General features: G+C 58.9%; 55 protein-coding genes. 21 read left to right on the top strand and 34 right to left on the bottom strand.

The window, feature by feature from the left end:
- Positions 1–327: 327 nt before the first annotated feature.
- From J3A64_RS22975 to J3A64_RS22920, 12 genes are all read right to left on the bottom strand, one after another.
- Positions 328–1293: a quinone oxidoreductase gene (locus J3A64_RS22975; protein ID WP_210066374.1), complete on the bottom strand. Its 966-nt coding sequence runs from the start codon at positions 1291–1293 to the stop codon at positions 328–330.
- Between the two features lie 100 nt (positions 1294–1393).
- Positions 1394–2428, bottom strand: coding sequence for a 4-hydroxy-2-oxovalerate aldolase (gene dmpG, locus J3A64_RS22970; RefSeq protein ID WP_210066372.1), 1035 nt, complete (start codon positions 2426–2428; stop codon positions 1394–1396).
- The gene (locus tag J3A64_RS22965; protein WP_210066370.1) at positions 2425–3381 is read right to left on the bottom strand and encodes an acetaldehyde dehydrogenase (acetylating); all 957 of its coding nucleotides are present in this window, start codon (positions 3379–3381) and stop codon (positions 2425–2427) included. Before J3A64_RS22965 ends, dmpG begins: the two co-directional genes overlap by 4 nt.
- A gap of 39 nt (positions 3382–3420) precedes the next feature.
- Positions 3421–4230 carry a 2-keto-4-pentenoate hydratase gene (locus J3A64_RS22960; RefSeq protein WP_210066368.1) on the bottom strand — a complete coding sequence of 270 codons (810 nt, stop codon included), beginning with the start codon at positions 4228–4230 and terminating at the stop codon, positions 3421–3423.
- Positions 4231–4311: 81 nt separating this feature from the next.
- Positions 4312–5928 carry an ATP-dependent acyl-CoA ligase gene (locus J3A64_RS22955; RefSeq protein ID WP_210066365.1) on the bottom strand — a complete coding sequence of 539 codons (1617 nt, stop codon included), beginning with the start codon at positions 5926–5928 and terminating at the stop codon, positions 4312–4314.
- Positions 5929–6237: 309 nt separating this feature from the next.
- On the bottom strand, positions 6238–7380 hold the full coding sequence (locus J3A64_RS22950; protein WP_210066363.1) for a thiolase family protein: 1143 nt from the start codon (positions 7378–7380) through the stop codon (positions 6238–6240).
- Positions 7381–7456: 76 nt separating this feature from the next.
- Positions 7457–8806 carry an MFS transporter gene (locus J3A64_RS22945; RefSeq protein ID WP_210066361.1) on the bottom strand — a complete coding sequence of 450 codons (1350 nt, stop codon included), beginning with the start codon at positions 8804–8806 and terminating at the stop codon, positions 7457–7459.
- 70 nt (positions 8807–8876) lie between these two features.
- Positions 8877–9932, bottom strand: a complete 1056-nt coding sequence (locus J3A64_RS22940; protein ID WP_307807233.1) for an amidohydrolase family protein — start codon at positions 9930–9932, stop codon at positions 8877–8879.
- A gap of 39 nt (positions 9933–9971) precedes the next feature.
- The gene (locus J3A64_RS22935; protein ID WP_210066358.1) at positions 9972–10517 is read right to left on the bottom strand and encodes a 3-hydroxyanthranilate 3,4-dioxygenase; all 546 of its coding nucleotides are present in this window, start codon (positions 10515–10517) and stop codon (positions 9972–9974) included.
- The gene (locus J3A64_RS22930; protein WP_210066356.1) at positions 10514–10975 is read right to left on the bottom strand and encodes a RidA family protein; all 462 of its coding nucleotides are present in this window, start codon (positions 10973–10975) and stop codon (positions 10514–10516) included. Before J3A64_RS22930 ends, J3A64_RS22935 begins: the two co-directional genes overlap by 4 nt.
- Complete coding sequence (locus tag J3A64_RS22925) at positions 10972–11760, bottom strand: 2-keto-4-pentenoate hydratase (RefSeq protein ID WP_210066354.1); 789 nt, start codon at positions 11758–11760, stop codon at positions 10972–10974. Before J3A64_RS22925 ends, J3A64_RS22930 begins: the two co-directional genes overlap by 4 nt.
- Positions 11757–13235, bottom strand: coding sequence for a 2-hydroxymuconic semialdehyde dehydrogenase (locus J3A64_RS22920; RefSeq protein WP_210066352.1), 1479 nt, complete (start codon positions 13233–13235; stop codon positions 11757–11759). The genes J3A64_RS22925 and J3A64_RS22920 overlap by 4 nt, the downstream gene beginning before the upstream one ends.
- A gap of 121 nt (positions 13236–13356) precedes the next feature.
- Between J3A64_RS22920 and J3A64_RS22915 the strand changes: the two genes are divergently transcribed.
- The 5 genes from J3A64_RS22915 to J3A64_RS22895 all read left to right on the top strand — a co-directional run bounded on the left by J3A64_RS22915 (position 13357) and on the right by J3A64_RS22895 (position 18361).
- Positions 13357–14298 carry a LysR substrate-binding domain-containing protein gene (locus J3A64_RS22915; protein WP_210066351.1) on the top strand — a complete coding sequence of 314 codons (942 nt, stop codon included), beginning with the start codon at positions 13357–13359 and terminating at the stop codon, positions 14296–14298.
- 129 nt (positions 14299–14427) lie between these two features.
- Complete coding sequence (locus tag J3A64_RS22910; protein WP_210066349.1) at positions 14428–16074, top strand: thiamine pyrophosphate-binding protein; 1647 nt, start codon at positions 14428–14430, stop codon at positions 16072–16074.
- A gap of 55 nt (positions 16075–16129) precedes the next feature.
- A complete protein-coding gene (locus tag J3A64_RS22905; RefSeq protein ID WP_210066347.1) occupies positions 16130–16969 on the top strand; it encodes a cyclase family protein in 840 nt (279 codons plus the stop codon).
- 153 nt (positions 16970–17122) lie between these two features.
- Entirely contained in the window at positions 17123–17326 is a 204-nt protein-coding gene (locus J3A64_RS22900; RefSeq protein WP_210066345.1) for a hypothetical protein, read from the top strand.
- Between the two features lie 255 nt (positions 17327–17581).
- Positions 17582–18361: an isocitrate lyase/phosphoenolpyruvate mutase family protein gene (locus J3A64_RS22895; protein WP_210066343.1), complete on the top strand. Its 780-nt coding sequence runs from the start codon at positions 17582–17584 to the stop codon at positions 18359–18361.
- A gap of 365 nt (positions 18362–18726) precedes the next feature.
- Here J3A64_RS22895 and J3A64_RS22890 read toward each other — a convergent pair whose 3' ends face one another.
- A complete protein-coding gene (locus tag J3A64_RS22890) occupies positions 18727–19104 on the bottom strand; it encodes a MerR family transcriptional regulator (protein ID WP_210066341.1) in 378 nt (125 codons plus the stop codon).
- A gap of 308 nt (positions 19105–19412) precedes the next feature.
- Here J3A64_RS22890 and J3A64_RS22885 point away from each other — a divergent pair, with 308 nt between their 5' ends.
- Entirely contained in the window at positions 19413–20354 is a 942-nt protein-coding gene (locus J3A64_RS22885) for an aromatic alcohol reductase (protein WP_210066339.1), read from the top strand.
- A 409-nt stretch (positions 20355–20763) separates the two neighbouring features.
- On the opposite strand, the gene J3A64_RS22880 is transcribed toward J3A64_RS22885, so the two are convergent.
- Entirely contained in the window at positions 20764–20979 is a 216-nt protein-coding gene (locus J3A64_RS22880) for a hypothetical protein (RefSeq protein WP_210066337.1), read from the bottom strand.
- An 804-nt stretch (positions 20980–21783) separates the two neighbouring features.
- Between J3A64_RS22880 and J3A64_RS22875 the strand changes: the two genes are divergently transcribed.
- Complete coding sequence (locus J3A64_RS22875; protein ID WP_210066335.1) at positions 21784–22812, top strand: DUF4192 domain-containing protein; 1029 nt, start codon at positions 21784–21786, stop codon at positions 22810–22812.
- A 175-nt stretch (positions 22813–22987) separates the two neighbouring features.
- Here J3A64_RS22875 and J3A64_RS22870 read toward each other — a convergent pair whose 3' ends face one another.
- On the bottom strand, positions 22988–24328 hold the full coding sequence (locus J3A64_RS22870; RefSeq protein ID WP_210066333.1) for a hypothetical protein: 1341 nt from the start codon (positions 24326–24328) through the stop codon (positions 22988–22990).
- A gap of 813 nt (positions 24329–25141) precedes the next feature.
- Between J3A64_RS22870 and J3A64_RS22865 the strand changes: the two genes are divergently transcribed.
- The 3 genes from J3A64_RS22865 (at position 25142) to J3A64_RS22855 (ending at position 27450) form a co-directional block, all read left to right on the top strand.
- The gene (locus tag J3A64_RS22865) at positions 25142–25456 is read left to right on the top strand and encodes a hypothetical protein (protein WP_210066331.1); all 315 of its coding nucleotides are present in this window, start codon (positions 25142–25144) and stop codon (positions 25454–25456) included.
- 493 nt (positions 25457–25949) lie between these two features.
- Positions 25950–26639, top strand: coding sequence for a helix-turn-helix domain-containing protein (locus tag J3A64_RS22860; RefSeq protein ID WP_210066330.1), 690 nt, complete (start codon positions 25950–25952; stop codon positions 26637–26639).
- A complete protein-coding gene (locus J3A64_RS22855; protein WP_210066328.1) occupies positions 26632–27450 on the top strand; it encodes a hypothetical protein in 819 nt (272 codons plus the stop codon). Before J3A64_RS22860 ends, J3A64_RS22855 begins: the two co-directional genes overlap by 8 nt.
- Here J3A64_RS22855 and J3A64_RS22850 read toward each other — a convergent pair.
- The 3 genes from J3A64_RS22850 to J3A64_RS22840 form a co-directional block, all read right to left on the bottom strand.
- Entirely contained in the window at positions 27437–27589 is a 153-nt protein-coding gene (locus J3A64_RS22850; RefSeq protein ID WP_210066325.1) for a hypothetical protein, read from the bottom strand. The genes J3A64_RS22855 and J3A64_RS22850 overlap by 14 nt on opposite strands.
- A gap of 933 nt (positions 27590–28522) precedes the next feature.
- Positions 28523–29497, bottom strand: coding sequence for a hypothetical protein (locus J3A64_RS22845; RefSeq protein WP_210066324.1), 975 nt, complete (start codon positions 29495–29497; stop codon positions 28523–28525).
- Positions 29498–29676: 179 nt separating this feature from the next.
- Positions 29677–29925, bottom strand: coding sequence for a TetR/AcrR family transcriptional regulator C-terminal ligand-binding domain-containing protein (locus J3A64_RS22840; protein ID WP_374100567.1), 249 nt, complete (start codon positions 29923–29925; stop codon positions 29677–29679).
- A 364-nt stretch (positions 29926–30289) separates the two neighbouring features.
- Here J3A64_RS22840 and J3A64_RS22835 point away from each other — a divergent pair, with 364 nt between their 5' ends.
- Entirely contained in the window at positions 30290–31336 is a 1047-nt protein-coding gene (locus tag J3A64_RS22835; protein WP_210066320.1) for a DUF4365 domain-containing protein, read from the top strand.
- A gap of 305 nt (positions 31337–31641) precedes the next feature.
- The gene (locus J3A64_RS22830) at positions 31642–34344 is read left to right on the top strand and encodes an AAA family ATPase (protein WP_210066318.1); all 2703 of its coding nucleotides are present in this window, start codon (positions 31642–31644) and stop codon (positions 34342–34344) included.
- A gap of 237 nt (positions 34345–34581) precedes the next feature.
- On the opposite strand, the gene J3A64_RS22825 is transcribed toward J3A64_RS22830, so the two are convergent.
- On the bottom strand, positions 34582–34749 hold the full coding sequence (locus J3A64_RS22825; RefSeq protein WP_210066316.1) for a hypothetical protein: 168 nt from the start codon (positions 34747–34749) through the stop codon (positions 34582–34584).
- A 31-nt stretch (positions 34750–34780) separates the two neighbouring features.
- Here J3A64_RS22825 and J3A64_RS22820 point away from each other — a divergent pair, with 31 nt between their 5' ends.
- Genes J3A64_RS22820 through J3A64_RS22810 form a run of 3 tightly spaced genes read left to right on the top strand, consistent with a single transcriptional unit; the run spans position 34781 to position 36166 of the window.
- Complete coding sequence (locus tag J3A64_RS22820; RefSeq protein ID WP_210066315.1) at positions 34781–35203, top strand: hypothetical protein; 423 nt, start codon at positions 34781–34783, stop codon at positions 35201–35203.
- A complete protein-coding gene (locus J3A64_RS22815; RefSeq protein WP_210066313.1) occupies positions 35200–35550 on the top strand; it encodes a transcriptional regulator in 351 nt (116 codons plus the stop codon). Before J3A64_RS22820 ends, J3A64_RS22815 begins: the two co-directional genes overlap by 4 nt.
- Positions 35551–35557: 7 nt before the next feature.
- The gene (locus tag J3A64_RS22810; protein WP_210066311.1) at positions 35558–36166 is read left to right on the top strand and encodes an N-acetyltransferase; all 609 of its coding nucleotides are present in this window, start codon (positions 35558–35560) and stop codon (positions 36164–36166) included.
- A gap of 131 nt (positions 36167–36297) precedes the next feature.
- Here J3A64_RS22810 and J3A64_RS22805 read toward each other — a convergent pair whose 3' ends face one another.
- The 5 genes from J3A64_RS22805 to J3A64_RS22785 form a co-directional block, all read right to left on the bottom strand.
- Positions 36298–37899 (bottom strand): amidohydrolase family protein, encoded by a 1602-nt coding sequence (locus J3A64_RS22805; RefSeq protein WP_210066309.1) that lies wholly within the window; start codon positions 37897–37899, stop codon positions 36298–36300.
- Positions 37900–37969: 70 nt separating this feature from the next.
- Positions 37970–38698 (bottom strand): amino acid ABC transporter ATP-binding protein, encoded by a 729-nt coding sequence (locus J3A64_RS22800; RefSeq protein ID WP_210066308.1) that lies wholly within the window; start codon positions 38696–38698, stop codon positions 37970–37972.
- A complete protein-coding gene (locus J3A64_RS22795) occupies positions 38695–39402 on the bottom strand; it encodes an amino acid ABC transporter permease (RefSeq protein ID WP_210066306.1) in 708 nt (235 codons plus the stop codon). Before J3A64_RS22795 ends, J3A64_RS22800 begins: the two co-directional genes overlap by 4 nt.
- Positions 39403–39404: 2 nt before the next feature.
- Positions 39405–40067 carry an amino acid ABC transporter permease gene (locus tag J3A64_RS22790; protein WP_210066304.1) on the bottom strand — a complete coding sequence of 221 codons (663 nt, stop codon included), beginning with the start codon at positions 40065–40067 and terminating at the stop codon, positions 39405–39407.
- A gap of 43 nt (positions 40068–40110) precedes the next feature.
- The gene (locus J3A64_RS22785) at positions 40111–40923 is read right to left on the bottom strand and encodes a transporter substrate-binding domain-containing protein (RefSeq protein ID WP_210066302.1); all 813 of its coding nucleotides are present in this window, start codon (positions 40921–40923) and stop codon (positions 40111–40113) included.
- 920 nt (positions 40924–41843) lie between these two features.
- On the opposite strand from J3A64_RS22785, the gene J3A64_RS22780 reads away from it, so the two are divergent.
- Together J3A64_RS22780 and J3A64_RS22775 are read left to right on the top strand one after the other, a co-directional pair.
- Complete coding sequence (locus tag J3A64_RS22780) at positions 41844–41984, top strand: hypothetical protein (protein WP_210066300.1); 141 nt, start codon at positions 41844–41846, stop codon at positions 41982–41984.
- Between the two features lie 12 nt (positions 41985–41996).
- Positions 41997–42146, top strand: coding sequence for a hypothetical protein (locus J3A64_RS22775; RefSeq protein WP_210066298.1), 150 nt, complete (start codon positions 41997–41999; stop codon positions 42144–42146).
- 185 nt (positions 42147–42331) lie between these two features.
- On the opposite strand, the gene J3A64_RS22770 is transcribed toward J3A64_RS22775, so the two are convergent.
- From J3A64_RS22770 to J3A64_RS22740, 7 genes are all read right to left on the bottom strand, one after another.
- Positions 42332–42916, bottom strand: a complete 585-nt coding sequence (locus J3A64_RS22770; protein ID WP_210066296.1) for a DUF1349 domain-containing protein — start codon at positions 42914–42916, stop codon at positions 42332–42334.
- A 609-nt stretch (positions 42917–43525) separates the two neighbouring features.
- Positions 43526–44503 (bottom strand): sugar kinase, encoded by a 978-nt coding sequence (locus J3A64_RS22765; RefSeq protein WP_210066294.1) that lies wholly within the window; start codon positions 44501–44503, stop codon positions 43526–43528.
- Positions 44500–45183 (bottom strand): bifunctional 4-hydroxy-2-oxoglutarate aldolase/2-dehydro-3-deoxy-phosphogluconate aldolase, encoded by a 684-nt coding sequence (locus tag J3A64_RS22760; protein ID WP_017197860.1) that lies wholly within the window; start codon positions 45181–45183, stop codon positions 44500–44502. The genes J3A64_RS22765 and J3A64_RS22760 overlap by 4 nt, the downstream gene beginning before the upstream one ends.
- Entirely contained in the window at positions 45180–46637 is a 1458-nt protein-coding gene (locus J3A64_RS22755) for a sugar porter family MFS transporter (RefSeq protein WP_017197861.1), read from the bottom strand. The genes J3A64_RS22760 and J3A64_RS22755 overlap by 4 nt, the downstream gene beginning before the upstream one ends.
- A 37-nt stretch (positions 46638–46674) precedes the next feature.
- A complete protein-coding gene (locus tag J3A64_RS22750) occupies positions 46675–47811 on the bottom strand; it encodes a mandelate racemase/muconate lactonizing enzyme family protein (protein WP_017197862.1) in 1137 nt (378 codons plus the stop codon).
- A gap of 28 nt (positions 47812–47839) precedes the next feature.
- Positions 47840–48232 carry a sensory rhodopsin transducer gene (locus tag J3A64_RS22745; RefSeq protein WP_020372794.1) on the bottom strand — a complete coding sequence of 131 codons (393 nt, stop codon included), beginning with the start codon at positions 48230–48232 and terminating at the stop codon, positions 47840–47842.
- A gap of 53 nt (positions 48233–48285) precedes the next feature.
- Positions 48286–49062 carry an SDR family NAD(P)-dependent oxidoreductase gene (locus J3A64_RS22740; RefSeq protein WP_017197864.1) on the bottom strand — a complete coding sequence of 259 codons (777 nt, stop codon included), beginning with the start codon at positions 49060–49062 and terminating at the stop codon, positions 48286–48288.
- Between the two features lie 68 nt (positions 49063–49130).
- Between J3A64_RS22740 and J3A64_RS22735 the strand changes: the two genes are divergently transcribed.
- A complete protein-coding gene (locus J3A64_RS22735; RefSeq protein WP_210066291.1) occupies positions 49131–49859 on the top strand; it encodes a GntR family transcriptional regulator in 729 nt (242 codons plus the stop codon).
- A gap of 41 nt (positions 49860–49900) precedes the next feature.
- On the opposite strand, the gene J3A64_RS22730 is transcribed toward J3A64_RS22735, so the two are convergent.
- A complete protein-coding gene (locus tag J3A64_RS22730) occupies positions 49901–50203 on the bottom strand; it encodes an amidohydrolase family protein (RefSeq protein ID WP_210066289.1) in 303 nt (100 codons plus the stop codon).
- A gap of 522 nt (positions 50204–50725) precedes the next feature.
- Here J3A64_RS22730 and J3A64_RS24160 point away from each other — a divergent pair.
- The 3 genes from J3A64_RS24160 to J3A64_RS22715 all read left to right on the top strand — a co-directional run bounded on the left by J3A64_RS24160 (position 50726) and on the right by J3A64_RS22715 (position 53873).
- Entirely contained in the window at positions 50726–51385 is a 660-nt protein-coding gene (locus J3A64_RS24160) for an HAD family phosphatase (RefSeq protein ID WP_083848011.1), read from the top strand.
- An 861-nt stretch (positions 51386–52246) separates the two neighbouring features.
- Entirely contained in the window at positions 52247–52894 is a 648-nt protein-coding gene (locus J3A64_RS22720; RefSeq protein ID WP_202801617.1) for a uridine kinase, read from the top strand.
- 73 nt (positions 52895–52967) lie between these two features.
- A complete protein-coding gene (locus J3A64_RS22715; RefSeq protein ID WP_210066287.1) occupies positions 52968–53873 on the top strand; it encodes a carbohydrate kinase family protein in 906 nt (301 codons plus the stop codon).
- 534 nt (positions 53874–54407) lie between these two features.
- Here J3A64_RS22715 and J3A64_RS22710 read toward each other — a convergent pair.
- A complete protein-coding gene (locus J3A64_RS22710) occupies positions 54408–55241 on the bottom strand; it encodes an ABC transporter permease (RefSeq protein ID WP_017197870.1) in 834 nt (277 codons plus the stop codon).
- A 2-nt stretch (positions 55242–55243) separates the two neighbouring features.
- A complete protein-coding gene (locus J3A64_RS22705; protein WP_017197871.1) occupies positions 55244–56188 on the bottom strand; it encodes an ABC transporter ATP-binding protein in 945 nt (314 codons plus the stop codon).
- Positions 56189–56717 lie beyond the last annotated feature (529 nt).

The following is a 56717-nucleotide window of genomic DNA, read 5'->3' as shown; positions in this document are numbered from 1 at the left end:
AGTCCACGGTCCCCGCGGACAAGGGCCCTCCGCCACCAAGCTAATACGCGGGCTCGCAGGCACCATAGGAAAACCAGGGACGCATCCGGAACACGCTCCCAGTATCGGCCCGGCAGCATACGCCCGAAAGGGTCAAGCACTGCAGAAAGTTGAGGAACGCACCATTTTCCCCTTCCATGGAGGGACGCGGCAGCGGGCCTGGGGAGCTAATACGTTCCATACTGACATACGGCTATTAATGGGGCCTTGCGGCAAGGTATCCAGGGTCGGGGATCGTCAAGAGGCTTTGGGCGCACTCGAACTTTCGGGGTGGTGAGGGACCGATAGCTAAGGAATGAGAATGCCTTTCCCTTGGAGTCGGCCCTCTTCAAGTTCCTGATGCGCGCGGGACGCGTCTGATAGGGGGTATTGAGTGCTCACCAGGACCTTGAGCGCATTGCTCCCAGCAGCAGTGAAGACCTCCGAGGAGCGCCAGCGCCGCTCGACGGCGTTTTGTAGATGCGATGCCATGGAAGTCACCGTGAGAGTGATTGACTTAGCAGCTATCGTTCCTTGCAGGTCGACGGGAGGGACAGGACCCGAGCGTTGGCCGAACGACACCAAGGTGCCGCGAACGGTGAGCGAGGCAATTGACTCAGTAAAGGTCTCCTTACCGATGCAGTCGTATACAACATCGACCCCGCGTCCATCGGTAAGGTTGCGGACGTCCGTGTTGAAATCGGCGCGACGGAGGGTTTGATCTGCTCCGGCTTGAAGAGCAAGGGCTTCCCTTTGGTCCGTCGGCGCAGTAGTTATGACCCGGGTGCCTTTGGCCTTGAGCAGTTGTATCAGGAGCAAGCCCAATTCGTCTCCGTCTGTGTTGACCAGCGCCGTGTGATGGCCAGCGGCGGCAAACGAGGAATTTGTCAGATAGTGGGCAGTCAGCCCTTGGAAAGTCAGTGCGGCGGCGGTGACATCGTCGACGTCATCCGGTACTGGCAAAGCTCTTTCCGCGTCGACAAGGGCGTATTCCGCGTAGCAGCCGGTGCTTTCTGCCGTAGCTATGCGGTCGCCCTCCTTGAATTCCTCAGCCCCTTCGGCTGCTTCCACAACAGTGCCTGAGGCTTCCGTGCCGGGTATGTAGGGATAAGTGGCCTCGCGCGCGCCTCTGCGTTCAATGATGTCTCTGAAGTTGATTCCAGCAGCGGCCACCCGCACCAGCAACTGCCCCCGCTGAGGGACAGGGCGTGGGACCTTTAGGTAGCTTAAGACTTCGGGCCCGCCGACGCGGGTGGCAACGATTGCGTGGGGCATAGCGTCCTTGGTGTGAGTTCAGCCCAAGCCGGGCGAGCTTTCTAGACATTTTCCGATGAGCACGGGTATGGGATGCCGCACAAAAGATGACAAGGGTTACTTAGTTGTTTTCGGCCGCCTGCAGGTTCAACGCCACGTCGACGATCATGTCTTCCTGTCCCCCTACATAGCCGGCTTTGCCCACTTCCTGGAGGATCTGCCAGGCCGGCACTCCGTAGCGTTCTGCTGCCCGCTCTGCATGGATAAGGAATGAGGAATAGACCCCGGCGTAGCCTTGCATGATTGAAGCACGGTCCATGACTGGCATGCGGGTAATGATAGGTTTCACAATGTCTTCCGCAGCGGCCATCAGACCCTGGGTATCTACGCCCGTCGAGATATTGAGCCGGTCGAATGCTGCAGCAAGTACTTCCGTGGGCGAATTGCCTGCCCCTGCTCCCAGGGCAACAAGGGTGCCGTCGATCTGCCGCGCACCAGCGCGTACAGCGAAGACCGAATTGGCGACGCCGAAGCTCAGGTTTTGGTGGCCATGGAACCCTACCTGCGCATCGGCACCGAGTTCGGTCACCACGGCCGCGACCCGATCGGAGACATCCTCAAGAATTAGGGCGCCGGCTGAGTCGACGACGTAAACGCACTGACATCCGGAATCCGCCATGATGCGGGCCTGCTTGGCGAGTTCCTCGGGACTGGCGCGATGGGAGAGCATGAGGAACCCTACGGTTTCCATGCCTAAATCCCGTGCGTGGGAGAAATGTTGCGTGGAGATGTCCGCTTCGGTGCAGTGGGTCGCGATCCGCGCAACTGTTGCGCCGACGTCGTATGCCTGGTTGAGGTCGTGAATGGTGCCCAGGCCCGGAAGCATGAGCACGGCGATCCTGGCGCGTTTGGCTTCATCGACGGCGGCCTTGATGAGTTGAAGTTCCGGCGTCAGGGAAAACCCGTAGTTGAAGGACGAGCCACCCAGGCCGTCTCCATGGGTCACCTCGATCACTTCGACACGGGCATCGTCGAGTGCCCGGACTACGCTTCGTACGTGCGCTTCGGTGAATCGGTGACTCATTGCGTGTGAACCATCGCGCAGGGTGGTATCTGTCAGGCGGATGCTTGAACCGCTGTTTTCCGTAGGGGTCATGATTGGCTCCTGGTGTTCTCGGTGGAGGCGGTGACGAGCTCAGACTCGTCCATCTTCTCGGCAAGCAAGTCTGCAGTGCGGGTTGCTGCCGCAGTGATGATGTCCAGGTTGCCGGCATATTCGGGAAGGTAGTCCGCGGCACCTTTCACCTGGACCCACACGCCTACCCTGCCGGCACCGTTCCAGTCGTCGCGGGCGCTATCGAACTGTGGTTCGATACGCAGTTGGTATCCCGGAACGTATTCGCGTGTTTTTTCGACTGCCTCGTTGATCGCAGCCCGGATCCGCTCCTGGGTCGGGCCCGCTTCGGCCGCTGCTGCCGGTATGGCGCAGTAGATGGTGTTCCTCATGATCATGGGCGGTTCCACCGGGTTGATGATGATAATTGCCTTGCCCTGCTTGGCACCACCGACGACTTGGAGCGCCTCTGCGGTAGTTTCCGTGAACTCATCGACGTTGGCCCGTGTGCCGGGGCCAGCAGACTTCGACGCTATGGATGCCACGATTTCCGCATAATCCACTGGGACTACCGACGAGATTGCGGCGACGATCGGCGTCGTCGCTTGGCCGGCGCAGGTAATCATGTTGACGTTCATGGTGTCGGTGATGGATTCCAAATTAACTACCGGGGCGACGTAGGGTCCCACCGCGGCAGGGGTGAGGTCGATGGCCCGGATTCCCGCCTCCCGGTACTTCGGGGCATTCGCGGCGTGGGCTTTAGCGGAAGTACATTCGAACACGAAGTCTGGTTTGTCCTCCTGCGCCAGCAGCCACTCGACGCCTTCTGAAGAGACTGTCACGCCGAGGCGGGCTGCGCGGGCAAGGCCGTCAGAGTTGGGGTCGATGCCGATCATGTATTTGACTTCGACGTTTTTCGAGCGTCGCATGATCTTGAACATCAAGTCGGTCCCGATGTTGCCTGAACCGACAATTGCGGCGGTCTTCTTGGCCATGTGGGTTTCCTTTGATTGGTAGCCGTCGTTATGCGTGGGCTAGGTGAAGTGGATTGTCAGGGATCCAAGGTCGCCGAAGTCTGCGGTCGCGCTGCTGTCAGCAACCACCGGAAAGGCCTTGGTGAATGACCCCGGGAGGACAAGGTTTCCGGCTTCCAAGGCAACGCCTTGTTCTCCCAAAATGTTGGCCAACCAAACCAGCGCCAGGATCGGATCACCCATGACAGCCTGGCCAGTACCGGTTTCGACCGGATGGTCGTCAATGCGCAGGGTGCATTCGACCTGTTTGAGTTCGTCGACGCGGATATCCAGCGGCGTCCGGCCAACTGCGATGGCGCCGCAGGAAGCATTATCCGCCACGGTGTCCACCAATCGGATATCCCATTCAGCGATGCGTGAATCGATGATTTCGATCGCAGGGTAGACGGCTTCCACGGCATCAACTGCTTGCTGGTAGGTGACACCGGGGCCCTGGAGTGCCTCTTTGAGCAGGAAGGCAAACTCTGGTTCAACTTTTGGAGAGATGAAACTGTCGCTGGGGATTTGTGCTCCGTCGTGATGGACCATGTCTTCGAAGAAGAAGCCGAAGTCGGGCGAGTCGACGCCAAGTTGTGCTTGCATGGCTTGGGAGGTCAAGCCGACTTTCCTCCCGGCGAGAATCCGACCGGCTGCCTGGTGTTGCTTCAATTGGTCGGCCTGAACCTCGTACGCATCCTGGGTGGTCATGGAGGCCAGCCGGTCACGCAGGGGTGGCACAGGGGCTCGGGTAACTGTGGCGGTGAGCAGCTCCTGGGCGAAGCCCTGCAGGACCTCTTCCCGCCGCTGCCCGGTCTTGATGGTTGTATGCATTGTTGTTCCTATCAGCCGGTGAAGACTTGCCGGTTTGTCGTTGTTGGCAGCTGGAGGTTCCATGGACGGTCCTCGACTGGCTTATCTATGGCCCGTGGGGCTCAATGCCGGCGTGGATTTGTTGTGCTGCTGCGATTCCCTGTCCCATTGGGCTGCTGCAGTGCCCTCTTCTCTCAGCACGGTTTTCCGCACTTTGCCGTTTTCGGTTTTCGGGAGGTCCTGAACGATGCGTATGAAGCGCGGGATCGCGTACTTCGCAAGCCGAGGCTCGCAAAAGGCTTCGATGTCGCTGAACTCCAGGGGTTCCTTGGTGACGATTGCAGCCATGACTTCGTCTTCACCGAGTTCGGAGTCCACGGCGAAGACTGCGGCTTCGCTGATCAGAGGGTGTTCGAGAAGGACGTGTTCTACTTCGGCTGAGGATATGTTCTCGCCCCTGCGGCGGATGACGTCCTTGATCCTGTCCACGAACCGCACCCAGCCGTCTGCTTCCACCACAACGCGGTCCCCGGTGTGAAACCAGAGGTCCTTCCAGGCCGCGACGGTGGCTTCGGGCATCCGATAGTAGCCAGTGGCGAAGGCATGGGGTTGGTCGCTGCGCAAGAGAAGCTCACCTGGTTGTCCGGCGGGAACTTCCAGCCCGTACTCGTCGACGACGCGGGCACTGAAACCGGGCTGCACTTTTCCCATAAAGCCGGGCCTTTGCTCGCTCCGGCTGGAGGCCACGATTGAGTTGGTTTCGGTTGAACCGTAGCCGTCCATCAGGGTAATCCCGAACCGATCGCGGAAAGAAGCCAACAACCCGGCAGGTGTTGCCGGAGCGAGCGCGGCGACCACTCCGTGCGCCCGGTCCAGTGGAGTGGGTGGTTTGCTGGCGAGGATGCTCACCATTGCGCCGAGCAGATACGTGAATGTCGCGCCTGCACTGTGAACATCCGACCAGAACCGCGAGGCCGAGAAGCGAGGTCCCAGGACGTATTCAGCGCCGCTGACCAGTGCTTGGCTGAAAGCATTAAGGGCATTCGTGTGGAAAAGCGGCAAGCAGGTGTAGAGCACGTCCTTGTCTGTAAGCTCAAGCTGCTGGGATACGTTGACGCCCCACCAGTAGAACTGGCCCTGCGGGCATTGAACACCCTTGGACACTCCGGTGGTACCGGATGTGTACAGGATTGCGGCAGTGTCGGCCGGAAGCACGGGTACAGGCTCGGCTCGCGAATCCGGCTGGGGAAGACCAGTTACGGGGTACCGGCTGCCGAGACTGGGATCCGGCTCATCCAGAAGCCAGATCTGTCGCAATGATGAAAGCTCCGGAATGCGGTCCACATGCTCAAGCAGTGCACTCTCCGTGACGAGAAGCGACGACTCGGAGTTGGCAAGAATGTGGTGAAGCTGCTCGCCGCGGGCGGCTGTATTGATGGGAACAGCTATGGCGCCCACCCATGCGCACCCCAGGATGAGGTCCAGGAGTTCCACCCGGTTAGAGGACATCAACGCCACACGGTCACCGGGACGGATGCCGTGATTCACCAGAACTCCTCCGGCCAGCGCAATGGCTTCCAGCATTTGCTGACCGTCACGGCGCAGGGATCCGCAGCGCAGCAGCGGTGCGTTGGGGCGCTCTATTGCCCGGTTTATCAGCAGGCCGGGGACTGTCATCGAGGCAGGCCCCGAACCTGCGCGGTAGGTATCGTCGAACATGGTACTCCTAGACTTCAGTTCTCTGAAAAGGTACGTAGCCCGCAAGGGCGGTTTCTTGGCTGGCAGTGTTAGTGAGACTGATTCGGTCGCCTGCTTCCACTGTTCCCCCTTGAATCCGGGCAATGAAGTGGAGGTCCTCGAGGCACGCTACGGTGGCTGTTTGCTGCCCGCTCGAAAGCAGGGTGACAGATTCCACCAGCCCGGAGTCGACCTCGTCATCAATGAATGATGACTCGAAGCATGTGGAGCAGATGAGGCGGAACGGGAAGTATGCCGCCCGGCAATTGACGCATCTTTGAAAAACAGCACTCATTCAGAAGCCTCCAAGACTGCTAGGTTTGCGCACGCACCGTAGCGGTACAGCACCATGCCGTAGCCGCTTACTGCGGCCAGTTTCGCTTGCACCTGCCGGTCGCCCCCTTGTCCCCGCAGTTGCCTTACGGCCTCCACGAGGCCATGCATGCCGCCAGCAGATCCTGCCTGCCCAGCGGAGAGCTGCCCTCCAGAGGTATTGATGGCCAGTTCCCGGGGCTGAATCCGGGACCTGATGAATTCCGGGATGTCCGCGTTCTCTCCGACCGCTCCCATGTCCACGAGCTGGGCGACCACCATTGCCGGATAGTCGTCGTAGACACTTATGAGGTCCACATCCTCCGGGGACACGCCCGCTCTTTCCCATGCCAAGGGTGCGCAAGACCGCAAGCCGGTGACCAGGCCATCGCCCGCCTGGTTGTCCGAATTGTAGGAAGCGGTGGTCGAAAGAATCTTCGCCCTACGCTGTCCGGTTGCCCTCTCGTCCGCAACCACCACAACGGCGTCGGCACCTGTAACAGGGGGAACACAGTCGAAGCGGCCCAGGGGTTCGGCAACCAAAGGAGCGGCAAGGTACTCCTCAAGTGTCAAAGGTGCGCGGTACACCGCCCCTGGGTTCAGGCCCGCCCATTCCCGCTGGGCCACTGCAATGCGTCCGTAGTCCTCCCGGGCCAGTCCAAACTTCTCCATCTGGCGGGTAGTCAGCATGGCAAAAAGCGCGTTGGGACCTGACATCGGCAACGGGGTCAAATGGTCAGCCGTGGCCCGGTTGTACTTCGCAACGAGGTTGGCGAAGGCACCATGGTCCATGAGATCGCCCGCAGCGAGTACAACGACCGAGGCGTCGCCTGCTTCGATGGCGTGGACTGCGTGCTGCAGCATGTTCCCGGCGCTGGCACCACCGTTGGTATCTTGCATGAGCCACGTCAGCTTCAGACCCATCCTCCATGCGAGGTCGATAGCGTGGTCTGGGTCCAAGGTGAAGCTTGATACCGCGAAACCGTCGACGTCGTTGGGGGAAAGCCCGGCATCTTTGAGCGCGCGGCTCACCGCGTCAACGAGTGTGCCCGATGTTGTGGTCCCCAGTCGTGGATGCCGCGTATACGGAGATTCGCCGGCGCCGATGATGGATACTGCCATGTCTGGTTCTCTTCTGTTCAGTTGGGGTGGAGCCCACGGAGTGCCACAGTGGGGGCTCCGGCAGGTATGGACGAGGCTAGCGGCGGCCGACTCTAATGTCGTCGATGTGCTTTTGGGTATCCGTAGGGGATGTTCGGTGCTGGCCTACATTCCGGGAAAAGGCCAACGCAATCAGTGTGATGGCAGCGAGGCCGATCGCGTACAGGGCAACCGGCGTTGAGCTGTTGTAGGTCAACAGGAGTGCGGTAGCGATGAATGGTGCCAGTCCGCCGGCAAAAACAGCTGCTACTTCGTGTCCCAGTGCCATTCCTGAATAGCGCACTTCGGGGCTGAACAGTTCGTGGAAGAAGGCGGGCTGGGCCCCGATCATCGCGGCGTGGCAAATTCCGTTTCCGATGAAATAGGCGAGAACAATAAGGCCTGGCGAGTTCGAGTCGATGAGCCAGAAGAAGGGGAAGGCCATGAGTGCCAGGGCGGTGGCCCCAATTGCGTAGACTTTTCGGCGGCCGATCTTGTCGGATAGATGCCCAAAGAAAACAATGGTGCAGAATGCAAACAGCATCGAGAGCATGACGCCCAACAGCAGTGTTCCCCGTTCGACTCCCACATGCACACCGTAAACAAGTGAGAATGACAGCAGCAGGTAGGAGCCGCCGTTTTCTGCCATCCGGAGCCCCATGGCGACCAGGATCTCCTTGGGGTGCGTCCGCAGTGCCGCCAGTACTGGCAACGCGGCCCGTTCGCCGTCGTTCTTGACCTGCTCGAATTCTTTGGTCTCCGGCAAGCGGAACCGGATGTACATTCCCACGCCGAACAACAGGATGCTCAAGAGGAACGGCAAACGCCAGCCCCACGCCAAGAATTGTTCCTCTGGAAGTAGCTGGGCGAGATAGAAAGCCGCCGAGGCGAGGACAAACCCGAGGGTAACGCCGCCCTGGCTGAAGGCCGAAAACAAGCCGCGGCGCTTATCCGATGAGTTTTCGCTGATGATCAGAACGCCGCCGCCCCACTCACCGCCGGCAGCGATGCCTTGAAGAACACGCAGAACGACCAGCAAGATAGGTGCCCAGATGCCTACCTGCTGGAACGTGGGCAGCAGGCCCATCAGGAAGGTGGCGATACCCATGATGGTCAGGGTCAACACCAGGGCCGTTTTCCGGCTCACCCGGTCACCGATGTGACCGAAGAGAATCCCGCCAAAAGGACGGGCAGCGAACCCAACCGCGAAGCCTACGAAGGCTCCCAAAGTACCAACAAGCGGGTCAGTGCCGGCCGGGAAGAACAGTTTTCCGAATACGATGGCAGCCGCCGTCGCATAGAGGAAGAAGTCGTACCATTCGAGCGAATTCCCGATGAGGGATGCAACGATATAGCGCTTAATTCCATGGCTTTTGGCGTCGCTGGCGCCTGGGGCTTTTTGTGACATGAGCGTCTCCTGGGAAAAAGGGGGGGTAAGGGGTGAAGATCCACGACATCGGGGATCTTCGGGTCAGCCATCAAGCACTGGCCGGTGTTTCGTTGAAGGTCCGGATGTCAGCGTCGACGTCCATCCCGAGAAATTTTTGTGCGTTACTGCTCAGGATTTGACTCTGTTGTTCTCGAGTCAAGAAGGCAGACTTTCTGATGAGGTTTCCCGCGGGCCTTTCGCCCAAGGGATAGGGGAAATCTGATCCCAGCATGATGTGCTCGCTTCCCATGACGTCGGTAAGCAGCCGCAAAGAGGCGTCATTGAAAACTACTGAGTCCACGCTGAACCGGTTCAGGTAGTGCGATGGGGGGAACTCGGAGGTGGCGATGAGGTCCGGGCGCTGGTGCCAGGCATTGTCCATGCGCCCTACCCAGTAGGGAAAAGAGCCACCGCCGTGTGCAAAGCACAGGCGTAGGTGGGGGGGCAGTCTGTCAAAGCCCCCTCCGAGGATGAGCGACAGTATGGACAGGTGTGTTTCCCCGGGCATGCCCACTAACCAGCGTGCCATCCACCGATCGAGCCGGGGTGAAGTGGGCATGTCCCAAGGGTGCACAAAAACGGCGGCGTTCCGGTCTGCGCAGTGTTGCAGGAAGGTGATGATGCCTTCATCGTCCAGGTCGCGGTCGCCCACGTGGTTGCCGATTTCAACGCCCACGTGGCCGTTCTCCAGTGACCGGTCAAGTTCACGGCACGCAGCATCCGTGTCCTGCAGCGGCACCTGACAGAAAGGGATGAGGCGTTGGGGTGCTGGATCACAGACCTCCAACGCCAGATCATTGAAGATCCGGCTCACTTTGACCGCTTCTTTTGGATCGCGGGCGTAGGAGAAGAACACAGGGGTAGGTGAGACAACCTGTACGTCCACCCCGTCCGCATCCATGGCGGCGAGCCGCTCTTCGGCGGCCCAGGCGTTCGAGCGGAGGGGCCGGAATTCAGCGGAGCCCAGCATGAGCATCGCTTCCCGTTCCGAATCGCTGCGGAGCCACGGCCAGGGCCCGTTTGCGCCAGTTTCCTGGGCAAGGTCGGGCCACCCGTTCGGCACGTAGTGGGTGTGGATGTCGATGGTTGGTGAAAGGTTGGTCACAGGGATCTTTTCCTTAGATGCGTTTTCCGGAGGGGTTGCTTAGCCCCGGCCGGGGTGGACAGCCCCGCAGTTCTTGCACGTGCGCGCGGAAGCGTCGCTGGCGTAGAACTGTTCGAATACGGGCGGCAGGTCTTCCACGATGTCCCGGACCTGGAGTTCGACCTCATGGATGAGGTCGGAACACTCAAGGCAGTACCACTGGAACTTCTCCGTGGTTCCTTCCTCCCGGATGCGCTCGATCACGATGCCGATGGAGCCGGCTTCGGGTCGCTGGGGTGAGTGGGGGATGTTGCCCGAGAGCAGCCACATCTCACCCTCCCGGACGTCTACCCGCTTGATGCCTTCGTCAGTGACGACGTTGACGTGCATGTTGCCCTTTACCTGGTAGAACCACTCCTCGTAGGGATCGACGTGGAAATCGGTGCGCTGGTTGGGGCCGCCGACCACCTGGACGATGAAGTCATCGACCTGGGTCCACATTGCTTTGTTGTTTACCGGCGGCTTCAATGAGGCCTCGTTTTCGGCCAGCCACTGCTGGAAGTTGAAAACGGGAAGGATGCTTGTTTTGTTGGTGCTTGTGGTCATTGTCCTGCTCCTTGTTGTTCCAGTTGTTGTGTCGGTGTTTTCGGCGGTTGCCTCCTGTGGGCTATCGCCTGGATTTCGATAAGAAGGTGTGGATGTGGAAGCTGGTGGACGGCGACGGTGGTGCGGGCCGGACCGTCCTCGTCGAAATAATGTCCGTACACTTCGTTGTAACCGCCAAAGTCATTCATGTTGACGAGGAAAGCAGTGACTTGAACGACGTCGTCGAGAGAGGCGCCGACGCTCTGGAGAATGCGTCCAATGTTCTCGATGACCGCTTGGGTCTGCGCACGAATGTCGAGGTTCGTGGTGCCCAGTTCGTCTGCTTCAACACCAACGAAGGTGTTGTCCGGTCGCCTGCTGCTTGTCCCGGAAACGTAGATCACGTCACCGGCAGTCTTGACGTGGGGAAAGCGGCCACGGGGCTTTGCCATGTCCCCTATGAGTTTCGCCCCGCTCATGAGTCAGCTCCTGCCGTCTCCAGTTCAACGCTGCCGATGCCGGCGACGATGGCCGTGATGGTGGACCCTGGTGAGAGTGGAACGGCAGCAGTTGCTGCGCCTGCCAGCAGTACTGCACCGGCAGGGAGCCCGGCTCCGTGGCGGCGGTACATCCGGGCAAACTCCCGCAGTGCGTTTAGGGGGTCACCGAGGATAGCCGAAGTGGTGCCTGTTTCGGTGATGGATCCGTCAACAAGCAGTGTTACCGTCCGACCGGCAAGATCGTCCGTAAAGGTAGTCCACTCGCCCAGGACGTAGCGACTGGCCGAAGTATTGTCAGCAACGACGTCAGCGAGACTGAACGAGAAGTTGAGATAACGCGAATCGATGATCTCAAGCGCGGGTGCCACTGCGTCTACGCTTGCAATGATCTGCTCCTCCGATGCATCTGGCGGAACGGCCTGGCCGAAGCGGAAGGCGACTTCGGGTTCAACGCGCGGGTGAACGGACCCGTCAAGCCGAAGCCGGTCGCCGTTGTGCACTTCCATGGTCGAGGTGAGGAATCCAACGATCACTTCCTTCACACCCATCTGCGCCATCTTCGCCTCGCTGGTGAACCCCAGCTTCGCGCCTGTAAGGTGCTCTCCCCGTGCCAGGCGAAGGTCCCGCAATTCGGCCTGTACCTCGTAGGCAACTTCAAGCGACAGCACATCGCCGAATTGTTTTATGGCGATGCCTTTACGTTCGGCCTGATCGAGTCTGCGCGCAATCTCGCTGATTGGTGGGGCTGGGTGGGTTGCGTTCATCGTGTTGCCTCGCTCAGGTTTACGCACACGTTGGTGGGTTGGGTATAAAAGTGGAGGGAGTGGGTTCCGCCTTCGCGGCCGATACCGGACAGCCCGGCTCCGCCGAAGGGTGAGCGCAGGTCGCGTAGGAACCAGGTGTTGACCCATGCAATTCCGGTGTTCATACGGCCAGCAACCCGGTGTCCTCTCTCCAGATTGGTGGTCCAAACAGCAGCAGCCAGGCCGTACTTCGTGTCGTTGGCCAAGCGCACGGCCTCTTCTTCGTCGTCAAAGGGAATCAGGCCTGCGACAGGGCCGAAGACTTCTTCGCGCATCACGGGTGCGTCGTGGCTGAGCCCGGTCCAGAGCGTCGGTTCAATCCAAGCGCCACCACTGAGTTCGTGGCCCAGATTCGGGATTCCACCACCCACGATCGCCTCACCGCCTAGCTGCTTAGCGCGTTCGAGGTATGAAAGAACTTTCTGCCTGTGAGTAAGGGAGATCAGTGGTCCGGTGGTGGTCCGGGGATCCATGGGCTGACCTAGCGTCAAGCCTCTGGCGCGCTCAGAAAGTCCAGCTACGACATCATCAAAGATGGGACGCTGGATGTAGACCCGCTCGGTGCAGAGACAGACTTGCCCGGTGTTGGTGAAGATTGACCGGGTGAGCCCGTCCACAGCAGCTTCGAGGTCCGCGTCTGCGAAAACGAGTGCAGCATTCTTACCGCCGAGTTCAAAAGAGACCGGGCGGACGTTGGACGCTGCCGCGTGCATGATGGCTGAGCCGGTGGATGACTCCCCTGTAAAAGTGATTCCGTCGATGCCTTCATGCGTGGTGAGGAATTCGCCAGCCGATCCTGGACCAAAGCCGTGGACCAGGTTGAACACGCCATCGGGTACGCCGGCCTCGGCCATGATCTCAGCCAGGAGGGTCGCGGACGACGGCGTTTCCTCCGATGGCTTGACGATCACCACATTGCCGCAGGCGATTGCGGGAGCCACTTTCCAGGTCAACAGCAACAGAGGCAGGTTCCACGGCACTACTACGGCGACTACGCCCAGCGGGCGGCGCAAAGCGTAGTTCAGGGCCCGTCGGCCGTCGGGAAGTTCGGTGAGGAAGGAGTCCAGGCCTTCGGCGGCGATGATATCTGCAAACGCGCGGAAGTTGGCTGCTGCACGGGCTACGTCGAGGTCCCTGGCGAGTGCTTCCGGTTTGCCGGTATCGGCGATTTCGGCGGCGAGCAGATCGTCGAATCGTGCTTCGATGCGATCCGCGATACGCCGCAGCAGGGCTGCGCGTTCATTGACGGTGGAACTCCCCCAGCGGCCTTGAAGTGCGCTCCGACCGGCCTTGACCGCCATGTCAATAGTGCCGCGGTCGGCCTCGGCAACGTGGGCGACAACGCTGCCATCAACGGGGCTGATCTTTTCAAATGTCTTGCCGGCGGCGTCAAGGAAGGCTCCGCCGACGAAGTTGCGCAGAGTAGGAATCGCCATGATGGGTGCTTCTCCCGGTTCGTCGGTGTGGGTTGTATCACCAGTCTGCTGGACCCAAACCATGTCCGTCGAATGCCTTTTCGGGTGCAAGCCATGTCCATATGGGCATATCATCATCGGCATGGACATCAGAACCTTGCTGAATGGCCCTCTGAAGATCCGTCATCTGGTGTTGGTCTTAGCTATCGCCGATCACGGGACAATCGTCAGCGCGGCCAGGCACCTGTACATCACGCAGCCCGCGGTCAGCCGCGGTTTGCGCGAAGTTGAAGATGCCCTCGGGGCGCCTCTTTTTGAAAGGGGCGCCCGCGGGGTCCGCCCCACGCCATTTGCCGAAGTCTTCATCAGTCACGCACGGGCAGTGGTCGGTCACCTCCAGCAAGCGACCCAGCACATAGCAGAGCTGGCGGACGCCAGTGCCGGTTCAGTGACCATCGGCACGTATGTCGCCGGAGGCAACCTGCTGCTGCCCAAAGCGATTGCGCGGCTAAAGCAACAAAGGCCACATGTCAGCGTCCACGTCCACGAAGCAACTCCTGATCGATTGACCAACGGACTGGTTGCGGGAGAAATCGACATAGTCGTTGGGCGCCTTACCCCGCATCCTGACGTTCCTGAATTGCAGCAGGCGGCCCTGTACCACGAGCCCTTCGAGGTCGTGGCAAGACATGGTCATCCTGTTTTTGAGCGGGGCGAAACCGCCTTGAACCAATTACGGAACTACCCGTGGGTCATGCCGGTAGCGCAGACGGCACTGCGCGGGGAACTCGAGACCGCCTTTGCCCGTGAACGCCTGGAACTTCCCGAACAACAGGTGGATTGCTCCTCTACCATGACGCTTCGTGCCATCGTCGCCGAAACGGACTTTCTTGCGCTCCAGCCGCGCACTATCGGCACCGCCGATCCCCTGCTTCGCATTGTCGGAGCGAGAATCAAAGGCATCAGTCAAACGGTTGGCGTGACCACCTTGCAGGACAGGCTGCCGAGCCCGGCAGTGGTGTTGATGCTGCGCTGTTTTGAACAAGTAGCTGTCGAAATCCGGAAGACCCTTTCGGCTTCCTGATGGCGGGCTCATCCGCAGCTATGCCTTATTCAGGTTCCCTGACTGAAATAGGCATTAGCCAGACGAGCCCGTCGCAGGCAGCATTTTCGTATAGAGCTTCCAGTTACCAGAACCAGAGGTACCAATCAGATGCGTGTTTTTGAAAAAGTGGCCGAAACGCTGATAGGGCTTGGTGTCCGCCAAGTTTTTGGTGTTGTCGGCAGCGGCAACTATGACGTGACCAAGGCCCTCATTGCTGGCGGCGCCACGTACGTGGCGGCGCGTCACGAGGGTGGAGCCGCGTCTATGGCGGACGCCTTTGGACGAGTGGGCAGCTCAGTCCCTGTTATCTCCTTGCACCAGGGATGCGGGCTGACTAATGCCATCACCGGCGTCGCGGAAGCTGCGAAATCCGGCACACCAATGCTGATTCTTGCCGCAGAAGTTGCGTCTTCGGCCATTCATTCCAATTTCCGCATCGAGCAGAGCAATCTGGTCGAATCCGTTGGAGCCGCCAGCTTCCGCATCTCGAGGGAGACTGCCGCCCGGGACGTTGCCCTTGCCTACAGGACGGCAGTAACGCGCCGCATTCCTGTGCTGATCAATCTCCCCTTGGACATCCAAAACTCCGAAACCACCGAAGAGTATGGTGCCTCAGTTGCCAGCGGGGCCGCCCTTTCAACGGTGGCCGCACCAGTTGCCGAAGACATCAGTCACCTGGCCGACCTCATCGAGCGGTCGTATCGTCCCGTCATCATCGCCGGCCGCGGAGGGCGCGGTGCCGGACCTCAACTCCGCGATCTTGCGGAAGTTTCGGGAGCCCTTTTGGCAACCTCGGCGGTCGCCCGCGGGCTGTTCAATGACGATCCGTTCTATCTGGACATTTCCGGTGGCTTCAGTACACCGCTGGCGGCTCGTACCATCCAGGACTCCGACCTCATCATCTCCTTTGGTTCTGCGTTGAACATGTGGACCATGCGGCACGGCGAACTCATTGGCCCCGCCACCACTGTGGTGCAGGTAGACGTTGATCCACTGGCACCCGGCAAGCACCGGCCCGTAGACTTCGGCGTCTTGGGCGACGCAGGGCTTACGGCAGCAGCAACCGCCAGCGAGCTCCGCAGCCGCGGTTTCTCCCGTGTTGGCTACCGTACCGAAGAGATCGCACAAGCCATCAAGTCCGAAGGCCGATGGCAGGACGTCCCTTACGAGGACCTGGGCGATGGAGAACGCATCGATCCCCGGACCCTCACCATTGCTTTGGACGGGATGCTCGACAAGGAAAGGGTAGTGGCCGTCGATTCGGGCAACTTCCTCGGATATCCCAGCGCCTTCCTTGATATTCCTGACGAGAACGGGCTCGTCTTCAGCCAGGCCTTCCAATGTGTGGGTCTCGGTCTGGCCAGTGCAATCGGGGCAGCATACGCACAGCCCGACAGGCTCCCGGTCCTCGGCACCGGTGACGGCGGCGCCCTGATGGCGGCGGCGGAGATGGAGTCCGTTGTGAGGCTGGGTATCCCGCTGGTGGTCATCGTCTACAACGACTCTGCTTACGGAGCGGAAGTACACCACTTCGGCGAGGACGATGACGCCCTGGGGCTTATTACTTTTCCCGACACCGACTTCGCAGCCATCGCGCGCGGTTACGGCTTTGCAGCTCAGACCGTGCGGAATCCCGAAGATTTGGAGCCGGTGCGTGAGTGGCTCGACGGAGGCCGTGACAAGCCGCTCCTCATCGATGCAAAGACCGTCAGCTTCGCGTCCTGGTGGCTTGAGGAAGCATTCAAGGGCCACTAATGCCAGTAAGGCCAGCAAGGAAGGACCCCACATTGACCACGCAGGCATCACGCATATGACCAATATAAAGCCAACGCCGGATGTGCTGGCCAACCTGATTGAAGGCCTTACCCACGGGAGCATCCGCGTCATCGACCTGACAACGCCCTTGACCCCTGAGACTCCTGCCCTGCGCCTGCCGGCGCCGCTGTCCAATGTCATTGATCTCAGTCTCGAAGAGGTCGCTGCATACGACGAACGCGGACCAATGTGGGCGCACAACAACATTCATGTGGGGGAACATTTTGGCACTCACGTTGACGCGCCCATCCACTGGATCAGCGGGAGGGAAGGACGGGACATTTCACAACTGCCACCCGAAAAACTCGTCGGCCCCGCCGTTCTGATCGATGCGTCGGCTGAAGCCGCTGCAGACCCTGATTTCCTGCTTGAGGTCCGCCACATCGAGTCTTGGGAAGCCCGGTACGGCAAGTTGCCCAAGGGTGCGTGGTTGCTTTACCGCACAGGATGGGATGCTTTCGGAGACAACGAAGCTCTCTTCCTCAATGCTGATGGGTCGGGTCCGCATACACCCGGCGTCTCTGCAGAGTGCGCGCGCTGGCTCGCTGAGGAGACCGACATTGCCGGCTTTGGTGTCGAAACCGTTGGGATCGACGCCGGTGCAGGCTTCAGCTTGGAGCCGCCTTTCCCCATGCATCATTTCCTTCTCGGAAACGACAAATACGGGGTTACATCCCTGAAAAACCTCCACCAATTACCGGCAGCAGGCGCTTTCATCGTCGTCACGCCCTTACCCATCGTGGGCGGAACGGCCAGTCCAGCGCGCGTTCTGGCGTTCGTTGAAGAGTCCGGGTCCGGATCCACTGCCACGGACAGCCCAATCGAAGGAGAGTGATCTCTTGATCCATGCGGAAGGCACCGGCGGGCTCCATGACAGGGCAATTCGATGATGCAGTATCCAGCATCTGAGTGGCACCGATTGGACGGAGTCCCCATAGAGATAAGGCAGCGGGGAGCGTTGGTCCGCGCGGGAACGGTGGAAGCCGTAATGCCCGATTCAAGCATGATCTGGGTGGCAGCGGACGGGCCTTACGGGCGTGAATTGTTCCTGGCCGCGGACAACTACGAGGTTTGGCTCGAACCGGGCCAGCTCGTCGGCGAGCTTCGATACCGAATGACCGATGACAATCTTTACCCGCCCAGAAGGCGAGAACGCCCCGGCGTGTCGACCACACCGTTCAAGGTTACGTAATGGGTGCGCGAGCCCGAGAGATACCCTCGGGCTGAAGCAGGTTTACCTGCGACGGCCCTTTCGTCCCTCAGTGCTGGCTCGCCCCGGCTACGACCCGAACCTGTTGTGCAGCAAGCCCCTAGGAGGCTGTACATACAGCGTTTCTTGCCCGCGCTTTCCCCCTGCACAATTTCCACCCGCCTTGTCATGGATGGGCGCCATTGCGTCCGTGCTGACTTTGCTGAGTGATCCCAACCATGACCACGGAGGACAACCATGACCGAACGCAATATCAACGCCCTCGCAGAGAAATTGAAGGCTCTGCATGAGGCACCGGAAATCCTGAGTGTAGTCAACGTATGGGACGCCATCAGCGCCTCGACCGTTGCAGCCCTTCCTGAGACGAAAGCCATTGCAACCGCCGGGCACTCGATTGCAGCGGCGTATGGCTACGCCGATGGAACCATGCCCCTGGATGTCGCGCTGGATGGCGTGAAAAGGATCGTCAACGCGGTTGAACTTCCGGTCACCGCAGACCTCGACGACGGCTATGAAGACCCAGCCGAAACCATCCGCCGGGCGATTGGCGTCGGCGTCGTGGGCGCCAACGTTGAAGACCGTTTGCGTCCTTTCCATGAAGCTGTCGCCCGGGTGAAGGCGATCATCGACGCCGCGAACGGCGAAGGCATCCCGTTCCAGCTGAACGCACGCACCGACGCCATCGCGAAGGGCGGGGACCGCCCGATCAAGGACAGTGTCGAGGACGCCATTGCCCGGGGTCGCGCCTTCCTGGATGCAGGAGCAGCGTTGGTCTTCGTCCCTGGTGCCCTGACACTCGACGTCATTGAGCCGCTCGTCGCAGGCCTCGGACACGGCAAATTGTCCGTGATCGGCGCCCCCGGAGCGCTTACCGCGGCGGAACTCCAGGAACTGGGTGTTGCGCGTGTTTCCTACGGTCCCTTTCCCCAGCGGGTCGCCTTGCGCGCCCTTCAGGATCTCGCCGCAGGTCTCTACGGTTCCGGCATCATCCCCCAGGACACCCCGGCCCTGAACTAAACGAAACCAACCGTTACTGCATCAGGGCGGGACCGGTCAGGGGCCGGATCGCATCTCGAAAGATGCCGTTCCTCACGCAAGGGACAGGCGTCCACTCCACCGGAAAGCTAAACGGCCTTCATCTGCATCTGTCCACCCCCGGGGCGATATCTCGCGACGCAACCCAGGTCGGCCAGCATGCCCCTCTTCAGCATGACCTATTCCATACACGCCGTACCAAGCGATATCGGTCAGTTCCCGCTTGTGGCTGGCGGCATTGCACTCCCGATTGAGCAACCCCTCACAAGACATACTTCAGGACATTCAGCGTTCGTGGCCACGGATGCTCGTAATCCTTAAATTCACGAAGCAAGGGCACGTGGAAGTTAAGTCGATGTCAGTAAATCTGCGTGATTTGTCCGCTGAAGGTAGTCAATGACAGCATCCCGACTCTTTTCCAGGCATACGATTCTGTTCTCCACAACGCGTAGTTCTTGAGCAAGCTCCTCCGCCAGGGCCCGGTTGCCCACGGTGGATTGACGTTGGGTTGCCGGAGTTTCGATATTCAGCACGATCTTGATCATCCTCGTCGACAGGCCGGCCGCTATCAGAGCCCTGACGTGACGGGCATGCTCGATCTGCTCGTCAGAGTACTCGCGGTACCCGTTAGTCGAACGGGATGCCTGGATGAGCCCTTGTTGCTCGTAGTAGCGGAGCATTCGAGTTTGGACACCCAGGTCCTTGGCGACATCACCAATCTTCAACGTGAACACCTCTTCGCTTTGACCACAGACTTGACCTTGACACTAGTGTCAAAGTTTACGCTAACTTTCGTACCGTCCGCTGATCCGCTCTTACGCGGGTCTCATTGGTCACGGGAAGAGAGACAACGAGTCTCTCGCATGAAATAGAGGACAGGTGCACCGTCGCGCACATCAGATGTGCGCAACGTGAGCGTTCGGGGTTTAACGCTCGGACGCTGCGTACGCGTTACGGCGTCGGGCGGTCCGACTCCTCCTCCACATGAGCAATTGCTGAATAAAGCGTGAATACAAGTAAGGACTCTGCGCTAATGACAAACGAAATTCCGTCCGCCCGCTCGCGGGACATCCTCATCATCGGAGCGGGAGAACTTGGCATGCCCGTGCTGCGCAATATCGCACGGCGGGCGAGAGAAGTCGACGGCTCATCCGTCAGTGTGCTCCTGCGGTCCAGTGCTATCGAATCCGTTGCGCCGGATAAGCAGCGCGATCTCGCTGAGATCCGAAACCTGAGCGTGAAGATCGTGCAAGGAGATCTGGTCAAGAACTCGGTCGATGAACTCGCGACGATCTTCGCGAACTACGACACCGTGATCGGCTGCACTGGCATCACTGCCGGACTTGAGACGCCTATGAAGGTTGCACAGGCCGCTCTTCAAGCGAAACTCCCTCGATACTTCCCCTGGCAGTTCGGCGTCGACTTCGACGTGATCGGCCGAGGGAGCCCCCAGGACATCTTTGACCCACAGCTGGACGTGCGGGATCTGCTCAGGTCCCAGAACGGAACCGAGTGGGTGATCATCTCCACCGGAATGTTCATGAATTACCTCTTCGAACCAGGGTCCGGAATGGTCGATCTCCCTAACGACACTGTCAACGCGCTGGGCAGCCTTGATACGGCTGTCACCGTAACGACCCCCGAAGACATCGGCGTCCTCACGGCTGAGATCCTCTTTGCTGAACCTCGCATCCGCAACGAAATCGTCTACCTTGCCGGCGACACCATCACCTACGGTGAGTTGGCGCGGACCCTTGAATCCGTGCTTGAGCGTCCGTTCCGAGTTGTGGAATGGACCGTGCCGTTCCTGCTGGATCAGCTAGCCAATGACCCAGATAACATGACACGAAAATACCGCGCCGTCTTTGCCCAGGGCCGGGGAGTGGCCTGGCCAAAGGACGACACCTTCAACGCAAGGCGCTCAATTCCGGTCACCAGCCTGACCGAGTGGATCAAGGAGAACCTCGCAGCCTGACAGACACACGGACCGGCCGATACTGACCCCTTTGCCCCGGGTGTGGGCTGCCCTGACGGGGCGGCCCACACCCGGGGCAAACGCTTCGCACCAATTGGCTCAGTGTGCAGGGCCTGTGGAGTCCAAACTTCGGGTTCATTGAACTCCAGGTTTAGTAACCGATGGCGCTTTGTTGTCTCCTCGTCCTTGCCGGCAGGAAGGAAGTCGTACAGGGAGAAATCATTGCACAGAAGGTACACAACGGCTCGTACGAGTGGGTAGTTGGCAGGTGGTATCAAGTACGTTGGCATTTTTTTCTCTTCGGCCACAAAGGACGCTAACGCTTTCTTTGCTTCCTTCTTTTCACAGGCAACGAGTTCACAGATGAAAGGCAGAACCTTTTCGTAGTCGAGCTCAGGCTTGAGCGTCGCTACAGCAGCAAGAAGGAAAGATTCGTCCAGCTGCTGGGTAGGCGAATCCCAGGCGTCGGCAGCACCTGGCCGTACTCATCGGTTATCCGCATGTTGACCACGGCGCGTCTCCGCATCAGAGTGATGGGAACAATCCAAAAGCGGGCGCCCGTCCTGTCAATCACAACGGGTGCGTCCTCCCGCGCATTGAAGTCGACGGTGATACGACGAGTCACATTGCGGTCCTCATCAACCTGACTTTCCACCCTCCTGACCATCCATCGATTGAACTGCATCTCAGCAAGCAAAAAGTCGCCTGCCTATTTCCGCGCAGAGCGGACCCACAAGTTTTCCGCGTCTGTGGCTGACGCTGAGTGCGTGGTCAGTCGGATCCAGGGACCACTCTCCGTCCCCGATTGTTTGCTGCCCGGTTTGACTCTCATATAACCCAGTCATTGCAAATACCTCCGCACATCATCAGGAATGATTCACACTCGTGAACACCCCAGCTGTTCGAAGGCACGCTTGGCCAATGGCCACGTTCTACACCCTTGCGTCAACACCATCAATCGGTCGCCCGGCGACTATCGACTACAAAGCTCGATATCCGATAAGGCGGCGCATGAGAAGGCTTCCGGTCTGCTTCTCGCAGCCCACACCTACTGATTCGGGACTTCTGCCAGGATCCATCAGCCCCTAATTCTTGTGTGATGGCCCTTTGCCACCGAAGTCATGCTGCCCGATCACCGCGCATAGATGAACGCGTGTAAGCACTATCACTGCTTGTCATTCTGGAATGTCCCATGATCGCTGGGCGGGTCCTCCGCCCAACCAGGGCGCTACCGCGCCGGCACCGGAACCGAAAACTTCACCAACCCCGCAGTTGATGCATGGGTCTCGGATGAAGTTTTCGTCCCCGACACCGGTCCCCCAAGTTGCACCCCGGCCCCTCATCCCAGCGGATGGTCCCCTACCAGAACGACGCCGACTACCAACAACCGCAGATAATCCACGCAACACCAGGGTGAAGGAAACGGATCATGGAAAAGCTCACCATCAAAACACCAGCAGATGTCCTCAGCTTCATCGGGCACACCCTCGGCTTCTGGCCACAGGAAAGCCTGGTCTGCATCACCCTTCACGAGAACAGCATCGGCGCCACACTCCGCATCGACCTCCCCCAACAACCCGGGCAGGAACTCCCCTACGCCCGCACCGTCGCCCACTACCTCACCTCCGACACCACCGCCACATCCCTGCTCTTCGCCATCTACACCAGCGAACCCGCCCAGCCCGGACAGCCCAAACCCCACGCAGCGACCATCGCCGCGCTCACCGGGGTTCTCGCCGAACAAGGCATCACCATCCGGGACGGCCTCTTCGTCGGAGACGACACGTTCTCCCCCTACGACGGCGAACCCGGCACCACTCTCGCCCTGCCTGTCACTGACGCCCAAACCAGCGCCATCAACGCAGAATTCATCTACCGCGGCAGCGCCGTGCAACCCACCGACCGCGTCGCCCTTCCAGCCACCGGCCAAAATGCTGCGAAGGCCGCCGCCGTTGAACAGCAGATGGACACCATTCGGAACCAAACCGACGTCCAAGCCATCCAGAACGGCCGGGAACTCTGGGCAAACATACTCAACTCGAAATCATTCCCGAGCGATGACGACTGCCACGCGCTCGTCGCTCACCTGCAATTCCCCGGCATCCGAGACCGCCTCATCGCCGACATCCCTAACCTGGACGAACCCATGCAAAACATCCTTTTCGCCCAAACCGATAGCGCACCCCAATGGTCACGCGTCGAATGGGCCCAACAATTGCTCCTCCACGCCTACACCCGCACGAGCCCCGAACACGCAGCACCCGTTCTGACCACCATCGGCTACATCAACTGGTGGGAAGGCCGAGGCAGCAAAGCCCACCAATTCCTCCAGCTGGCCCTCGACACCGATCCCTCCTACCGCCTGGCGCGCCTCAGCGACCAAATGATCGGATCAGGCATCGTCGCCGGCTGGAACATGAACAGGAACACGGCCTACAAAGCCCTGCCCTTCGACTGAACCAGCAGCTCCGCAGTCGACTTGCCGAGAGTCCAATACAAGCGCGAAGCAAACCCAACAGCTTTACAGAAGGTCCGTTATCGGCGTTAAAACTCTGGGGGTTAGAAGTAAGATTCGAGAACTCCCGTGCCTTGATGAATCCGACGTTTCAACAGGTCAGTCGGGCTTTGCTGCTCTAAACTCCTTCTTTCAGCATCGCCGCATGGATCCGCTTTGCCACAGCGTGGTGCCCTTCGATGCTCGGGTGCATGGTACCCCGCTGGTCTGCCTGGATCCTGCAGCTTTCATCGGCATCAATCCACATAGACCCCTCGCAGTAGCCTTTCCCGGCAAAGTCAGGGGCGGTGGGCACAAAGGTCCAACCGAACTCGTTACATTTCCTTTTTATCAGTGAGTTTAGATTCTGGCCTGCCTCTTGAATGATCTTGCCGTCTTGCTGGTCGATGGATAGTAAACCAGACTGGGTTTCAAAAATTCCGCATGCGGAGAACTTTAAATTCCCATCAGGTCCCCGCACGAAAAAGATATCTTCGGGATAGCCCGTTACAAGCACATTCGAAATGGGGACCGTCTGGTTCAGGTCGTCCACTGCTGCCTTCAAGACGTTATAGCTCGCGCCGATAGTTCCTTCTTGGCCCGGAGGCAGCCCGACCCCAAGTGCTTGGTTCAGCGCGCGCAGCCGTTCGGCGCGCAGATTTGGGGCCGCTGGCCCGACAACGAGCGCCCAAAAAGACTGCCCTTGGGTGAGGTCCGCCAGCGTCCCGGCGAACCCTGCATCGTTGCCACCAATGGAAATGTGTAGTGCATCTATTGTTTGGCCGTATTTGAGAGTGCGCTTGCATTCTTCAACCTGTCCTGCCCCGATGTAGTCGGTTACGCCTTTTTGCGGTAGTAACAGTCCCTCAATGATCTCGGCACCGCTGCGAGCGAATGAAACCCATGTGACAGGAGTGAAGTCGAAATGAGCCTGCCGCGGCCCGCCAGCGGGCTTCCAAGTCTCGCCGTACACGCTCTGCAACATGCTGGCGGCCAAAGCCTGCGCCGAGCTGAGGGATCGGTGCGCCTCCTTCTCAATCCAATCCGCCTCGCGGTCGGTCGGCACAGTCCGATCAATCACCTGCCTGAGCGTTGTGAGCTTGCGGGAGGCGAGGAGTTTGCCCACGTCGCTGAGTTCTGCCCAACGGTCCGGGTTGCCCTCGCCGGAAGCGAAGGAATCCCCCATCCCGACCAAGAGCTTCTCTGTGACGGTGAATGTCACTATCCGTTCGGCGTACCGGTTCCCAGTGAAAAACACTCGCATCCGTATCGAATACGCGCCTGGTCCATCAAGCCCCAACTTCAAGAAGGTGTCTTCGCGAGTTGGGAATTCCAGGATAATGTGCTTTACCCAGTTCGTGCCCGTGTGCGCGATAACCCAATCGTAGGCAACTAGCTCCTTGGGCGGCTTTAGTCGGGAGGGCCCGGGATCAACTGGGTCCGTGTCACCCATGGTCCCACCAGGCTGATCGTTACGCATCCGACGCATGATGGCGGCACCTAGTTTCGACTGCTCGGCCACATAGGCAGCCCCCGGCGAGAGCGGCCGCGCGGCTGGTCTGCCGGCGCGAGCGGGCACGGGTGCTCGGTTACCTGCGACGGATTTAGCGTGACGGAGGCCAAGTTGCGCGTCCACGTACATTCCAAATCGACCAGGACGAATGTACGCGTCTCGATAGCGATGAGCCCGAGCGTCATACATCGCATCGTGAAGCATGTATGACGGAAAGAACGCCGAACCGATTGCGAGGGCGAAGTCTGCGTACGGCTCCAGCCGTTTGTCGAGCACGGGGGCAACGCCGCCATCGGTTGCCTGTGGTGCTGCTGGTGTGCTTGTTGCGTGGTTTCTAGGGACGCGGCGAGCGTTTGCCATGGGGTCCTCCGCACAGACTAGAGCGTTTACCTTAGTAATTCTTGCGACCACGCATTGAACAGCCGACAGCACGTTGGCTTGCGCGTCGCTATAGCCGCATTATGCCACTCGACCTTCTCGGTGGATATCGTTTCTGCCTCCGCTTGCGCGCCGTGCACCAGCGACGGCGATTGGAGTACGGAACAACGGGATGCCCTGCTTTGTTGTTGACTCCTTTGGCCTACGCGCCTGTACTCGTGAAAGGTTATTGACCATGCACACGACCTAGCCCTGGGGCGAGAGCAGTCAGATGGAATGGATCCGGGCCCCAGTGCCGGCAGAAGTTCGACAAAACAGACATGAGCAGGGTAAAGAACGGTCTTCAACGGCACGTGCAGTGGGACTAAAGTGACTAGTCCTCGCATAATTGGCCCTTAGGAGATGACTAAATTGCTCAAAACCAAGCAACTGTCCGGCGGCACAACGCAAACAGTTGAGTCCTTCTGGAATGGGACGTCCACGGCCTTCTTCCAAGGACCGGCCGGGGCAATAATCAACGTCAAGTACGGCAAAGGGCGGCTCAGTGTGAACCGACAACGACAGACCCTAGACGGGAACACGGTAAAGAAGCTCACTGTGGGCAAAGGCTCACTGGCCTATGCACGAATGCGCGTTAAAGTTCCAGTTGCCTCCCAAGTGACCTACGATGTCTACCCGGGGGAAGTTGCCCAACAGTTGCCTGAGCTTGAGTTCTAGCTACCCGATCACATAACGCCGCCATACAGGGTGAATTCAGACACTCTGGCTGGCGAAGCCCATGCACCGACCACGTTTGAGCCTCGTGGCCGCCCACCACTTTGCATTCAGCTCCCTCGTAACCGGCGTTCGTCGTCTTGTCAGTCCACCGGCAGCGGGCCTCGATCAATCCACCGACGGAAAGACCGGTCCAATGCACTGAGGAACTTGAGACCGGTGGGCGAGCCTTGCGGCCTACTTTTTGGCGGTCAGCGCAGACTTTGCGGCTTCCTCAGTAGCAGGGGAACTCGTCCGCACAAATAAGGGCAGGCGGGTTCATCAATGATCTTTTTGGCCGCAGATGACAACTGACTGGAGAAGCTACGCGGCCGGGGACTTCGATGTCTCTCAGAATGGCAGATTTGGGACTCGCGCCCGCGGGGATCGCACCATTACTTTCTCAAGAAAGCTTTAGCGTATTGACACAAACACTGCCAGGAGAAAGCATTAGAGTATGGAACGAAGCAATGGACTCTCAACGGCAGAGGTAGCCGAACGTCTGGGCATAACCCAGGTATCGGTACGCCAGCTCGTGCAATCCGGGCAGCTCACTGTCGTTGGACGAGTCGGCCGCTCCATTCTCCTCGACAGGTCCTCCGTCGAACGGCTTTCCGCAGCCGGCACCCGCCGAGGCCGAGCGTGGACAGCCAATACGGCTTGGGCGGCGCTGGCACTGTTGTCCGGGCAGAACCCCACGTGGATCTCATCGTCGGAGAAGTCACGGCTCAAAAGCAGACTGCGGCATCTCGATGCAGCAGCTGTCTGCACCCTCGCCAGGCATAAGGATCGGACTTACCGGTACAGGGCGACAAGGGATGCCTTGGATCGCCTCAGCCATTACCTGATCGCCAGCGGGGCCACCGCCATGCGCGACGAATCCACTGCCGAGACGTTCGGCATGACCGGCGGAAGCGGGATCGCCGAAGGCTACGTCATGGCCGGGGACGCTAAGGCGCTGGCTGATTCATTTGGCCTCGTCGAGGACCCGTCGGGTAACGCAATCATCCATGAGGTCGAACTGGAAGAGCCGTTCGCCGAAGGCCGGGCACCCGTCGCCGCCATCGCCGTGGACTTGATGGGGTCACTGGCCATCCGGGAACGCAGCGCCGGCCAGCGCGTCATCGAGGAGCTGCTGCATGTCTGAGCCGGACCTGGCCGAGGTGGCCACGGCCGATGGCCGGGAAATCTGGGACGTCCCCGTACCACCGGGAGGCTGGGGCACGCCTTGGCCGCAGTGTGTCGAACTGGCCAGGGCGCTGCCCTCCACCCAGTGGACGCTCGTGGGCGGCCTCATGGTCCAGCTGCACTCCGCAGCCGCTGGCCTGTCGGTCTCCCGGCCAACCGCTGATGTGGACATCGTTCTGCACATCGAGACCGGCGCGGCCACGACGTCGTCCGTGTCAGCAGTGCTCACCGGACTTGGCTACACCCTGCAGAAGTCCATCGACCACGACGCCCCGGCACACCGGTTCGTCCGCGACAAGCAGCAGATCGACGTCATGATCGCCGACCACATGCCGAAGGCGAAAGTTCCCACCATCGGTGGCCGCAAGCCCTTCCAAATCTCCGGTGGCACGCAAGCGCTGAAGCGGACCGTCAACTGTCGGCTTGTCGGCGACGACGATGAGCCTGTCCCCATCAGCATCCCAAACGCGCTTGGTGCCTTGGTCCTGAAAGGTGCGGCCTACCGCGAGGACTCACGCGACCGGGACCGGCACCTCGACGACGCCGTGGTCTTATGCGCCACCATCAAGACGCCTCTGGCCACCGCTAAAGAGATGGGCGGCAGCGACCGGTCCCGCATCATGACACTTCATGGCGTGCTTGAGAATCCAGACCACCGTTCCTGGCAACTCCTGGACGAGGCTGACCGGACACCCGCGATGGATGCGCTCCGCATCCTGGCAAGCAACCCGCAGCAGCTCCTGCCTGTGAACAGGCTTAAGAAGGGATAGACAGCAGGGCCAGGCCTGTAACCATCACCACCATCACGACGACGACCTTGCCATCCACGTCGGGTCCCGGTCGTCGTTCTTGTCCCAGACCCACCTCACCCGGAGTCTGCGCCCCCGCAGCCTCGACGATGAGGGCCATTTCGATGAAGTTGTAACAACTGAACCCGCCGTGCAGCCGAGGGAACAAAGGCCCCGGGCTGGTTAACTTCGACAAGGCCGGCACCCTGGCGATGCTGTTCTCTCGTGACCTCGTACTCAACGGCCCGCGCGTCTTTCAGCGGCAACTGCGGCTTCCGCAGCGTCATGGCTTACGCCAACGAACCTCGAGTGACCATCTCCCCCAAGCAGCCCGGGCGTCCGTTAATCGGATTCACTAGCCTTACGAAACATCGGTTATCGGCGTTAAAACAACGGGAGTGGAAGTAGCTGCGAGAACTCCCACCCCAGGACAAATCCGGCGTCTCCGCAGGTTAGCCTTTTCGATCTCGAACTACCCCGCATTCTGGGCCGCAGTTGGCCGACTTGGTGGGCCACGGTGAGCATTGCAGCTGAACCGAGGTGGCTGGAAGTCGCGCCAGGCGTTCGTATGCTGCAGGGGGCCATCAACGCCCCGGAAGCACTTGAACTAATGGAAGATCGGCGAAAAGAAGCGGCCCGTCGACTTCACCTTCCTCGTCATACTCTGATCCGCCGTAGTCGGAAGTCTGATCCAGTTGCTCCGAGTGACGAGGATCGCAACGGCTCGTAGCGCTGTCAATCCTCCTTACCCGTTCCGGAGCTCCTCAGACGCTGGGCCGGATTTTTGTGACATTAAGCGTGGTGTAGCAGGCCTACCCTAGCTTCGGAGCGATCACGGATGTGAAGCAAACTGCGTGACTAGCAGAACATGGCTAAACGTCGTGCGTCTAACTCGCCCAAGTCGGCGCCGGCGGTCGGAACATCCGGCGCTGACGGGAAACCTGAAATTCAATTCCGTATGGTGTCTATCCAGACGAGCCGTTCGAGTTACGTGGCCCCGCTCAAGGTTGAATGTGAGGCGATACTGGAGCTCTGCTCTGCGCCATTGTGCTCACTATTTGTCGGCCAGTTCGGTCAGTTCATGTCTCAGCTGGTCGAGACGGTTAGGGTCATGTCGTACAAGCGCATGGCCCGCGCTTTGGGGCACGAGATGGTATGAAACGTAGGGAGGATCTTCTCCTAGTCCGCTAGGCCAGTAGCCTTCCGCATTGGACGCGATCAGCACCCTGCTCACTCGCTGGTTGGGGTGAAGTTGTCCGGCGCCGCGAGGCTTATCCGAAACTTCAAACTGTCTGGCAAGTACCTCGGCGGCCGCGTCCCGAACTCGCACGCGGGGGTCCACCTGACCATCCTCATTAATCCAGAGGGGCTGCACTCCGACTAGCGTGCCCCTCTTGGTTCTGTATAGAAATGGCGCGTTTTGCCCGTGTGCAAACACGCGCGTGAGTCCCGTGGGGAGGGAGAACGTAAGGTCGGTCAACAGACTTCGCCGAAGAGCCGCGAATCCTGCAGAAGTCGACACCGATTCGTTGACGGCCTGCCTCAGATTGGAGAGCTGCGTAGCGGTTTCAGGATCATGCTTGTCCTCGAATACCGCCGTGATTCTGTCAAGCGCTCGGGTCTGCACAGGAGACAGCCCTGGTATGGCAAGCGATTCAAAGATTCCCAGCACGGCTTTTTCCTTGAAGTGGTTCGCAGAGGTTCCATCTTTACTGGCCTGTTCATACGCCCACTGGAGAACGGACCACCACTGGTCCTCACCGTTCTTGCGCGCATTTTCCGCGTTCGCATCAGCAACGTTTTGGTTGGCACTTTCGGCTTTTGCTACCTGTTGCTTGATTCCTCGATAGGCGATTGTAGCTGCGAGGACAGCGAACAGTCCGGCCATCGGAGGTCCGGTGACGAAGTCGTATCCAAGCCGGCCCATCTCATCAAGCCATGCTCCTATATTTGTTAGCGTCTGCTCAGAAATAAGAGAAAACGGCACCCGCTCGGCAGCGGAGGAATCTAGGGGGCGGGAAAGGCTCACTCGGACAACAATAGGCGACGGCGCACGTGTGGCAACGCAGGCGGAGCCGGTCGTCAAGAGTGACCGACTCAAGTCTTTCCTTGACAGTTCGGCCAAATATTCTACGGATCAGATCCCTGGGGCGAACTAGGAACCTGCATTGGTCTCGGTGCCCGCAATTCCAGCGAAGAGGTTGTCCATCAAGCGATCAGTGAACTGATGGCTGAGCGATTGGGCCGGCAGCAGTAGGCGGTGATAGCAAGCCCCCAGAGCTGATCAATGAGCGTTTCGGGGTCAACGCCCTGCTTGTTCTGGCCCCGGCTTTGCGCGAGTCGCAGGGTCGCCACGGCAAGTCCACGTCGTGGTGCGGTGTACCGGCTGTGGAGCTGGCTGGCCATTCCAGCATCGCCTGATATGCCAAGTGGGCTTGCGGATACGCACTGTTCCAAATCAGATCAAACACATCGGGTGGGAACCGGATAACTGGTCAGGTGAGAGGCGCTCCTCGTACGGTCAGCGACGATGCCCAGCCGCCTAGAGCCACTTCAGGAAGCAGCCTGACAGAGCTGCAGAGATGCAAAATCCGGGGTTGGTTATCGGCGTTTAACCCATGGGAGTGGAAGTAGCTGCGGGAAACTGCCTGAGTTGACCGAAGTTTGCGAGTCCTAGACTGATCCGGGCCAGTTGCGAGGGCCAGAGCGCGAAGATATCGCCGCTGGCGTACGGTGGTTCGTCGACAGTCCACCGGTCCATGGGTGGCAGGATTTAAGAATGCCGAGACAGGGTCAATATGACCAGTTTGAGAATCGATACATGGCGCAGCTTAATGCGTTGTTAGCCAGCGCCGGTATTCCCGTCAGTTACCCAAGGGATCACGCCGCAATTGACACCGGCCTGCACCTATTCGTCGAGGGTCCGGGTAAGGATTACCAATCAACGCATACGCGGGTCTGGTTCCAGGCCAAAGGGCAGCGTGCCGAAACCCTCTCTGCTGAAGAGTTCGATGCATCAGCCAATGTCAGCGTAAGCGTAAAGACAGAACACCTTGAATACTGGTTTGCTGCACCAGAACCGGTGTATCTTGTGGTTTTCGTCGAAGCCAAGCAGACCTTCCTTGCCGAGGACGCCCGCGTCATCGTAAATCGACAGTGGCCCCACGGAGGCTTCTTCGACGCAATACGCGGGCATAGGTCAGTAACCGTGCACTTGGACAAGGAAGCAGTCCTAAACGAGGACAGACTCGAATCGATGCTCAGTCATAGGAGCATGCGTATTGATGGCCCGGCGTTCCAAGGCCGTCCGTTAGGCCACCACTTCGATCCCCTTCGATCAGAGCTTCATATCGATAGTCCAGATCTGTGGATAGACATCATCACGAAGCTGCTGACTGCGTACCGGTTCCGTGAACTCGAGCGGAGTGAGGTCAGTCAACAGATCACCGTCTTGAAGGGGCGTTTCTTCGACACTTTGGTGTGGCAGTCCAGCGCATTCGCCGAGTTCGGATTGGGGCCCGGCATCGACTACAGGGATGATCCACCCGTGGAGTCCCTTCATGGGGAAATCACCATCGTCCTGGATAGCTCCCCCGCACGCCGAAGGCTTTCCACGGACGAACAGCTAGCACTACGAAGGACACTTGGCTCGACGGAAACGCAGGTGGCGTTGTTCTTCTACGGAAGAGAACTCAGTGGAGCCGCGGGAACGTGGAAACGTTTCTGGAATGAAGGTCGCCAAGGATCTACCAACAGGCCTCTCCACCTCATCGGCATCGAGTCCGTCACGAGCATGGTGCTGGTCGCGACCTTGGTTTACCTCGACCTTGCACCTCGGCTGTCCTTCCGCATAGTCAACTACCGGTAGAAGTAGCACCCGCGGCTCAGTGAATATTCAGACTATTCCGAGCCCGCTGCCTCAGATACCTTCGCAGCTTTAGGGAAGGCCGGTTATGGCGTTCAAGCGGGACGAGTCGACGTAGCTGCGATAACTCGTCCCGGAGGATGTTTGGACCTATTCCACATGGGCTTGGGTCCCAGGATTCGGATGACAATCGCTTAGCCTTTGCCTCACTGACAGGAGCGAGGAAACCTCGTATCCCATAGTGGGTTGGCTCTGGAACCCACTTACACTGTGACTGCTGATAACTCAATTCGACGGAAGAAGGCTGGATGGCCTCGGTAGATGCTCAGATCCACAGCGTGGGGGCAACGATCTCGGACACTATCGATGCCTTGGCGCATGACCGTGGGCTTCTGTCCCGTAATGTCATCAAGCAGCTTCGGGATCTGGTCGAGGCTGTCGCTGTTCGCCTCCACAAGGGCGACGGCAACGTGGAGTTCCACTACGACCTGACGCACGACGCGGTTGAGTGGGTTGGGTCCACCGGCAAGCAGAGCAACTTCATCTATCGGTTCCACAAGCTGCTTCAGATGAGCGCCTCGCATTACTCTTTCGATGCCGACACCGCAGAGCGGTTGATGCTCAAGTACTACGAGTACCTGCTCCGTACTCGGACGCTGCTGCAGCAGCAGTGCAACGTCGAGATTCTTGGCAACCTGGAGAGGTTTCCGATCGACCTTGATCCAGCGTTGACCCTCTACCACCAGAAGATCGCCGAGCGGATCAGGGCGGCCCGCGCGCTTCCGGCGGAGCAGGGAAACAGGCACCGGTACTACGTTAACAAGGTGCGCCCGTTCTTCACAGGTGGACGGATTTTGTATGAGGTCACCTTCTCCACCATCTCGGACCGCCGGAACAAATTCGACCGCATCATCGCCTTCACTGATGTCGACATGACCGACCGGTACGCGGCGCAGTTGCGTCTGCTGACTGACGAGATCGAGGTCCTCGGGCAGCGTATGCCGATCGTGATCATCCGTTCCTGGGACGTCTCCATCCGTCCCTGCGAGTTCAACAACTTCGCCAGGATCTTTGGCATGTCTACCTCTACAACCTCCGGCAGCTCCGAGTACCTGCGGCTTAACAACTTCCTCACTGACAGGTCTGCCAGCCTCCTTGACCTGATGCATATGAGCCAGGCGCGCTATGCGCATATCAAGGACATGGCAACGCAGCGAGTTCAGCGGCCACAGATCTTTCCGGTTCTTGACAAAGCGCGTGAACTTGTGAGGGAGGACGGACCCGGGAGCAACGTTGTTCGTTACCTCCTGCTCTCCATGTCGAACAGGGTCATCAAGGACCAGACCGAATACGAGCCGAACCGATACTTGTCAGGGCTCCATCTGGCGCCGGGCTGCCGCCCTTTCGATGCCATGCCGTTTTGTGCATTTCCTAGGAAGCACATTCCGCACTTCGGTGACCTCATGGCCAGCGTGGACGCATCTCAGCGTCGGCACGAGTTCTTGGCGCGACGGATCAGGAACAACGTCGAGCGTCACGGCACGCTGTACACGCCCATTGCCGATGTCGAGGATCTGGGTAACGTGGACGAGCTGATCTCCGTGCACAATTCCACTATTCCGCCAACGGCCCCGCATAAGACCCGGATCATCGAGAAGGACAAGGGCCATGTCTTCATGCACGGCTATGAGAACAGCACTGTCGAGATCATCGAGAAGCTCCAGGAATACGCGTCTTCAGGCGTGAACGGCTACGAGGCCGCCGTGGAGCGGTGGCTCGGCGAGACCCAGCACGGGATCGATGATGATGCCAAGCGCGAGGCGCTGAAATCCCTGTTTGCCAAATCCAAGCTTGCACTGATCTACGGTGCTGCCGGCACAGGCAAATCCACGATGGTCGGTCACATCGCTGACCACTTCAGCGACAAGAGCATGCTTTTCCTGGCTCACACACATTCGGTCAAGGACAACCTGGAGCGCAAGGCCGGGACTCAACGGTCCGTGTTTCGTACCATCAAGAGCCATCTCTGGACGTCCGACGCCCAGGAGTACGACCTCCTCATCATCGATGAGTGCAGCATCGTGAGCAACGAGGACCTTTTGGAAGTCCTGAAGAAGACCAGCTTCAAGCTGCTCGTGTTGGTCGGTGACGTCTTCCAGATTGCCTCGATCCAGTTTGGGAACTGGTTCAACATCATCGGGGACTTCGTCCCTAAGACCTCCGTGTTCGAGCTCACCAAACCTCACAGGACGGACAGTGAGGCACTGCTCGACTTTTGGTCCAAGGTTCGCCATCTCGACGAGGGCATCGAGGAAATGATCGCCCACAACGGCTACGCCACGGACCTGAATGAATCCATCTTCGAGACCCGGCACAACGGGGAGATCATCGTCTGCCTGAACTATGACGGCCTCTATGGGATCAACAACGTGAACCGCTTCCGGCAGAGTGCCAACCCCGGCAAGGCAGTGGTCTGGGGTGTCAACACCTACAAAGTTGGGGACCCGGTGCTGTTCAACGACTCCGAGCGGTTCAAGCCTTTTATCTACAACAACTTGAAGGGCCGCATCGTGGACATTGTGATCCACGAGGACCACGTCCAGTTCGACGTGTGGCTTGACCGTACCGTCACAGAGCTGGACGTCGACGGGGAGGAACTGCGTTACGTCGAGGAGTCCACGGTTAGCTTCGACGTGTACTTGCAGGGCAGCACAGATGAGGATGATGAGACGTCTTATACTTCGGTGCCATTCCAGGTTGCCTATGCCGTTTCGATCCACAAGGCGCAGGGCTTGGAGTACGACTCGGTCAAGGTAGTTATCACCAAGACCAACGAGGATGACATCTCGCACAGCATCTTCTACACGGCCATTACCCGGACGCGGGAACACCTCAAGATCTACTGGTCCGCAGAAACGCAGAAGGCCGTCCTTGGGAACTTGGAGCACAGCAGAAGCGGTAAGGATGTGTCCCTCCTGAAAGCGCGGCGATCGGTAAGCTCGCTGCGTTGACGGTCCGAGCTGATCAGGGACAGAAGGACCATTGTTGACACGCTGCAATCGCTGTCTCGTTGCTTTACCGCAAGTACGAGCGCGACATACTCCTCTGGAGCCTTGTTTCCTGTTGGAGCGTTCGACAACCTCCAAAGTTTGATGCAGTTTGCCCACGCGGCTCAAATGAGCGCTTGTGGTGCAACGGTTCAGCAAGAGGCCTCTCACGACCAAGCGTGAGGGGCCTCTGTATTGGAACTAGTCGCCAGCGCTACTCTCTAGGGCTTCCTCGTATGTTTCGTCCGGAACGGGGGCCCCGTTGATGATGTCTTGACGTTCGGAGGGGCTGAGGTCCTCCCTGGCCTCAACAGCCTCTACCCAAGCTTGGTATTCCTCGTAGTTCTTGTAGTCGTACACTTCGGACACATCAGGCCTCTCGTCATTGATGGAGGAACTAATGGAGACAGTTCCAGATGAGACTTTATCCAAGGATATTGCGCTTTCCGTAACGGAAGGCTGGGGTCGAGCCCAACGAGCTGCCCGCTGGTTTAAGTTGTTCGCCTCGGAGCATTTCGCTGTTGCCCTGGGTTTCACAGTCGCACTGGATGTATTCAGGGCTCCGTTCTGGCCTGCCGCAGCAGGTTTCCTTATCCTCGCAAGCGCGCTTTGGATAGCGGCCCTACGCAATCGGGTGGCGGCTCCCCGGCATGGCATGAGGAACATGGTGATCGGGCTGGGAGTCTGGTTCGTGCTGTATTTCCTCATGTTCGACCCGGCACTGCAGCTCATTGGGGCGTCCTCGGCTTTGTGGTGGCTCGGCGCCGGCGTCCTGGCCTCCAGCCCTTTTGCTGCTTGCGCGTTTCCGAGCTCAAGACGATGAGTCACCCGCGCAAAGCGCTCGATGCTCTCATCCACTCGCCGGTGCGGTTTTCATTATTGGCGGCATTGCGAAACCTTGAAGAAGCTGACTTCCGGTTTCTGGCCGATTTGTTGGAGGTCAGCGATTCTACGCTGTCGCAGGCCCTCAGCGTGTTGCTGGATGCGGGGATGATTGAGATTCGAAAAGAGGCAGCCGGACGCAGAACCCGCACTTGGGTCGCTATCACTCCTGCTGGACGGGATTCCTTCTTGCAGCACCTCAAGGTACTGCAAGAAATCGTCTCGTCGAACATTGCCCCCGATGCCGAAGAATCAGAGATCTCACGAAAAGATGATTTTGAAGGATGAATTCATAATGACTAACCCTCACATACGCCTGGCTACCAGCGACGACCTTGATCTCGCTGCAACGACTCTCGCAGCTGCATTTCATGACTATCCCTGGACGCAATGGGTGATTCCGGAAACCAACTACGCCAAGAGACTGCATGACCTTCAGCGTCTCTACCTGGATTACGCGTACCAACACGGAAAAGTCCTGGTAACGGTTGATTTTGTGGGCATCGCTGCGCTGCTGCCGGCTGACGCCCCCTCCCCCGATGAAGAATTCGTCGGCCGGATCCTGGAGCTCCATGGAGAGCGTGTCAACCGTATCCAGCAGAAAGAGACGTCCCCGGGGTCATGGACCTTGGAGACTCTCGGAGTGCATCCGCAATCGCAGGGTCTGGGAATCGGCAGCAGACTCGTCGGACGGGCGGCGGCGGAGGCGGTCACGGCGGATGCCGAGGCCTTGGTGCTGGAGACCTCCGATTGCCGCAATGTTCGTCTGTATGAGCGGCACGGGTTCCGCGTCGTCGAGCACTCGGCTGGTGGAGAGGGCCCGGATCTTTGGGCGATGAGGCTCTCAATCAAATCCAGCAAGTCAGTTCAGGCCACGCCCGGAGAAGACCCCAGCCAGGTGTGAACATCCTTAGCTAGCCATTACTCCCTGTCACGTCCTCGCCCGGGCGCAACAGCGCTTCCGGTATGAGGGATACGCGCTTGATGGACGCCCTGAAACGATACTTATCAGGGCGTCCTGGAGCGGGTGACGGGCTAGTGCCGAGGAAGCAGACGACCGGATAGTGCGTGCGTGTGCCTACCGTCATCCACTGTAATTATCCCGTTCACGAACACGTATCGGGCCGCCGTTGAGTATGTCTCTGGAAGGGCGAAAGTGTTTGTAGAGCGAAGCATGCCAGGGTCAAACACTGCGATATCAGCGTGCATCCCCTCCCGTATCTCTCCCCTGCCAGTGAGCTGGAAGTGATCCGCGACCATCTTGGTCATCTTGTGGACCGCCTCAGCGAAGGTGAGCACGTTGTTGCGCAGAACGTGATGCGACAAGTAATGCGTATGCCCGTGAAAGAACAGTGGATGCCGCGTTCTTGCCTCCAACGGACCGTCCTTTCGACTGGTGTAGGCATCGACACCGAGAAGGAACAGCGGATTGCTGATGGCTTCAGCCAGGTGATCATCGGTGAACAGTTCGCCGAGCAGTTGAACTTGATGCAGGTTCTCCCCGGCCGCGACAAGAATGTCGAAGTAGCAGTCCCATTCTGTTTTGCCGGTGAGTTCGGCTATCCGGGGAAAGGAAAGACCCTCGAGATGCGACGAACCCGGGCTTGATGCCAAGGTCACTCGCTCCCATTCGCCTGCGTGCACAAAACGCCAATACCTGTCGGAATCCGCCTCTATCTTGCGCCTGGCTTCCGGGTCCCTGAGCAAAGTCACAGTCGCGGCAGGTGACGTTGCCAGAGCCCAGCTTGGAAGCAGGCCGGTGGCCAGGCCGATACCGCTGGGAAACGGGGTCATGTCGGCGAGGACGTCCAGCCCCTTGCTGCGTTCGTCACTGAGTCGTTGGACCGCCTGGCGCCAAGCGCCTGGTGCTGCCCCTGTGCCGTGGCGGACGTTGAGGTGCGAGACCTGTGCCCTGTTACCACCGGCCCGGGCAATAGCGAAGAACTCATCTACCGCTTTGGACAGGTGCTTGTCGCGATTGCGGATGTGGCTTGCATAAATGCCGTCGTAGCTGCCGCAGACACGGTTGAGGCCCATGAGTTCGTCCGTTTGGGAGAAGCGGCCCGACCCATACTCAAGACCTGTTGAAAAGCCGATCGCCCCGGACTCCATAGCTTCTCGCAACAGTGCCTTCATCACTGTATCTGCGTCCTTGGCAGGGTCATCGGAGACAATATGGAATGCAGCCGTCCTGAGGGCGGTATGCCCGACCAACCAGGCCAGATTCTGCGAGGTCCCTTTACCGTGGACCGTTTCGAGCAGCTCTCCGAAAGACCTCCATGTAACAGTTCCGCGGTACCCGATGTTTGTCAGGTCATTTTCTGTCGCCGGCACGGATTGCTCAGTCAACGGACCGTAGGTGACACCGCAGTTGCCTACCACCTCGGTGGTCACGCCTTGGTGCAGCGTGCTGAAGGCATATCGGTTTGCCAGGATGGACCAGTCGCTGTGGCTATGCGGATCGATGAGGCCGGGGGTCACGATGAGGCCACCAGCATCGATTGTTCGTTGGGCCGGCATTTCTATGTTTGGCGCAACAATGGTTATCTTGCCGTTGAGTACCCCAACATCGAAGAATGCACCTTCCGCGCCGGTCCCGTCGTAGAGAAGCCCTCCCTGGATCAGAACATCGAGCATTGCCGTCCCCTCTGCCGCTGATTTTCGAAGGGGGGTGTCATCAATTTGTTGGTGGACCGATCATTCATGCTCATAGAACCTTGCTCAGGAACTCGCGTGTCCGGGTGGCGCGTGGTGCGCCAAAGATGTCCCCCGGGCTGCCTTCTTCAACGATTACGCCTTGATCGACATAAATCACACGGTCAGCTACTTCACGTGCGAAGCCCATTTCGTGCGTCACGACCACCATTGTCATGCCCTCTGCAGCCAGTTCCTTCATGACTGAAAGGACTTCCCCGACAATCTCGGGATCAAGAGCTGATGTGGGTTCGTCGAAGAGCAAGACGCGCGGTCCCATGGCCAGGGCGCGGGCGATAGCGACACGTTGAGATTGCCCCCCGGACAGTGCGCCCGGGTATGTGCCCGCCTTTTCAGCCAGACCGACCTTTCTGAGTAAATTGCCGGCCTGTTCCTGGGCCTTTGATTTGCTGAGGCCCAGCACCTTTTGGGGGGCGAGGGCGACGTTTTCGAGTGCGGTGAGGTGGGGAAATAGGTTGAAGTGCTGAAATACCATCCCCACTTCTCGCCGGATGAGGGATATTTCCCGGCTTGTTTTAGTAGAGGTGAGGGTATGCCCATTGACTACTACACTCCCACCGGTGGGCTTTTCGAGCCCGTTCAGGCACCGCAGGAGGGTGCTCTTCCCCGAACCTGAGGCACCTATGATGCAGACAACTTCTTGATCTCGGACCTGACAGGAAATGCCGTTGAGGACTTCGAGGTGCCCAAAGCTGAGATGTAAATCGGTAACGGTGATCATCTGGTGTCTCCAAGCTTGAGGGTGAGGGCATCTGTTATCTGTACCTTGGGCGATTGAACATCCAGCCGCCGTTCCAGGGCTCTGCCGAGTGACGAGAATAGATAGCAGATAACGAAGTAAAACGCCCCGACTACTAGATAGATGAGGATAGGGTCAGCTGTCAGCGAGCTGACGACGTTGCCAGCTCTGGTTAGTTCGACAAGTCCGATGACCGCGACCAGAGAGCTGTCCTTGATGAGGACAACCAGGAAGCCCACCCCCGGCGGCACCATGATTTTTGCAGCCTGAGGAAGCACAATGTGCTGATACCGTCGCCGGGCACTCATTCCCAAGGCATCAGCTGCCTCTGTCTGGCCTCGTGGAACCGCCAGAATGCTGCCACGAACTATCTCACCGATGTATGCCGCGGCGAAGATGGACAGGGCGAGCACCGCTGCCCAGTACTCCGGCAGGTTCTGCCCCGGAAACAGCAATGGAATTCCAAAGAAGACAAAGAAGATAATGAGCAGCACGGGAATGCCGCGCACTATGGTCACGAATGTCGCGCTGACCAAACGGGCCCACCACGGTCCTCCTGTGCTCATCAAGCCAAGCGCGAAGCCGAGCACCGTGCCAACCACAGTGGACAAGAGGCAGATTTGAACTGTGACCAGAAGGCCGTCGAAGATAAGAGGGAAGTGCTGCCAACCGAATGCTTCAAACATGACTATGTAACCCTCCACTTGATTACGCGCGTTTCAATGAACCGCGACCCTTGCGCCATGAAGAACGACACCGCAAGGTAGATTGCGCCGCCGACAACCAATGCTTCAATGGTGCGGAACGTCGTGGACGAAATTCCCATCATGACGTGTGTGAGGTCGGGTACAGCGATGATTGAGGTAATTGACGAAGCAAGAAACAGCAGGATCGTCTGGTTCGTCAAAGAAGGCAGAACGTTGCGGGTGGCGGGTGCCAGCAGAACATGACGAAAGGTGAGCATCCTCGACAGTCCGAGCGCACTGGCAGCTTCCTTCAGACCCTTTGGCACAGATTCGAAGCCCGCCCGATAAATTTCGGCGGTGTACGCGGCGTTGTTAAGACTCAACGCTATAAAGCCCGCCCAGAGCGGATCCAGGTTGACGCCCACATCAGGAAGCGCGAAATAGATCAGATATAGCTGGAGGAGCAGAGGAGTGTTCCTGATGACCTCGATGTAGCTGCCGGCCACATGCCTTACCACGCCGGATCTGCTCATCTTCCCTGCACACAGGGCAACGCCGAAAGAACCACCAAACACCACTGCTCCGATAGACAGGTAGACGCTGATCCAAAGCCCGTGGAAGAGATCTGGGGCGTAAGGGAACAAATCCCCGAAGTAGAGCTCCATCAGAGACTCCGCTGGCTGCGTTGGAGGACAGTTTGGGGCGAGGTCACTTGATCAGCTCCGGGACGTCAGTCCCGAGCCACCTGGTGTAAGACTCGTTCGCAGCATCGGTGATGTTGTAGTTGCGGATGAAGTTGTTGAGGTAGTTCAACCATTCCTGATCGCCCATCTTCACGCCGAAAGACACCAGCGAAGGGCTCAGTTGCGGCGCCTGGAGAACTTTGAACTCTTTGGCGCCGCTCCGAACGATCTCCGCAATCACGGAATTGCTTTCCATCAGCGCATCGACTTTTCCGCTGCGCATGGCCTGAATTGAGTCGGCTACGGACTCGAAGAGGCTCGCTTTGGCTTCAGGGAATTGTTTTTCGAGGATCGTGGCCGGCACACTTCCCCGGGTAGCGGCGACAGAGCGGCCCTTCAGGTCCTCGTAGGAATCAATATCGCTTCCCTCCGGCACCAGAACCAATTGGCCCTCCGATGCATAAGGACTGCTCATGGCTACTACTTGGGCCCGCTCATCCAAATTGGTCAGAGCAGCGATGATGACGTCGACCTTGCCCGTTTCCAGCATGGGGATACGGCTGGCATTTGTTGTGCTGACGAACTCGATTTCGGCTCCGAGTGACGAAGCAAGCGCCTTCGCCTTATCAATGTCGAAGCCTTCATACTGTCCCGAACTGGCCATCACTCCGTAAGGAGGTGCGTCCGAGAAGACCCCGACCTTGATCTTTTTTGATTTCAACACTTCTTGAAGCTTGCTCGGGGAACTGCCCTGGGCCGCTCCCGAGGACGTGCATCCCGAGAGGGCGAGCATCGCTGCCACGAACGAACCTAGAACTTTCACATACCTAATGCGCATCTAATTCTCCTTGACGAACGGAGCGGCTCTAGTGATGGAGGCCACAAACAGCGAGCATAGATTATTTATAAACTACAATCAAGAGCTGTTGGGGCATACCCCTCACAGGAAACGGCATGCGTAGAATCACCAGACGGGCCAAAGTGGCTAGGGCCGGCCAACCGCGAAAAGGAGACATGTGAAGGTGATCGTGGAAGGGCATGTACGTGAGAATGGCGACGCCCGCTGATCATGCCGAGACTCGACCACGGCCCTGAAGATTCGAAATCTCCGCCCGGGCTGGACAACGCCACGTGTGGTCGCAGGCCGGATCGGGCTTGCCATGGAAAACACGGCTAAGTAAGCGCCGCGCTTTCGCCAGAAGCTTCACCCACCTCCGGGAGGTAACGCCCGCGAGGACCGGCACCGTCTATGGTCAATTGCGGCATCCAGGCTCTGACGGAGCCTGGGGTTGTCAGGCAAACGCGCGCTGGCACTCTTCCAGGAGACGCCCGCTGTCGCGATCGAGCCTATCGACGCGGAAAACGGTCATCCCGGCGAGCCGCGCGGACTCTTCGCCAATACTGCTGTCTTCGATCGCCAAACAGTCACCAGGCGCCGCCCCCAATTCTGGCGGGACGCCTGCCGGATATGGTCGTCAGGACAAGGAAGACCTAGCCCCACCGCCCGCAGACCAGTGGATCTGTGAAAGCTTGGAGTGGTGTTGCGGTGAGCCCAGCCTGAATCCGGCAAAGGTAGGGCCACGTGTCCTTCGTCCGCTTTGACATCTGAGCACGGCACAGCACCACAGAGTGCCCTGCCCTACATATCCAGACTTCTCGTCGACCTGGACATGAACGAACCAAGTAGCGCTGCTCGGACAATGATGCGTGAGGGGGTTATGGAAAACGCGGATGACCTCATATTAGGGAGGAGCGCGCGTGGCGAAGTTGACCGCGTCGTGTTACGTCCCTTCGCCGCGCGTTCTCGGGCCGGAAGTCGCCACGCAATTGGTACGTGGCGCTTATGCCCACAAGGGCTTGGGCCGCCTGATTTTCCGCGAGGTTCAGGTCTTGGAGTAGATGGTTCAAGGGATGAGCAATGCCGGCATCGCGCAGAAGCTGCACCTGTCCATTGGTGTAGTCGAGAAGAACGTCGGCTCCATCTTTATGAAGTTGGATCTATCCCAAAGCCAGATCGAGCGCCGTCGCTGGCTGGCGGTCCTGCGGTTTCTCCAAAGCTGAGCTGTGGAACGGCAGCAGAATAGGACGGCTTGAAATGGAGGACCCTGCCCTTCTGCCCAGGCTTCCTTACAGACGTTGCTTGACTATGTGCTCAAGGCGTTCGCCAGCTCTGGGATACCGTGCTTGGGAAGTTCCCATCGCAGGTCAGCTTCCTCCAGCAGGAAAAGCCGCATTTCACGGATTTTTTACGGTTCTGAGTGGAGTTCAGCGTCGGGTGGTCCAAATTTTGCCCTTGTGAATGAGACCCGGAGGCCGGCACGTTCGGGAGAGCAGACGTACAGCCCGGCCTTGGTGGTTGGGCCTATTGTCATGGGGGCCACGCGCAGCATGCTCCAGGGCCTTTGGTCCTTTTTTGCCCTGATTGTGATCGCGCCATCTCGCCAGCTCGCGCGGATAGTGACTTCCTGGTCAGCCCAATCAGGGGTTGGGCTCAGAGACCAGTCAGATTGTCCACGGGTCACGACGGCGGCCCCGTGGGGGGCGCCGTCGTTGATTTCGATGCCGGCTTTTATCCACTCTGCCTCATCGTTTCGGATCATCAGTCCTGCTTGGTCGTAGAGGGTGCCAAAGGTTGTCTGGAAAGTTACTTCGAGAGAACCCTGCAGGTCGATGGGTGCAAGAAGGGCATGGCCTGAGTCACGCTTGAATCCATAGTGGGTTTCTTGCCAGAAATCACTTCCTTTGGCAGCTTCAATGTGCAGAAGCCGTCCGTCGAAGTGATTGGTGACGGGAACGGTTGTCCATTCGGCGATCTTTAGAAAATGTTGCATGGGTCCCTTCATTGAGGCAGCGGGTCGGATCTACTAGTCGGGGACGGCTGGACCTCGCTTTAGCTTCTGTCATTAGTAGAACGAAGTCATCCGGGGACTACCTGGTCTTCGATGGTGTGTCCTCTGGCAGGCGGGCGTGCGACGCTAGATGACTTCTTGCAATTCTATTTGGTTTATTTGCATCGCTTCAGGTGCAACTGGTCGTGCCCGATATTGGCATGGACAGGGGAATTGCTTGTCGCGTACCTGGGAACTTCGTATGAGATCGGTTCCTTCATCCTTGTGAACAAGTCTCCGCTCGCCCAGGCTGACAATAACCCAGACCATGTCCCCGTCAGTGGATGCTAGGTCAACTACACCGTGTTGGATTCCAAGTCCCTCTAGGGCTACTTCTACTCGGTCTCCTTTAATCACTTGGTCCCAGCGCCTAGGGGCCCTGGTCAGTCCACGACTTTGCACCGGGATCTCCTAGCTCATGACTTAGAGGGGTGTGGGCAGCTGCTGTGTTGACGATGAACTCTAAGGGGTCCCGGCTACGTCCCTTCAACCCGGCCACCGCGATACCATTTTGCCTGTTCTTTGGCAGTGCCCGCGGTCGGTCTTTCTCGTTCAGTGCTGCCAACGCCGAGTACCTGCGGCAGGAGATTGTCCCAACGATTGCGGAGTCATCTGAACATCGTTCAGATGGGGAATTATTGCGCCGGGCATTTGGATGACTTGTGCTGCAATGCGGTGGCCGGCGGCGGCGGCATGTTGAGGCGGGATGCCTCCCAGTCGTGCATTGATGTATCCGGCGTTGAATGCGTCACCCGCCCCTGTGGTGTCTACAACGTGTTGCACTGGCAGCGCGGGTTCATGAAAAATCTCATTTCCGAGACGGACGACGCAGTCGTCCCTGCCGTCCTTGACTACGATCTCGGGAACTCCCAGCCCATGGATTCGATGGGCTGTGGCCTCGGGGGACGAGTCGCCATATAGCTGGGCTTCGTCGATGTAAGTGGGAAGGGCAATGTCCGTACGCTTGAGCGTCTCTTCTATAGCGAATCGGGCTTCATCGGGGGTGGTCCAACCAGCGGACCTGTAGTTGGAGTCGAAGATAACAGAACCTCCCGCCGATCGGACCCTTTCCATAAGCGTCCATAGCCTCTGGCGTGCTCCCGGGGTCAGGATCTGTAGGGAAATCGCGGAGAGGTAGATTATGTCGTACCCGGCCAAGTGCTCGTCGAGCTCCGGGCCTTGATCTGGTCCGAAGAGACCTCGCGCGACAGAGCTTGAGCGGTAGTAGGTGAAGGTCCGCTCCCCTGCCGTGTCGGTTCGCACGAGATAAAGTCCCGCGTTCCCCGACTGCGTACGCACGATAAGGGAGGTATCTATTCCTTCCCCCTGGATTGCCGCTAGTAGTTCATCGCTGTACCAATCGCGTGCCACGCGGGTGACGTAATCGATCTGATGCAGATTTCCGGCAAGTCGGGAGAGATAGACCGCTGTGTTGAGGGTGTCGCCGGCGAAACCGAGTGTCAGTGTTCTCGGAGACTGGTGGGTTAGTTCGAGCATCGCCTCGCCGATGCTGGCAATTTTTAGGGTCACAATGATTCTCCGAAGGCTAAGAGCCGTTGAAGATTGATTTTCAGTTCGTGGCCGCTGGCCAATTCGCTGCCGATGCCCACAGCGAACGCTCCAGCTGCCAACCAATCTGGGACATCATCAATTGCAATCCCCCCGGTTGGGATGATCTTTGCATCAGGCAGGATGCTGCGGAGGGAACGCAGGTACTTTGGTCCCCCGAGATGTGCGGGGAACAGCTTGGCGACTCCCTGTGTACTAGCACTGGCTAGCTCTGCAGGGGTGAGGCCGCCCTCGATAAAGAGGACGTTGTGAGCTGCGGCCACAGCTGCCACATCCGGTGCGGGGCACGGGCTCACGAGGAAGTGGGCACCGGCCTTGAGCGCACGGAGGGCGTCATTCGCAGTGAACAGGGTGCCGACACCAACCAAGAGGTCCGGGAAGTCCCGGCGCGTACGGGATACAAGGTCGACCCAGGCGGGGGTGGTCGCTGTGAGTTCGGCAATGCCGAGACCGCATTGGGCAATCTCCTGGATTGTTTGGTAGGCCTGTGCTGGGTTGGAAGCGCGTATGACAGGCAGGACTTGAGCCGCGTTGATCAGCTGGAGGGCATGGTCAACCGAGGCCGGCGAGCCGAAGTTACTGGCGGAAGCGTGTTCTTTCGTTGACTTGAAGGTCTGGCTTTTGGACGAGCCGGGAATCATGAGTTACCTCCTGGGATATTTTCAAGATCGGAGGACATGTCTTCGAGCGACTTACTGGCCGTTTCAGGCACGAACCTGTGCACAAAGATGAACGACAGGATTGCGAATGCTGTGTAAATGCCGTAGCTCATGGGCAGGGAGACATCCCGTAGGGAGGGAAATGTGAGATTGACGATGATCCCTGCGGCCCAGTTTGCTCCTGCTGCCGCGGAAGCTGCGAGGGCGCGGATGCGGTTCGGAAACATCTCACCGATGAGAACCCAAATGACAGGCCCCCAAGATATGGCAAAGAAGATGACGAACAAGTTGACGGCCACGAGAGTAAGAGGTCCCCATGTGTTCGTAAATTGCGGTGTGCCATCAACGATGGTTGCCTGAGTGAAGCCAATGGTTGTGAGAGCAAGACTCACCGCCATGCCGGCAGAGCCGATCTTCAATAGCCGGCGGCGTCCTACCTTGTCGACGAAGAAGATGGCAACGATTGTTGCGAGCACGTTAACCACCGATGTGAAGGTGGATAGGGCGAAGGCGTCGGATTCCTCGAAGCCGACCGACTGCCAGAGGGAGGTGGAGTAGTAGAAGATGACATCGATGCCGACCAGCGCTTGGAGTGCTGCGAGTCCAATGCCGACCCAGACGATGGGTAGGAAGCCGGTGCGGCGGCTGACGAGCTCACCGAACCGAGCCCGGTCCCCGGAGCCTGTTGTTCGGGCGATGGCCGCGGTCTGGTCGACAGCTTCTGTTGCCGAGATCTTATGAAGTGAGGCAAGAAGCGTAGTTGCCTTGGCCGTTTTTCCTCGACTGACCAGGTAGCGGGGTGATTCCGGGAGAAGGAGGGCCAGCGACCCGTATACGGCTGCCGGGAGTATTCCGGCCAGAAGCATCCAGCGCCATGCCGGTAGGTTGAGCCAGCCCGTTGCGTCGGCACCTCCGAGTGCATTGGCGATGGAGGCATTAGCGAGCAGAGCTGCGAATATGCCGAGAACAATGGACATTTGCTGGAATGATGTGAGGCGTCCTCGTACTGCTGAGGGCGAAATTTCGGCGATGTAGAGGGGGCCGATGACGGAGGCTATGCCTACAGCGATCCCGCCGATGAAGCGCCATATGGCCATCTCAGTGCCGCTGGTCGCCAGCCCGCTGCCCAAGGCGGAGCCAAAGAAGAAGACAGCGGCGATGAGCATTACTCGTGGGCGTCCCCACCAGTCGGCGAGGTAGCCACAGATGCTCGCTCCCACGGCGGCACCAAATAATGCGGCGGCAACGATCATGCCGAGCAGGAAGGTGGAGATCTCGAAGACTTCCTCGATCGCGCCTACGGCTCCGTTAATGACGGCGGTGTCGAAGCCGAAGAGGAATCCGCCGGCCGACGCGGCGATGGAATAGAAAAGAACTTTGCCTGTCATGGATGCTGATGCCGATCCGGTCGACAGGGCTGTAGGGGGGTGGTGCATGATGACCTCGTTGTCCTTGATGCGTAGGGGGAGGAATTTAAAGGGTGAAGATGTCCACGCCGTGGGTGTAGAACTTCACGGCCTCGGGATCGAGCGATGCGCCGAGCCCGGGTGACTCGGGGATAGTTAGGAGTCCGTTGGTGTCCAAGGCCCAGGGGGTGGTGACGATGTCATCCACGTACGGTGACCCGTCGACATACTCAATGAGGTCCGTCTCAGGGAGGGCGGACGCAAGTTGGAGGTCAGCGGCCAGCCCCAGCGCTGTGTTCCAGCCGTGTGGAATTAGCTTGATCCCGTGGTCCTGTGCCGCCCAACCAATCCGTCGCTGTTCGCTGAGCCCTCCAACTTTCGTGACGTCTGGTTGGACGATGTCGAACGCACCGCGGTCCAACCATTGAACGAACGTCTGTCGGCGAGTAAGTACTTCGCCCCCGGAGATCGCTACAGGGGCAGCCCTCCTAAGCGCAACGAAATCTTCGAGGGCGTCTGGCGGCAGCGGCTCTTCGAACCACTCGACGTTGTAGTGTTCGAGCATGTGCGAGGTCTTCAGCGCCCACTTGTACCCGTTACTCCAGGCGCTGTCGCTGGCTCCAGCGTCGACCATCAGCAGCGCGTCAGGTCCAACAGCTTCCCTGGCTGCAGCGACGATAGCCTCGTCAAGCTGAGCGCTGACGCGACCGAAGGGACCCCAGCCGATCTTGAAGGCCGTCCACCCTCTGCTTTTCAAATTGGTAAGGTGCTCGCTCAACTTGATAGGTTCCTGCATGAGCAATGAAGCGTAGGCACGCACCTTTTCCCGGTATCGTCCACCGAGGAGTCGACCGACAGGCTGTCCGGTAGCCTGGCCGAGAATGTCCCACAACGCGGTGTCAATCCCGCTAATGGTGTGGGTGACTGATCCCCCTCGTCCCATCCAGAAGGTTGTGCGGTGCAGTCGCTCGGCGACGCGCTCCGGTTCGAGGGCATTTTCCCCAATAAGGTATGGCGTTAGGAGTTCCAGCGCCGCCTTGACGAGCGCTTCGCTGGTGAAGACGCTGCCAACGCCGATTAGTCCGTCCTCGGTGTGGACGGAAATTAGTGTGTGGACGACGTCGTCGTTGGTAAGTTCTTCCTCCCAACCACCAGCTGGGGTGGCGCCTCGCAGTCCGGCCGCTTTGATTCCGACGATTTTCATAGGTGTTCCTTTGCAGGGGGGCCTGGGGTTAGGCGTTGTTAAGGGGGTAGGCAATAGTCGACATGAGGGCATTTTCGGCTTGTCGCGAGTCCAGACGGGTGTGCTGCACGACAATGGGAGCCGAAGAACGAATGACAAGGGAGTAGTCGGTTCCGCGGGGGATTTCTTCCGGCTCCGAGAGATCGTTCAGCCGCTGGTGATGGATGCGTTCGGCTCCAATTCCCAGCCTGAAGGGACCAGCTGGATCGCGGTCCTGGAAATATGCGTAGACCTCGATGTCCGCGTGCTGCTGGCTGGCGTTGAGGATGCAGATGCTGTCATGGCTGATCATCTCTGGTGCTGGACCCGTGCTTGTGGGCGGAATCCAACCATCGCCTACGGCCCAAACGGTTGAACCGATAGCCGGTACTTCACTAGTCATGTGGTTTCTTCTTTCATGTATCGGGGATCAGGGAGGCAAGAAGCCAGTGCGTGCTAGACACTGATCGAAGCTTTAGCGAGGACCCCGCCGTCACATACGAGATGGGACCCGGTGACGTAAGAGGAATCGCTGCCAAGGAGCCATAGCGCCGCGCGTGCGGGTTCGTCCGGGGATGCCATCCGTCCGAGAGGCACCTCTTGTGCAATTTGATTCCGCATTGCGGCGCGTTGGTCTTCGGGAACAGCGGCCCACATCAGATTCGTTTCCGTGGGACCGGGAACGATGGCATTTACTCGTATGCCGTACTGTGCATAGTCCACTGCGAGGCTGCGCACCATGGCCGAGATGCCGCCCTTTGAAGCGGAATAGGCAGTCGCGCCTCCGGCCGCGAATCCCACTGACGCGGCCGGAGAGGAGCACAGCACGATCGATCCCGGACGTTGTTCCTGTACGAGCCTCCCCAGGAGCTCTCGGCAGAAGAGGTAAGAGCCCGTCAGATTGATGTCCATAACGCGGCGCCAGTCCTCGACGGAAAGTTCGTGCGCCGCCCCGCCGATGTCTATTCCGGCCGCGGTAACCAATCCATCTATGTGGACGCCCTCCTCGTGCAGTCGTCGGAAGACCTCCTTGACCTCAGTCTCGTTGCTGACGTCGCAGGTCATGGGACGGACCTGTCTCCTGCCGGACGAAAGGTCTGCTGCGATCGCCGCAATCGCGTCGGCGTCGCGGTCCACCAGAACAACCGCGCCTCCCGCAGCAACTACTTGACGTGACACCGCCTCTCCAATCCCGTTAGCGGCGCCTGTCACCAAGATGGTCTTGCTGTTCATAAGTTCTCCTCGAAGGAAACGGAATAAAACCATAATTATAGATTATTTATAATCTGTCAACGGGTATCATGGAACAAAAGAGGGAAGCGGGGAGCATGTCTACTGAATCAGCTGAGGCGGAGGTCCGGAGTGGCCGGCCACGCCCGCAGGTGTCATCGCGCCGCCATCAGGTCGTCGACTATTTGCGTCAGGACATCATGAGCGGCCTGCTGGCACCGGGGGCACAGTTGAAGCAAGATCTTATCGGCCAGGAATTTGCTGTGAGCCCAGGGCCTGTGCGCGAAGCGCTTCGTCAACTCGAAAGCGAAGGTCTTGTGGTCCATATCCCGAACCGGGGGGTGTTCGTCGGCGAGGTAACCCCCGTTGACCTTTTGGGTGTTCTTCTTCCGGTACGCCTGGCGATTGAGACCTACGCCGCGGAGCAACTGGAAGGGCGGGAGGAAACACTGACAGTGTTACAGGGCATCGTTGACCAGATGCGCCGCGCTGCGAACGCCGGTGTCCTGCAAGACGTGAACGACCTTGACTTGAAATTTCACGAGACGCTGGTGCGTTCTGCGCAGTCCACCCATGCTCTGCAGATTTGGAACAACGTTCAGCCCAGGATCAGAATGCAGATCTACAAGCTTTCCGCACGCCACAGTGCCATACATGCCATCCCCCAGGAGCACCAGGAGCTCGTTGACGTCTTTCGCTCGAACGACAGGGACCTCATCAGGGATCGGGTGGAGGATCACATCGTCGGAAGCGCCCAGAGGCTTTTGTTGATGGAAGAACAAAACGTCACGGAAGACTAGATCCGGAGCTTCCTAACTGTCGCCGCCATAACCAGCGCAGCCTAGGAAGCCCTGGGAAGGAATCTGCCCGGTAATTGGTGCGCGTGGCCGCCGTTGTCAACGACGAGCTCACCGTTGACGGCCACCCACCGTGCCGCTTGGGCGTATGTTTCCGGCATGGTGAAGGTATCGGTGGCTCGCAGGATTTCGGGATCGAAAACAGCGATATCCGCGTAGAATCCAGGACGTATGAAGCCTCTGCCCTTTATATCGAAGTGTTCAGCTACACTGACGGTCATTTTGTGGATGGCTTCTGCGAAAGTCAGCGCCTTGCGCTCGAACACGTGGTGGGACAGGTAATGCATATGCCCGTGGAAGAAGAGAGGGTGCTGTGTTTTGCCCGCGAGAGGACCGGATTTGGTGCTGGTCTAGGCATCAACGCCTAGCAGGAAGAGCGGGTGGCTGATCGCCTCGGCGAGGTGCTTTTTGGTGAAGAGCTCGCCAGTGAGCTGCACTTGGTCCATGGCAGAACCCGCCGCGCAGAGGATATCGAAGAAGACATCCCACTCGTCTTTGCCGTCAATTCCGACAACTGTAGGAAGGATAGGCCTTCGAATGGGGCTGAGCCTGGTGCCGTGCCCAGAACAATACGGTTTCGCTGGCCCTTGTTGACGGACCGCCAGTACCGATCGGAGTCCTGCCTCACAATTTTCCGCACGGCTGGATCCGCGAGTAGCCGGGCGGTCTCCCCCGGTGTGCCGGTGAGTACCCAGTCAGGAAGCAGGCCGGCGGCGAGACCGATGCCCGCGGAAATGGCGTTATACCCACCAACGCAACAAAGCGCCGCTTCATAGATTATAGATAAATTATAATCTATTTAATAGCGAATGATTAGGATGCACAAGGAGCGTTCCCTTATGAGAAACGGAGGGGTTGTGACAGGCTTCATCTTCGATTTGGACGGAACTCTGATCGATAGCGAACCGCTCTGCGAAGCAGCTTGGGCCAATACCCTTGCGTCCTTCGGTAGCCGTCTGACGACGCCGGAGGCGAGGTGGAGTGTTGGTAAGACTTCTCGAGAGTGCGCGCTTCACTTTGCTGCAACCAGGCCAGCGCTGCCTGAACCACAAGTACTGACGCGATGCTACATGGATGCCCTTTCGGCCGGCATGGCTAAGCATTTGCGAACCTTTCGTGATGCCCGCGTGACTGTCGAGTGGCTCCGCTTGCAAGGCATCCCTGTTGGGATTGCTACAAACAGTTCCAGGGCCAGAGTGAACAATTCTCTGATGTTGACCAATCCGCGCCTCCCGGAGCTACCCAGTACGGCAGCGGACGAGGTTGCTCGTCCTAAGCCGGCGCCGGATGTTTATCTGCGGACTGCCGAAAAGCTAGGAGTTCCGGCTCAATGTTGTATCGCAGTCGAGGATAGCGACGTTGGCCAACAGTCCGCAATCGCAGCAGGTATGCAGGTCATCCGAGTTGACCAATACGACAGAAACAGCGACACGCTGCTTCGACAGTGCCAGCAACTTGCCGTGCAGTGAAGTACTGGCAGCCGCGACCTACGTGGACGAAGGGCGCGCGGCCCTAAATAAATCTGCTTCACATTGGTCCGATCTTTAGCTGCGCTATGGGGGCACGATGGCGGCAAGCTTCCTCCGGGACCTCTAGCAAAACCCTCGAAGCACCGAACGCCGATTTTTCTCCGCGTTAGTTCTGCCTGGCGTCAGGCATATCGGGTGAGTGAGTCGGTGAGGCTGCCCCATCGACGATCTAGGGCGCTGGTGCGACGAATCGCCCTCGGGGGGTCTTGACGCCTCCAAGAAACGGTCACATAATGATTTAGGGACTAAATTTTCGTTCAAAATTAATTACAAACTGCATGTCTGTACCTGTGTACGTCTGGGTCGCCACGCCACCCCGCCAACCGCCGGAAAGGTTAGATGACCTTGGACCCAAGACCAGCCGCCACCGATCCGCCTCCGAACGACCCAGCAGAGGAAGCCAGATGGGACGTGCTATGGGAACCAGCTGCCCGTCGCTTCCTGCCCAGCGAGCATCTCCCCGTCACAGCCTTTACAAAACACACTTCCCTGCTGAACCAAACTGAGGCCCGTTGAGCGAGACCACAATCGACTGAACCTCCGACGCACCTGCCGATAAGCGGCCCGTGTCAGACTTCCACACTGCGTACGCATGATTTCTCATCAAAGAGTGCCCATGGGATGTGCTTTGGCTTCCATCGGACTGAAATCGGGCTCTCCGCTTCAGCCTTGACCACGTCCGGCCGCGCAGAACCGGACCCCAAATGGGCGCGCCAGCATCGTCGGAATGACACTGGCAGCCCCCCATCGACGAAGGAAAGACACCTCATGAAACCCGCCCTGCACCCTCAAGATCGCCCGATGGAACTACCACTGACAATCCCCACCGGTGGTGCCTTGCGTCCCTCTGCGCTTCGCTCCTTAATCCTCAAACGGGCATCCGTTGGCTTGAACAGGAAGCGCGAAGCGGAAAGCCCCCTCGTCGTCGCTGTCAATGGACGAAGTGCTAGTGGAAAGTCCACACTCGCCAAAGCGTTAGCTGACGAGCAGGGATGGGCTGCCGTAGCAACAGATGACGTGGCGTGGTGGCATTCGTTCTTTGGGTGGTCGGACCTCCTCATCGATGGCGTTCTGAGGCCAGCCCTGCGAGGAGAAGAAGTGTCCTACCGCCCGCCAGCCTGGGAGGAACGCAGCAGAACGGGAGCGATCCATGTTCCAAAGGGAACTGCCGTCCTTGTGATCGAAGGAGTGGGCGCTTCGCGTTTGGAGCTTATGCCCTTCATCGACTACTCAATCTGGTTGAAAACAGACCTTCCCCTCATAAACCGCCGGGAAGCGGAACGTGCCAAGCAGGGCGAAGTGACCCCTGAACTCCAGCAGGAATGGATGGCCGAAGAATTCCCGTTCCTCGACCACGACAAGCCTTGGGAACGAGCTGATCTCATTCTCACAGCCCATGCCGTCTCGCCAGCCTGCTATCAGGAACTACTGGACGAAGTCAGCCTTTAGGACCGCTGGAATCAGGGGAACTTCCGGTCCAAAGCACTGATGAACCAAAGACTCGTCACGGAATGAGTGTCACATGACTCGAAAACACGTTGTTGCGCTCTGCGGTCCCTCGTCGTGGAACTATCTCATCCTCCTTGACCATCTCCCTGAGCCGGTCGCCCACATGCAGTTCGCGCGCCGATCATGGCAGACCGTGGGCGGAACGTCGGCGGGCAAGGCTCTGCACCTTGCGGACCTTGGCGTCAGCGTGCGCTTGTGCTCCCCTCTGGGAGAGGACGATGAGGCCAGCCGGGTCCACTACGCACTTGCCACAGCAGGGGTGACCGTCGAGGAGATATGGTCCGAGCACACTGAACGCCATGTCAACCTCATGACCGACGACGGCGAACGGGTATCCCTGTACGTTTCGGTCCCGTCGACGCCGACTCCAAAGGGGCTTAGAACGGCCGAAGCCGCGGTGGCAACGGCCGATGTTGCCGTGATTGACCTCAGCGAACTCGGGGCTCTGCTGTTGGAAAGCGGCGAGGTCCAGCGAACGCCTCTCTGGGTGGACCTCCACGACTACGATGGATCTTCGACATTCCACGAGCCATTCTTACGTGCTGCCCATGCCGTTTTCATGAATGACGACCGCACGGCGGATCCTTGGGAGCTCTTGAGCAGCTGCCTCGAAAGGGGTCCTCGCCTGGCGGTGTGCACCCGCGGCGCCGACGGCGCAATCGCCATGGAGGCGGATGGGACGCGGCATGAGGTCTCCGCAATGCCCGCAGAAGTGGTGGACACCAACGGCGCGGGGGACGCGTTCATGGCAGGCTTCCTGGCATCCACCTTGCACGGCGCTGCCGTTGCTGATGCGCTCACATTGGCGGCCGCCCAGGCCCGAATTGCCATTGAGAGCATGCACATGCACCCAGTACTTGGGGGCACCTATTCACCTTGGAGCTCAATCTCTAGAGTGGTCTCCTCCGCTAATCCATAGCTCTCTCTTTATGTCGCCTGTGCGGAAAATGGAGTCGCCCAATGGAAAGACAAGCAGTCATCAAGGAGCAGCCGTGAAAGCTCGGCTCAACAGCACACCTGCCGAATTTGCCAATCGCGCCGCAGCCGAACGCTAGCTCGGGACTGTAAAGGGTGGCAATTCTCCGATAGCCCGGGACGCTTGTCTGCCAGCCATTAGAGTGTGCCGAGGGCAAAGGCGTCACCCCTGCTGGACGGCCTTAAGGACGCGTTCCGCCTCAAACCCCCGTCTATCACGGGCCTCATTCTGGCGTTCACGGCAAAGACTGCGTTGGTGGAGTCGCCCCTACTGAATTGCTATACAGGCGACGCCCTGAGCCTCAAGCACAGCGGCCCTTCGTTCACGCCCTCAATCGAACCATAGGACTATCCGTGCAACCGGAGAGGCTCCCAAAAATCATCGGGTTGACGGCAGCGTGCCGCCGTCAACCCGATGCGTTCACTAATGTGCCCTCCTCCACTGGGTGTCCCGTATCGGGAGAGGCATCTCTGTACTTTAGATGTCGCGTTTCTGGAGCAGCGCCAGGGCAAGGGCCACTGGGACCACAACCCAGGCACCCAGCACCAGGGCGGCTTGCCACGCCTCAAGTGTGTTCGGAACATGTTCGACGGCGGTTAGCGGGCCAATAGTGCTTGTGGGCAGGTACTTATTGGCTTCTTTGAAGAAACTTCCGGGGATGAGTTGGAAGGCGAGCGGTGCCACGAAGAACAGACCTACCAGGCTCATGATGCCGCCGGCCGAGTTGCGAACAATTGTTCCAAGTGACATGCCGATAGCTGCCACAACTGCTACATAGATGCTGTTGACGATCAAAAGCTTGACGGATTGCGAGCTGCTGAGGTCCAGCTTGAGATCGTAGTTGCCCAGGATGGGGAGTGCCACCAAGCCGGCGAGATAGCTGGAAATCACAGTCAGGAGAAAGGCGCTGACCATGACTACGATGAGCTTGGCCAGAAACGGCACCATGCGCTTGGGCGCGGCAGCAAAGGTGGAGCGGGCCATGCCGGTGGTGAACTCGGAGCTCATGAGCAGGACGCCCAGAGAACCAAGGATGAGCTGGGCAAAGGCGATACCGGAGGTGGGAATGCCTACAGTAAGACTCGCGCCCTGGGCAGCTAGGGCTGCTGCGGTTTCAGGGTCGGCCGAAGCCTTCTCGGCGCCTGTTCCCCACGCTGTGAGAGCTGCGAAGCCCACCATGACGAGTGCGGTGGAGGCAAGGAGGATCAGCGTGGACATCAGGGTGCGGAACTTGATGAATTCCGAGTTCAGTACCCGGTGGAATGCCGGTCCAAGGCCGACGGAGTTTCGCTCCACGGTGGCGGTGCTCATGTCTACTTCCTTCCGGCTTGGGCGGGAACCGAGGCCCCGGTGGTGACGCGCGAGTGGTATTCGACCTCGTCCTTTGTCAGTTCCATGTAAGCCTCTTCGAGGCTGGCGCGGTGTGGCGTCAACTCGTGGACCAGCACCTTGTTGTCAAGGGCTGTCCGGGCGATGCCGCGCGGATCCAGTCCGGAAACTTTGAGCAGGTCGCGCTCGTGGAATTCCACGGAAACGCCACTTCCGGCGAGCAGCTGCATGAGCCGTCCCGGCTGGTCCGTGCGGACGCTTGTCCGGGTCTCGCCGTTCCCCGAGATGATGTCGGCGATGGGTGCGTCGGCGATGATTCTGCCTCGGCCGATCACAATCAGGTGATCTGCCGTCAATGCCATCTCGCTCATGAGATGGCTGGAAAGGAAGACCGTCCGGCCTTCGGAAGCCAGATGCTTGACCAGATTACGGACCCAGAGGACACCTTCGGGGTCCAAGCCGTTGACCGGCTCATCCAGGATGATGGTCTGCGGATCACCCAGCAGCGCGGCGGCTATTCCGAGGCGCTGGCCCATTCCGAGCGAGAAGCCTTTGACCTTCTTCTTGGCGACATCACCCAGGCCAGTCATCTCGATGACTTCACGGACCCGGCTCTTGGGGATGCTGTGCGTGGCCGCCATGGCTAGAAGGTGGTTGTACGCGGTGCGGCTCGTGTGGACAGCCTTGGCGTCCAGGAGGGCACCGATCTCGCGGAGCGGTGCCTTGTGCTGGGCGAACGGTTCGCCGTTCACGGTCACAGAGCCCGCTGTGGGAGCGTCCAGTCCCATGATCATGCGCATGGTGGTTGACTTGCCGGCACCGTTCGGGCCAAGGAAGCCCGTCACCCGACCAGCTTGGACGGTGAAACTGACGCCGCCGACGGCGGTCTTCTCGCCGTAGGCCTTTGTCAGGCCTTTTGCTTCGATCATGAATGAGTGTTCCCTTCTTGGAGCACAGGGGTGTGCCAAATGAAATCCTTGACTGCACCAACCACGCTAGCCACGAAAAGAACGTGAACCATCGGGCTTGGGGATGAACCTCATACAGCCCTCTAGTACCCCGGGATGATGCCAAAAGGCCTTGGACCAATCCCACGGGATGGGGTTGACCGAATCTACGCTAATTCTTTGTTAGGCCTGCACATTTCAGATATTTCGGATGAGAAAATGGATGCTGGGAAAGCCCTTCTATATATCCATCCGATGGAAGGGGAATACATTGAAGCTCCATTTTTCTCAATTTTTTCTCGGAGTGCTCAGGCGCAGGACTTTCGTGACCACGATGTCGGTTCTCTGCAACAGCCGGCTGCGCGGCTTCCGGCCCGAACCCATTGCCGATCGTCGAAAGGCCTAATACCGCATGAATGCCAGCAAGGACGACCGATTCAGGAACAATCCGGTTGGGGATTTACTGAGGCGCGCCCCCGTTACGGTGGCGCTCAGCGGATTCTTGTTGTTT

Source organism: Pseudarthrobacter sp. PvP004 (assembly GCF_017876035.1).
Taxonomy (GTDB): Bacteria; Actinomycetota; Actinomycetes; order Actinomycetales; family Micrococcaceae; genus Arthrobacter; species Arthrobacter aurescens_A.
Note: the sequence above shows the minus strand (reverse complement) of the source record. Positions and strands in the feature narration are given on the sequence as shown.

Coding starts and splice junctions, on each gene's coding strand:
- J3A64_RS22975 (WP_210066374.1), bottom strand. CDS start 1,293: ATGCCCCACGCAATCGTTGCCACCCGCGTCGGCGGGCCCGAAGTCTTA.
- dmpG (WP_210066372.1), bottom strand. CDS start 2,428: ATGACCCCTACGGAAAACAGCGGTTCAAGCATCCGCCTGACAGATACC.
- J3A64_RS22965 (WP_210066370.1), bottom strand. CDS start 3,381: ATGGCCAAGAAGACCGCCGCAATTGTCGGTTCAGGCAACATCGGGACC.
- J3A64_RS22960 (WP_210066368.1), bottom strand. CDS start 4,230: ATGCATACAACCATCAAGACCGGGCAGCGGCGGGAAGAGGTCCTGCAG.
- J3A64_RS22955 (WP_210066365.1), bottom strand. CDS start 5,928: ATGTTCGACGATACCTACCGCGCAGGTTCGGGGCCTGCCTCGATGACA.
- J3A64_RS22950 (WP_210066363.1), bottom strand. CDS start 7,380: ATGGCAGTATCCATCATCGGCGCCGGCGAATCTCCGTATACGCGGCAT.
- J3A64_RS22945 (WP_210066361.1), bottom strand. CDS start 8,806: ATGTCACAAAAAGCCCCAGGCGCCAGCGACGCCAAAAGCCATGGAATT.
- J3A64_RS22935 (WP_210066358.1), bottom strand. CDS start 10,517: ATGACCACAAGCACCAACAAAACAAGCATCCTTCCCGTTTTCAACTTC.
- J3A64_RS22930 (WP_210066356.1), bottom strand. CDS start 10,975: ATGAGCGGGGCGAAACTCATAGGGGACATGGCAAAGCCCCGTGGCCGC.
- J3A64_RS22925 (WP_210066354.1), bottom strand. CDS start 11,760: ATGAACGCAACCCACCCAGCCCCACCAATCAGCGAGATTGCGCGCAGA.
- J3A64_RS22920 (WP_210066352.1), bottom strand. CDS start 13,235: ATGGCGATTCCTACTCTGCGCAACTTCGTCGGCGGAGCCTTCCTTGAC.
- J3A64_RS22915 (WP_210066351.1), top strand. CDS start 13,357: ATGGACATCAGAACCTTGCTGAATGGCCCTCTGAAGATCCGTCATCTG.
- J3A64_RS22910 (WP_210066349.1), top strand. CDS start 14,428: ATGCGTGTTTTTGAAAAAGTGGCCGAAACGCTGATAGGGCTTGGTGTC.
- J3A64_RS22905 (WP_210066347.1), top strand. CDS start 16,130: ATGACCAATATAAAGCCAACGCCGGATGTGCTGGCCAACCTGATTGAA.
- J3A64_RS22900 (WP_210066345.1), top strand. CDS start 17,123: ATGCCCGATTCAAGCATGATCTGGGTGGCAGCGGACGGGCCTTACGGG.
- J3A64_RS22895 (WP_210066343.1), top strand. CDS start 17,582: ATGACCGAACGCAATATCAACGCCCTCGCAGAGAAATTGAAGGCTCTG.
- J3A64_RS22885 (WP_210066339.1), top strand. CDS start 19,413: ATGACAAACGAAATTCCGTCCGCCCGCTCGCGGGACATCCTCATCATC.
- J3A64_RS22875 (WP_210066335.1), top strand. CDS start 21,784: ATGGAAAAGCTCACCATCAAAACACCAGCAGATGTCCTCAGCTTCATC.
- J3A64_RS22870 (WP_210066333.1), bottom strand. CDS start 24,328: ATGCGTAACGATCAGCCTGGTGGGACCATGGGTGACACGGACCCAGTT.
- J3A64_RS22865 (WP_210066331.1), top strand. CDS start 25,142: ATGACTAAATTGCTCAAAACCAAGCAACTGTCCGGCGGCACAACGCAA.
- J3A64_RS22860 (WP_210066330.1), top strand. CDS start 25,950: ATGGAACGAAGCAATGGACTCTCAACGGCAGAGGTAGCCGAACGTCTG.
- J3A64_RS22855 (WP_210066328.1), top strand. CDS start 26,632: ATGTCTGAGCCGGACCTGGCCGAGGTGGCCACGGCCGATGGCCGGGAA.
- J3A64_RS22850 (WP_210066325.1), bottom strand. CDS start 27,589: ATGGCCCTCATCGTCGAGGCTGCGGGGGCGCAGACTCCGGGTGAGGTG.
- J3A64_RS22835 (WP_210066320.1), top strand. CDS start 30,290: ATGGCGCAGCTTAATGCGTTGTTAGCCAGCGCCGGTATTCCCGTCAGT.
- J3A64_RS22830 (WP_210066318.1), top strand. CDS start 31,642: ATGGCCTCGGTAGATGCTCAGATCCACAGCGTGGGGGCAACGATCTCG.
- J3A64_RS22820 (WP_210066315.1), top strand. CDS start 34,781: ATGGAGACAGTTCCAGATGAGACTTTATCCAAGGATATTGCGCTTTCC.
- J3A64_RS22815 (WP_210066313.1), top strand. CDS start 35,200: ATGAGTCACCCGCGCAAAGCGCTCGATGCTCTCATCCACTCGCCGGTG.
- J3A64_RS22810 (WP_210066311.1), top strand. CDS start 35,558: ATGACTAACCCTCACATACGCCTGGCTACCAGCGACGACCTTGATCTC.
- J3A64_RS22805 (WP_210066309.1), bottom strand. CDS start 37,899: ATGCTCGATGTTCTGATCCAGGGAGGGCTTCTCTACGACGGGACCGGC.
- J3A64_RS22800 (WP_210066308.1), bottom strand. CDS start 38,698: ATGATCACCGTTACCGATTTACATCTCAGCTTTGGGCACCTCGAAGTC.
- J3A64_RS22795 (WP_210066306.1), bottom strand. CDS start 39,402: ATGTTTGAAGCATTCGGTTGGCAGCACTTCCCTCTTATCTTCGACGGC.
- J3A64_RS22790 (WP_210066304.1), bottom strand. CDS start 40,067: ATGGAGCTCTACTTCGGGGATTTGTTCCCTTACGCCCCAGATCTCTTC.
- J3A64_RS22785 (WP_210066302.1), bottom strand. CDS start 40,923: ATGCGCATTAGGTATGTGAAAGTTCTAGGTTCGTTCGTGGCAGCGATG.
- J3A64_RS22775 (WP_210066298.1), top strand. CDS start 41,997: ATGAGCAATGCCGGCATCGCGCAGAAGCTGCACCTGTCCATTGGTGTA.
- J3A64_RS22770 (WP_210066296.1), bottom strand. CDS start 42,916: ATGCAACATTTTCTAAAGATCGCCGAATGGACAACCGTTCCCGTCACC.
- J3A64_RS22760 (WP_017197860.1), bottom strand. CDS start 45,183: ATGATTCCCGGCTCGTCCAAAAGCCAGACCTTCAAGTCAACGAAAGAA.
- J3A64_RS22755 (WP_017197861.1), bottom strand. CDS start 46,637: ATGCACCACCCCCCTACAGCCCTGTCGACCGGATCGGCATCAGCATCC.
- J3A64_RS22750 (WP_017197862.1), bottom strand. CDS start 47,811: ATGAAAATCGTCGGAATCAAAGCGGCCGGACTGCGAGGCGCCACCCCA.
- J3A64_RS22745 (WP_020372794.1), bottom strand. CDS start 48,232: ATGACTAGTGAAGTACCGGCTATCGGTTCAACCGTTTGGGCCGTAGGC.
- J3A64_RS22740 (WP_017197864.1), bottom strand. CDS start 49,062: ATGAACAGCAAGACCATCTTGGTGACAGGCGCCGCTAACGGGATTGGA.
- J3A64_RS22735 (WP_210066291.1), top strand. CDS start 49,131: ATGGAACAAAAGAGGGAAGCGGGGAGCATGTCTACTGAATCAGCTGAG.
- J3A64_RS22730 (WP_210066289.1), bottom strand. CDS start 50,203: ATGCATTACCTGTCCCACCACGTGTTCGAGCGCAAGGCGCTGACTTTC.
- J3A64_RS24160 (WP_083848011.1), top strand. CDS start 50,726: ATGATTAGGATGCACAAGGAGCGTTCCCTTATGAGAAACGGAGGGGTT.
- J3A64_RS22720 (WP_202801617.1), top strand. CDS start 52,247: ATGGAACTACCACTGACAATCCCCACCGGTGGTGCCTTGCGTCCCTCT.
- J3A64_RS22715 (WP_210066287.1), top strand. CDS start 52,968: ATGACTCGAAAACACGTTGTTGCGCTCTGCGGTCCCTCGTCGTGGAAC.
- J3A64_RS22710 (WP_017197870.1), bottom strand. CDS start 55,241: ATGAGCACCGCCACCGTGGAGCGAAACTCCGTCGGCCTTGGACCGGCA.
- J3A64_RS22705 (WP_017197871.1), bottom strand. CDS start 56,188: ATGATCGAAGCAAAAGGCCTGACAAAGGCCTACGGCGAGAAGACCGCC.